A 50828-nucleotide genomic window follows, 5' to 3' on the forward strand; every position below is an offset into this window, starting at 1 on the left:
TATTGTGCGTTGAATCGACCCCGGACAACACCAGTGCCGCCTGTCCGGCATAGTTGAGCAGCAGGCTGGGGAACACGATGGCGGACCAGGCGAGGCGGATCGGGCGCGGCCCGAAATGCCCCATGTCGGCATACAGCGCCTCGGCGCCGGTCACGCAGAGGAAAATGAGGAAGCTGGTATAGCCATTGGAGAACAGGAACGCCAGGCCGTAGAGCGGGTTGAGCGCAATCAGGATCGACGGGTGCAGCAGGATGCCGCGGATGCCGAGCACGGCTATGCACAGAAACCATAACGCCATGACCGGGCCGAAGGCCCTGCCGATGCGGGACGTTCCCATTGGCTGGATGGCAAACAGCGCAACCAGGATCGCCACCGTGGCCGGCAAAATAAAGGATTTGGCCTCGGGAAAGACAATATTCAATCCCTCCAGCGCTGAGAGCACGGAAATGGCGGGCGTGATGGCGCCGTCGCCATAGATCAGCGCTGCCCCGAACAGGCCGGCAGCCACCACCAGGGGGCGCTTTCTCTTCTTGATCCCCAACAACGACATCAAGGCAAGAATGCCGCCCTCGCCGTTGTTGTCGATGCGCATGGCGAAGGACACATACTTCACCGTTGTGACGATGATCAATGTCCAGATCAGCAGGCTCAAAAGGCCCAGGATAACCGGCGCCGAAGGCTTGCCGCCCGAGAGCGCAAGCACGGTCTTCAGGGTATAGAGCGGGCTGGTGCCGATATCGCCGAATACCACGCCCAGTGCGGACAGCCCCATGACGGCCAGGCCGGGACGGGTTTTAGCGGGCGTATCGATCAGCGCGGAGGCTTGCGGCATGACTATCTCTCCAGTCAACCCATTGAAGAACGTTCCGAGAATTCGGGACAAAAATCATGGCTGATAAGCCATAGCCTGATGATGATCTTGAGGAAAAACCTGCAATCCCATCCGGAAGATGCGGACCAGGCCGAGCGTGAGGCGTTGGCCGGGGCGGGTGGCCCGGCAACCGTCGCCGCAGGATACCGGGCGCACCGGATGCGGGTCGGGTAGCCGGCTGGCCGGCCACCCTGGCCGGCAACGCGGTCAGGGTGCCGAAACCGGACGGCCGGTCAGCGGATAGTTCGGATCGTTGTAGCCATGCGTGGAGGCATGTCCGGGGCGCACCAGCTGGTCGACCAAGGCTTCCTCCGCGGCGGAGATGGCCACGCCAACCGCGCCAAAGTAATCCTCGAATTGTGCCAGCGTGCGCGGCCCGGCAATCACCGAGCTGACGATCGGGTTGGCCAGCACCCAGGCGGTAGCGAACTGACCCAGCTTGAGGCCGCGTGCATCGGCATGCGCCTTCAGTGCCTGGGCAATCACCAGCGACTCCTCGCGGAACTCGGTTTCCATCATGCGGCGGTCGGCGCGGCCCGCGCGTGAGTCTTGCGGGGGCTGCTGGCCGGGCAGGTACTTGCCGGTGAGCACGCCGCGCGCAATCGGGCTGTAGGGCACGACGCCAAGGCCGAAGTGCTGGCAGGCCGGCAGGATTTCCACCTCGGGCATGCGGTTGAGCAGGTTGTAGTACGGCTGGCAAACCACCGGGCGCGGCGCGCCGAGCTGGTCGCACAGGCGTGCGACCTCGGCAATGCGCCAGCCGCGGAAGTTGGACAAGGCCCAGTAGCGGACCTTGCCGGCCCGGATCAGGTCGCCCATGGCGCGCACGGCCTCTTCGAGGTTTTCGCCGGGGTAGTCCCGGTGCAGGTAGAGGATATCGAGATAATCAGTGCCCAGGCGGCGCAGGCTTTCCTCGGCTTCGCGCAGGATCCAGACGCGCGAGTAGTGCGAGTGGTTGGGCGCAGCCTGCATCGGATTACCGAGCTTGCTGGCCAGGATCCAGTCGTGGCGATCGGCGGCGAGCAGCTTGCCCACCATGCGCTCGGAGCCGCCTTTGCTATACACATCCGCGGTGTCGATGAAATTGACACCATGCGCGCGGGCGCTGTCGACGATGCGTCCGGCCTCCGTTTCATCGGTCTGGTCGGCGAACATCATGGTGCCGAGGCACAGGGCCGATACCTTGAGGTTGCTGGCGCCCAAGCGCCGGTATTTCATCTCGAACTCTGACATTGCGGTCTTCCTTGATGTGGTGGGCCGGGACGTCTGGATACATCCCCGGGGCGAAAGCACGAAAGCTTAACGCCAGTGGCGAAATCGTGCCGGAAAACGCGCGGCGAACGGGCCTGGGACCGCCGCCGCGGCCAGGCTATGCCAGAATGCTGGCATTGTGATGCCGCGCCGCCAGGCGTAACCTAACGCTCATGCTCAGCCCCTCCCTCATCGCGGCGATCGTGCTGGTGTTCCATGTGCTTGGCGTCATTGCGGCCTTGCACGCGGTCATGACGGTGCGTACCGCGCCCGGCGCCATTGCGTGGGCCGGCTCGCTGGTGATGATGCCGTACTTCACGCTGGTTCCTTACCTGATCCTGGGCAGCAGCAATTTTGCCGGCTACGTGAACGCCCGCCGGTTCAATAACGACCGGCTGCGCGAGGTCACGCACGGCATGGACCCCGGCCCGGCTTACCGGCACGCCTTGCCTGGCCAACAATGCGGTGCGGCTGCTGATCAATGGCGAGGCCACCTTCGAAGCCATCTTTGCCGCCATTGCCGGCGCGCAACAGGTGGTGATCGTGCAGTTTTTCATTGTTCATGACGATGCGCTGGGCCAGCGCCTGCAGCGCCTGCTGTGCGAACGCGCTGCCGCGGGCGTGAAGGTGTATTTCCTCTACGACAGCATCGGCTCGCATGCGTTGCCAGGCCGGTACGTCAAGGTGCTGGCAGCCGCCGGGGTGCAGGCGCGCGCCTTTGCCACGCGGCGCGGCTTTGTCAATCGCTTCCAGCTCAACTTTCGCAACCACCGCAAGCTGGTGGTGGTGGATGGCGAGTGCGCGTTCACGGGCGGTCACAACGTCGGCAACGAGTACCTCGGGCAAACGCCACCGCTGGCCCTGGCGCGACACGCATATCGAGATCCGCGGCAGCGCCGTGCTCGGGGTGGACGTACGCATCCTGTTGCCGGCCCGCCCCGACCATCTCGTGGTGTTCGCCGCCTCCACGCTGTATGCCTACCAGGCGGTCTGCGCGGGGGTGAAGATCTATCGCTACCAGCCGGGCTTCCTGCACCAGAAGGTCATCCTGATCGACGACGAGGCCGCGGCGGTGGGCAGCGCGAATCTCGACAACCGCTCGTTCCGGCTCAACTTCGAGCTGATGGTGATGACCGCCGACCGTGCTTTTGCCGCAAGCGTGACACGCATGCTGGAGGCGGACTTCGCGCAGGCCTGCCAGATCGAGCGCAGCGAATACACCAGCGCGCCGACCCTGCGCCGCGTGGCGATGCACGTGGCCAAGCTGTTTGCGCCGATCCTCTAGCCGCGGCCATGCGCCCCGTGCCTATAGATCCGCCTGCGCCGCCTGCCAGGAGGTGCCGGTTGGCCAGTCGCGGCGCATGATGATGTAGGTAAAGGACGTGGACCAGCCGATCAGGATCAGGCCCACCAGCGGCTCGATGCTGGCAAGCAGGCGCGTGGCGCCGATCGGTGCGATGTCGCCCAGGCTTTGCGTGGTGAAGGTCTCAAGCGCGAAGTAGAGATAGACGATCGGCGTGATGGGATGGGCGCTGGCGAGGCCGCCCAGGCCCAGCGTATGGCCCGCCATCCAATAGCCGAGGGCGAACACCATCGCTTCAAGGCAATGGGCCAGGATGATGCAGACGATCAGCACGCCAACGTTGACGCGTCCGCTCCAGCGGCGCGGATTCATGCCTGACAGCAGGCGCAGGGCTTCATAGTGGATGGCGACCACGGTCACGGTGAGGATGCTGGCGCAGGCCAGGGCCAGCAGGTCGTGGACGGTGAGGTTCATTAGGCATTCCTTGTCGGGCCGGGATCGCCTCGGTTGGACGCGGCACGCGATAGTGACCGCGCTTGCCGCCCGGATGTTCCCCGGGGCATGGGCGCGCAGGTCACAGACTCTTTGGAATGTAACGGGGAATCACACGCAGCACCTGCCCGGACGCGCTTTAGCCAAGGCGGCCGGCGAACTCGATCCGGCTGTGGCGTATCTGCAGCTGTACAGCAAGCTGGGGGACCGACGCGCCAGCAGCGCCCGGCCTGCGCGGGAGCCAGGCTTAGTCGAACTCGACGTAGAGTTCGCCGCGCGGCCCGTCAAAGCCGACGCGCGGCACCTTGCCATGCTCGCGGCTGGAGCGCGCCAGGGCGCGGAGCTCAGCCTGCCGGGCGGGCTCGCGCAGGCTGCGGCGGGCCTTGGTGCTGATCTCGACGGGCCCGCATTGCGGGTTGTCGCAGGCATAGAGCACCCATTGCCCATAGCTGCCTTGACGGGTGCGGGCGGCGGCCTGGGAGCCGCAGAGCGGGCAGGATTCTTGTTTTTCCTTCATCGCCGTCAATGGTCGTCAATGGTCGTAAAGGGGGAGGGTGACCGATGCAGGCGCCATGCTGCCTCGCTGGTGACAACGCCCAGCAAAAAACGCATCTTGCGCTGCCACGCAGCGGGCCGGCCAAGGCCCTGCCAGACTTTGCATACAAGTCTGCGCAGTTCGCCGCCATGGTGCTGCCCCTCTTTCGAGGGGATCGTTTTTCCCGGGAGCGGCGGGCGAGCGCGCCATGGGGCGTGCCGGGCCGGCCGGATTGCCAGGCGCCGCGGGCGCGGCCATACTGAGCGCTTAGCCGTGTCCGCGCCAGAGCGATCCCGGAACGATCTCCCCCTAAACACCGATGCGCCAAGACTCTCCCGACTCGCCAGCCAGGCCTCCGCATGACCATGACCATGACCATGATCACGACCATGATCACGGCGGCAGCACGCTATCCGAGATGGACCTGCGCGTGCGCGCGCTGGAATCCCTGCTGGTGGAGAAGGGCTATGTCGACCCGGCCGCGCTGGATCTCCTGATCGAGACCTACGAGCAGCACATCGGCCCGCGCAACGGCGCGCGCGTGGTGGCCAAGGCCTGGGCCGATCCGGCCTACAAGGCGTGGCTGCTGGCGGACGCCACCGCGGCCATCGCCTCGCTCGGCTTCACCGGGCGCCAGGGCGAGCACATGATCGTGCTGGAGAACACGCCTGCGACCCACAACATGGTGGTGTGCACCCTGTGCTCCTGCTATCCCTGGCCAGTGCTGGGACTGCCGCCGGTCTGGTACAAGTCCGCGCCTTACCGCGCCCGGGCGGTGATCGACCCGCGCGGCGTGCTGCGCGATTTCGGTTTTACGCTGCCGCAGGCGGTGCAGATCCAGGTGTGGGACTCCACCGCCGAGCTGCGCTACCTGGTGCTGCCCATGCGCCCGGCCGGGACCGAAGGCTGGAGCGAGCAAGCGCTGGCGGAACTGGTGACCCGTGACGCAATGATCGGCACGGGGTTGCTGCCAGATGTGACCGTGCCGGCAACGGCAGGGGAGCCGCAATGAACGGTGGCCAGGACCTCGGCGGCATGCACGGTTTCGGCCCGGTTAGCCCGGAAGCCGATGAGCCCGTGTTCCACGCCGGCTGGGAGCGCCGCATGCTCGCGCTGACGCTCGCCATGGGCGCGGTCGGCAAGTGGAATATCGACACCATGCGCGCGGCCCGTGAAAGCCTGCCGCCGGCGCAGTACCTTGGCAGCAGCTACTACCAGATCTGGTTCGAAGGCCTCAAGGCCATGCTGGTCAAGACCGGTCTGGCTAGCGCGGAAGAAATCGCAAGCGGGGCATCCACCACGCCGCCACTGCCCCTCGCGCGCATCCTCAGCGCGGAGCAGGTCGGCCCAGCCTTGGCGCGCGGCACACCCAGCGCCCGGCCGGCCTCCGGGCAAGCCGGTTTCCACGTGGGCGACCTGGTACGCACCCGCCAGATGCATCCCGCCGGCCACACCCGGCTACCGCGCTATTGCCGTGGCCGCCAAGGCGAGATCGTGGCCGTGCATGGCGCCCATGTGTTCCCGGATGCCAGCGCGGCCGGCGCCGGCGACCAGCCGCAGTGGCTCTACACCGTGCGTTTTGCCGCCACCGAGTTGTGGGGGGCCGACACCACGGCGGCCTCGGTCTGCGCGGATTGCTGGGAGTCTTACCTTGATCCGGCGGAGCTGGCCCATGGTTGATGCGGCGTCAACTTTACCTTCGCCGGCAAGCCTGCAGGCCATGCGGGCCGCGCTGCCGGCGCTGCCTTGCGACAGCACCGGCCCGGTGTTCCGTGAGCCCTGGGAAGCACAGGCCTTTGCGCTGGCGCTCGCCCTGCATGAGCGCGGCGCCTTTACCTGGGCGGAATGGGCGGCCAGTCTGTCCCAGGTCATCCGCGAAGCCCAGGCGGGCGGGGATCCCGACAACGGCGAGCATTACTACCGTTTCTGGCTGAGCGCGCTGGAGCGGCTCGCCGCCGCCAAGGGCCTGGTCGACGGCGCCGCGCTGCAGGACCGGCGCAACGCGTGGGACGCGGCGGCCCGGCGCACGCCGCACGGCCAGCCGATCGAGCTTGACTGAGGTGCCAAGGGGTAGATTTAACGTGACTTCCAGGCCAAAGACATGCCGCCGGCGGGCGTCCGGCCATTTGCCCGCCAGCGATCCGGCCCCGCTCGTGCTACCGTAGCGGACTAGACGCTATCAAGCGCCCCGATGCCGAGCCGCCAAGGCCGGCGCCAAACTCCGACTGACATGAACGACACAGAGATCCAGCTGATCGGTTCGGCCCGCTTGCCGACCCGTTTTGGCGAATTTACCGCCCACGCCTTCAAGGGTGCCGTTTCGGGCATTGAACACCTTGCGCTGAGCGTCGGCGACATCACTGGCGAGGCCGTGCTGACCCGCCTGCACTCCGAATGCCTGACCGGCGACGTGTTCGGCTCGTGCCGTTGCGACTGTGGCGAACAGCTCGACCTGGCGATGAAGAAGATCGCCGAGGAAGGCCGCGGCATCCTGTTGTACCTGCGCGGGCAGGAAGGGCGCGGGATTGGCCTGGGCCACAAGATCCGCGCCTATGCGCTGCAGGACGGCGGGCTCGACACGGTCGACGCCAACCTGGCGCTGGGCCAGGAGATTGACAGCCGCAACTACGCCTTTGCCGCCGACCTGCTGCATCAGTGGGGCGTCAAGTCGATCCGGCTGATGAGCAACAATCCAAAGAAGAAGCAGGCGCTGGAAGCCGCAGGCATCACGGTGGTCGAGCAGATGCGCCACATTGTCCCGTCCAACGTCGAGAACGAAAAATACCTGGAGACCAAGCGCGAGCGGATGGGGCACCTGCTGGATTGAAGCGCCGGGCGGCAAGCCAGGTGTCATGGCCCGGCATGGCGCTGGCGCCATGCCGGGCTGGAGGGTGCAAAAGCACGATCCGAGCTACTGAAAGCGCACAAATTGGGCAATGCACATAGCCTTGTCCGGCTACACTTTCGGATCGACGCTCTCCTTTAGGCCGCCTTCCAACATGCTTGCCACGATTCGACGCAGATGCGGTGACAGCTTGGTGCGCCTGCGCCGCCTGCTGGCCAGGGAAGTACATCTCGATATCCGCCAGCCCGCGCAGATAAAGCGTATTCATTTGCTGGGATTGCTCGCCTTCGTCGGCTATCCGCTGTTTTACGTTGTCTGGAAGTATCTCTTTCCGCAACCGTACGAGAGCCTGACGCTGCGGCTGCTCGCCATGGTGATGTTCGCCCCGCTAATTCTTACCGGCGACCTGCGCGATCGCAAATGGCTGCCGGCCTATTTCTTTGTCACGCTGACCTACGGGCTATCGTTCCTGTTCGTCTACTTGTATCTGATGAATCACGGCAACCTGGTGTGGTCCCAGTCGCTGGTGATTGCCGTGGTCATCCTGTTCAATTTCAGCGGTTGGCTAGCGGGCGCCGCTTCGCTCGCACTGGGAACGGCCGGGGCCTGGCTGGTCTACCGCTGGATGACTCCGCCGGCTGAGATTCTTACGGTCGACTGGCTGATGGAGCTACCGATCATCGGCTTCACGATCTGTACCGTCGCCGTGCTCAAGATCGACCAGCGCATCCTGATCCAGGAAAAACTCGACGGCATGGCGATCGCGCTGGGCACCGTTGCCCATGAGTTGCGCACGCCGATTCGCAGCATCGGCTCGACCGCGCGGGGCATGGCGCGTTACCTGCCCGGCTTGATTCGCTTCTATCAAGAAAACGAGACCCCGGCGAACACGCTGAACCTGCCGGCGGGACATTTCGGGCTGCTCAAGGACGCTTTGCCGCGTATCCAGCTTGAGGTTGACCGCATGAACCATGGCATCGACGTCCTGCTTGTGAACGCGCGGGTGGGTGCAATGCAGGAACCAAGCGAGGAGTTTCTCCTGGGCAACGCCATCAGCGAGGCCTTGGCGCGCTACCCCTTTGAAGCGGGGCAGCGCGAGAGCGTTCATGTCGATCTGGACGAGGATTTCATGGTGCGCGCGGACCAAAAACTCCTGGTCATGGTGCTGTTCAACCTCATCAAGAATGCGCTGCATGCCATGGCCCGGGCAGGTCATGGCGAAATCCGGCTGCGCACCGAGCGCGGCGCTCGCCGAAACCGGCTGATCTTCCGCGACACCGGCAGCGGCATTCCCGCGCGCGAGCTGTCATCGATCTTCAAGCGCTTTCATACTTACCCCCGCAACGAAGGCACGGGCATCGGCCTGGCCTTCTGCAAAGACACGCTGGAAGCATGGAGTGGCCGCGTGCATTGCCACTCCGTCGAGCATGAGTACACGGAGTTCGTACTGGAGTTTCCTCCCGTCGCTGCGCCAGCCACGCCGGCCAGGGAGAGTGCCGGCGCGGCTGGCTAGGCGGCTTGCTTGCCGGGATCAGGCGGCGCCGAACGCCGTTTCCAGCGCTTCGTGAGGCACTAGCGTTGAGGCCTGCCTGTCTGCGACCAGCCTGGCGCGAGGCGCATTTCGCAGCCGCTGGGTGGAGCGCCAGCTAGCCAGGCCGATCTCATCGCGGATCTCGGCGCAGACCTGGATCAGACGATCGATTTCCACGGCGGTCAGGCATGCGTTCATGGTCAGCCGCATCAGAGCCCGGTCACGCGCAGTGGCCGGCGCGCAGAACACGGCACCAAAGATGCCGCGCGCCTGCAAGGCATTGCGCAACGCTAGCGTTTGCTGCTCCGTACCGGACTCCAGCGAGATGATCTGCTCCGATCCTGCCGACACGTTGTAGCCTAGGCCGGCAAGCGCACTGCGCACCTCGCCTGAGACCGCGTGCAACCGCGCCCGGCGATCATCGGCCGCGACAATAAAATCGGCGGCCGCATCGAACCACGCCAGTTCATGGTGCAACAGCCCCGAGCTGAAAATGGCGGGGCGCGACTCCATGGCGAAATAACCCTTGAACGAGGACGGGCAGGTGATCAATCCGGCCCGGCCACCAAAGGCTTTGGCGAGGCTGGCAGTCTGGAAATGGACCCGGCGCGACAGCCCGAGTTGCGCCACGAGCCCCGCGCCAGCGGGGCCGTGAGTGCCCAGGGAGTGAGACTCGTCGACCACCAGCACGCTCCCGGTGCGCTCTGCCACGTCCACGAAATCGGCCAGTGGGCACAGGCTACCATTGGTGCTATATACGGCATCCACCACGATGATGCCCGGGCCATCCTTGCGGATCTGGCGCTCGGCATGCTCAGCGTCGTTGTGGATGAAGGGAATGGCGCGGGCATGCGCGGCGTGCGCGCCTTCCCACAATGACATATGGGCCAGCATGTCCAGGTAGACAGGCGTGCGCTCATTGGCGATGCTCTGCAGCAAGCCCACGTTGGCAGCCCAGCCAGACTGGCACAGCAAGCTGTCCTCGGCGCCGGTGAACGCCGCCAGCTTGTGCTCGAGGCGGCTGGTGGGATTGTTACCGTGCAGGAAAATCGCCGACATCAGCAACTCGCTCTCCGGCCGGGACATCGCCGTGCTCTGGGCCGTGACCAGCGCCTGCTCGCCAAGCAGGCAAAGATAGTCGTTGCTGGAAAAATGCACCGCATCGGGTCCGGGTTGCCGTCCGTGCAGCAAATGGCTGCCGCCCCAACGTTTCTGTACCCGTTCTACCTCGTGCTCCGCTACCCGCGTGGTGACAAAGTCTGGCCATGCCGCTGCCGCTCTCGACACGTTGGCAGTTTGCAGACAGGCCTGATTGGTATTGCTCATTGCTTTCCCCTTGGAAGTACTCCGACGAAAGAACCGGCCGCAAGACGGCCGGCGATGATCGTGGCAACGCAGGCGCCACCCGTGCCCCGTGTTTGTAGCTTTGCCTGTCATGTACGGTCCGGGGCTAGCGTGGCTGCCTGCAGCGTGTTGCGTCGACAGGCTATTCTGCCGTGCGCCGGAGAATTCTCCCTGTTCACTCGCGTACAGCTTGCGCGGCGATATCTGGCCTACATCTGCGCGAGGACCTCGGCGGGCGCGTTGGCGGGAAGCATTCCAACGGCTCGCGCAATCACGGCAGCGGCCGGATGAACCTTGTCCAGCTGCAGATATTCAGTAGGGGCGTGGCCCAGCACGCGGCGGAACATGGTCGAGAAAGCCGCCGGGCTCTCATAGCCGTAATCCAGGGCAATGCGGGTGACCGCGTCGCCAGCGGCCAGCCGTGACAGGGCCAGGACGACGCAGGCGCGCTGGCGCCATGCCGCGAACGCCATGCCGGTCTGCTCACGGAAAAAGCGGCTGAAGGTCCGGATGCTCATATGCAGCGCCAGTGCCCAGCGCTGCGGCGAATCATGCGTGTCGGGCCGCTGCAGGAATGCGTGGCAAAGCGCTGCGAGCCGCGCATCGCGCGGCAGCGGAATATGCAAGGGTAGCGCCGTCATGCGGGCAACCTCATGCAGCAGCAGGGTCACCAGCGCGCCGTCCCGGCCTTGTGGATCGTAGTGCGCCGGCATCTCCACGGCGCCAATCAGCAATTGCCGCATCAAGGCGGATACCCCCATCACCTGACAGGCGTCGCCCGGCCCGGGCATAGCGCCGGGCTCGATATACAGGCTACGCGTGCTGACGCCCAGCATGGTCACTTCATGCTCTATCCCCGGCGGAATCCAGACCGCGCGCTGCGGCGGAACGATCCAGTTACCGTCGCGCGTAACCACGTGCATCACACCCGTGACGCCATAGAGCAGTTGCGCGCGGCGATGGGCGTGGCGCGGCAACAGGTAGCCCTTCGGGTAGTCGGTGCCGATCGCGACCACGGGCCTGGGCACGTGGTCGTAGTCGTCGATGCGGGCGTTGAGCATGGAGGGTACGGGCGGCGGAAGGGATGGGCGGCCGCATGGCTGGTTGGCCGAAATACAAATATTATTGACCAATCTTCGAAAGTTGGCCATGCCAACCGCACGTATCGTGAGTGGACCTGGAACCCCCTGGAACCCATTCCTCCTTAGCGATGCTTTTTCTTCTCTTTATCCTGTTCGGCTGCCTGACTGGCGTGACCACCGTGCTGTTTGGCTTTGGTGGCGGGTTTGTGGTGGTGCCTTTGCTGTACCGCGCACTGAGCGCCGCCGACGCGCACGCGCCGGGACAGTCCGCCATGCACATCGCCATCGCCACCTCGACGGCAGCAATGATCCTGAGTGCCTCGCTCGCCACGCGCAAGCACCGCCTGGCGGGCAACATCCTGTGGCCGTATCTGTGGCCGCTGGGGGGATTCATCGGGTTGGGCGCCGTCATGGGGGCCGGCGCCACCATGCTGGCGAGCAGTGACGTGGTGCGCCTTGTCTTCGTGGCCTACCTGGGCGTCACGCTGCTGGATTGCCTGGCGCGCCGCGGATTCCTCGCGCGTTCCGGGGCGGGTTCGCCCCAGCGGCTCGGCCAGGCGCAGACGGTGGCGGGCGGCCTGGCGATCGGCCTGGTCGCCACGTTCCTTGGCGTGGGTGGCAGCGTCATGACCGTGCCCCTGCTGCGCCGCCGTGGCCTGAGCATGGCGCAAGCCACGGCGATGGCGAACCCCTTGAGCCTGCCGGTCGCCGTCCCGGGCACCCTGGCCTACGTGGCCATGGCTTGGTACCAGCCGGTGGCGCTGGGCAGCGGTTTTCTGGGGTACATCGACCTTGCCGCGCTCGGGTTGCTAGCGCTCGGCTCGCTGGCAGGCATCCACCTCGCCGCCCCGCTGGCCGGGCGCATCCCCGACCGGGTGCATGCGCGTGTCTATCTCGGCCTGCTGGCCCTGGTGATGGTCAGCATGATGTTCAAGTAAGCGCAACCCGGAACCGCTGAACACGCGATAAGGCGTTGACACGGCTGGCAAGAATATCTCCGGACTGAACGCGACCTGCGCGACCGCAATCGCCCAGCACGAACTGCCGCCGCGGCCGGATAGGGGCAGGAGGGGCAGGAGGGGCAGGTTTGGCATCCCGCCCAAAAGCCTTCTAAGATCAAGGCACATTCACTCGTCCAGGAACATGGCCATGACCAATGTGAGCAAGCCCGCAGCGCCAAAGCCCCCCGGGACGCCCGCGCCATCCAAAACCAGGCCTTCGGCGGGCAGCAAGGACGATCACGTGGAAGACGAACTCGACGAAGCCTTGAAGGAGACCTTTCCAGCGAGCGACCCGATTTCGGTGGATCACGGGCGGGGCACGCGCCCTGCGAAGTAGACAGGGCGCCTAGCCGGTTTTCTAGACCAGTTGCCGCAACTGCGCGACGACATTCATCAGTTGCCCGTGCGCCACGATCACGCCGGATTCGTCCTGCAGCGCTTGCTGGTAGCGGTCGCGGAACGCCGGATCGCTGTCGGGCCCAAACAGTTTTTCGGTGGCAGCCGCCACCGCCTTGCAGGTTTCATCGTGATGCTCGGGCGCGTCCAGCTCTTCGTCGATCTCGATGATCAGGCGCGAGAGTGGGTCCAGCCACCGGAAATAGGTCTCCTCGGTCACAACCTGCACGAACAGCCCGGCCGGGATCGGGCCATGCAGGCGTTCGTACTCCGTGCGATTCAGCGCGATCACTTCCTTGTGCACCTTCAAGAGTGCGGCCCGCAGGGCGCGCAGCCCGCTGCGGCGATCCTCCTGCTTGGCCAGGAATTGCTCGTGTGGCATAGCCATTCTCCTTTTCTTGTTGGCTCAATGGGCCGTTGCGGCCCGTTTGTCAGTATAGGCAGGGGGGCGCGCTCGGCGGCGCTAGCGTGGCTTGGCAACAACCCATAGGGTTAGCGCTGGCTTGTCTTGCGGGGCAGCTTGTCCAGCAGCGCCTGCCGTTTGCCCCAGATCCTGGCAACCCCAACGCCCCAGGGCGATCCCCGCGCTGTCACGACTCGGCATCCGCATCCAGCACGCCGATCAGGTCGGCCGCCACGGAGCGCCGCGCATCGGCCGCCCGGAAATACCGTACCAGCGTGGCCACGCTGGTGTGCCCGGTCATGGCCATGGTTTCAGCCAGCGGAACCTGGCGCGAAGCTGCCTCGGTCACGAACCCCGAGCGCAGCGAGTGCGCCGAGAAATCTCCCTCCAGCCCAGCCTCCTCGCAGCGCTGCATGACGATCTTGCGCACGGCGGCGGCGGACAGTGCCTCGCCTACATGACCACCACGACGGATGCGCCGGAAGATGGCGCCATCGCCTATCCCTGCCGCCTTCAGCCAGGCCTCCAGCGCCGCGCCCGCCGCGCCGATGACCGGCTTGGCGTTGTCCGGCAGGTCGGCGCCGGCCTGATTGGTCTTGGACCAGCCGAGTTGATAGACAAACTCCCCCGGACCCAAGCCCCGCAAGGTGGCTAACGTGGCGCCTGCCACTTCCGAGCGCCGCCGGCCGCCACTGGACCAGGCGAACAGCAGCAGCGCGCGGTCGCGCAGGCCGATCAGCGAGTCGTCACAGGTTGCCAGCAAGCGGGAAAACGGCTCACGCGTCAGCGCTGCCTTGCGCGCCGGGCGCTCGCCGCGCTTGGCATAGGCCCGGCGCGTGCGGGCCACCAGTTCACGAACGGCCGGGTCCGCGCAGGGGTTATCCAGGGTTTCCAGCCGGTGCGCCTTGGCAATGACGGCCAGCCGGTGCATCAGCGTGGCTAATGCCGGTGGGCCAATGCGCGCCTTGAGGCCACGGGCGACCAGTGCCGCGTCGATGGCAGGCGGCATTTCGTTGACCGGGCCCTGGGGCGTGGTCCGTGTGGCGTGGTCTACGACGAACTGGATGATGACCGACGGCAGCAAAGGGAGGGCGATCGGCTGGCCGTAACGCAGGGCGAACCAGCCCGCCCAATACCGAAGCGCGGAACGATAGCTGGCCACCGTGTTGGCGGATTCGCCTTCGCGGTACAGCGCTTCGGCGGCCTGGCGGCCAAGCGGATCGAGTTCGGACGGGCAGAGCGGCGCGGGAAAATCGGCATGAACGGGCTTCAGGCTGGTACAACATGACCAGATAAAGCGCGATAACCATTCATTATCGTGCCTTATTGATGGGCGGCAAGCAAAGCCGCCCAAAAACTTGCCCGGACCATGCAAAACGCCACTCTTCCCGCCGCACGCTCCCGTTCCATTACCCAGCAAGACGTCTGGCAAGCTGCCGATGCCTTGCTGCTGGCCGGCCAGCGTCCAACCATCGAACGGATCCGCCTGCACCTGGGGCGCGGCTCGCCCAATACCGTCAGCCCGTACCTGGATGCCTGGTTTGCCGGGCTGGGCGCGCGTTTGCAGGATCCGCAGGCGTTTGCGGCACCAGCCAGCCTGCCCGAGCCGGTGAACCAGGCCGCGCGGTACTATAGACGCGCTGCGGCGCGATACCGCTAGCCAGCGTGCCGCGTGGGACAAGGAGCGGGAAACCATGGCGGATCGCTTTGGCGCCAACGAGCGGCGCATGGCGCTCGAACTGGACGCGGCGCGGGTGGCGCTGCGGGAAGGGCAGCGCCAGATGGATGCAGAGCGCAAGGCGGCCCAGCAAAGACTGGCGGATGTGGCCGAGGCCGCGGGGCGGCAGGCCGAGGAACTGGCAACGGTGGGGAATGCCGTGGCGGTGCTGAACGAGCGGGTCCGGCAGCAGGACGGCTTGCTGGCCGAGTACCGTCAGCTCCTGGAGAGCCGCGGCGAGCCGGAGCCGGATATGCTGCGGGCCGTGCGCCCGCCGGTGCGCAAGGCCCGCCCGATCCGGCCGGCGCGGCCACCACGTTTCAAGGTCTAGGGCGAATGTTTCCTGATGCTAGATCTAGCATTGCGATTCGGCTGCAACCACATGATTTTATTGAAATTTCTACAGCAGATCCCAATCCGAAATAACCAATAATTCGCATCAGGTTACATCCATAACCCATTGATTTTCATTACTTAGTGGTGCCGTCAGCCGTTCCTGCGAATACGCTGGAAAGAATGGCGGGCCGCGCCGCCTTTACTTAGTTCAGGCGCAGCAGATGCTTCTGGATTTTCCCGCTCGTGGTCTTCGGCAGCGCATCCACGAAGTGATATCGGCGCGGCCGCTTGTAGGCGGCCAGCCGGTCGCCGTGCACCAGGAAGCCATCAAGCAGCGCCGTGCTGGCTTGCGCCCCCGGCCTGGCCACCACATAAGCGCAGACCAGTTGCCCCCAGGTGGCATCCGCCTCGCCAATGACAGCCACTTCCAGCACGGCAGGATGCTCGATCAGCGCGTCCTCGACCTCGCGCGGGTACACGTTCTCGGCACCCGAATTGATCATGTAGTCGATGCGGTCGCGCACCCACAGGTAGCCGTTCTCGTCCAGGCTGCCGAGGTCGCCGGTGTGGTACCAGCCGTGGGCCAGGGCGCGCGCGTTGGCGTCCGGGCGGTTCAGGTACCCGGCCATCATGCACGGGCCGCGCACCAGGATCTCGCCGACTTCCCCGGGTGCGCAAGGCTGGGCCGGATCGGTCGGGGAGCCGTCCTCGCGCGGCACCGCCACGACCAGGTCGTGATTGAGCGAGGGCAGGCCGGCCGAGCCAGCGTGGCTGAGCTGCTCGTGCGGATACAGCACGGACATGCAGGGCCCCATCTCGGTGGTGCCGTACACCTGTACCAGCCCGGCGCCAACCACACGGTCCCACTCGCGGATCAGGTGCGGCGCCATCGATGCGCCGCCGTACTCCACCAGCCGCAGCGACGAGACATCGCGCGTGTGGGCGTCCGGGTGGTTGAGCATCATGCCGACCATGGTCGGCGCGGCGAAGAAGTGCGTGACCTTCTCGGCCTCGACCAGCTGCCATGCCTCGCCGGCATCGAAGCGCCGCTGCAGCACCTGCGTGGCGCCCAGCTGCAGGCGTGGCAGGAAGCTGGTATGCAGCTCCGCCGTATGGTTCAGCGGTGCAATCGACAAGCCAACGTCCTCGCGCGACAGCATCATGGCCTGATGCATCATCGCGTTGTGCGCGAGCTTGCTGCGGTGCGTGTGCAGCACGCCCTTGGGGCGGCCGGTGGTGCCGCTGGTGTACATCAGGATGCAGGGATCGTTTTCGTCCACGGCGACGGCGGGCGCGTCGTGCGGCTGCCCCGCGGCCAGCGTGGCCAGGTGATGCGTGGCAAAGGCCGGTGCCGGCCCGGGGTCGGCATAGATCCAGCGCGTTGTGCCAGGGGCCAGCTCGGCAGCTTTTTCCGCCACGGCGGCGCCTTCCTGCTCGAACAGCAGGACGCTGGCCTTGCCGTCCTCCAGGATGAAGGCCAGTTCCTGCGCGGCCAGCCGGTAGTTGACGGGATTGAAGATCGCGCCCACCCGGGCCGCCGCCAGCATGCTGAAGACAAAGGCTGGCGTGTTGTAGAGAAAGGCCGCGACCACATCGCCATGGCCCACGCCGATCGCCAGCAGCGCGTGGGCGTGGCGGTTAACCTCCGCGTCCAGTTCGGCGTAAGTCCAGGCGCGGCGGCCGGCGCCCGTGCCGGCGACCAGCGCGGTCTTGCGCGGCAGGTAGCGCGCGGGCCAGGAAAGGGTGTCGCCCAGCGTAAGGACGTGAATCAAGGCAGTGCTCCAACAGCGGGGATGGGGGCGCCGGCAGGCAAGGCAGGCCGACGAAAGCGGATGAATATAAAGTCGGCGCCGCTTTTTGGGAAATAACGATTTGCACTTTGCATATAGGGATACGCCGGGGTGCGCCACCCGGCGCCAAAGCCAATTGACGCAAGACGCCGCGCCGGCGGCTCGCTATCGTGCCAGCAAGGCCCGGCGAGCCATGACTCGCCGATGACAACGGCAATCGATGACTGAGGCAAAAGAGGAAGCGCGTCCATGAACAAGCAAAATCGGCAGGGCAAGGAGAGCGTGCGGATCGGCGGCGCGTCTGGTTTCTGGGGCGATAGCGCGATCGGCCCGGTCCAACTGGTGGAGAAGGGCGACATCGACTACCTGGTGTTCGACTATCTTGCCGAGCTCACCATGTCGCTGCTTGCGGCGGCACGCTTGAAGAACCCTGAGGCCGGCTACGCGCTGGATTTCGTCACCGGGGCCCTGCGCTCGGTGCTCAAGCCAGCCATGGAGCAGGGCATCCGTATCGTCAGCAATGCCGGCGGCGTGAATCCGCGGGCCTGCGCGGCGGCGGTGCGCAAGCTGGCCGAGGAGCTCGGCTTGACGGTGCGGGTGGCGGTGGTCGATGGCGACGACCTGCTGGCGCAGCTGGACGCGCTGCGCGAGGCCGGCACGCGCGACATGCAAAGCGGCGCTGCGATGCCGGCCCGCATCCTGACGGCCAATGCCTATCTTGGCGCCGTGCCGGTCCGGGCCGCGCTGGATGCCGGCGCGGATATCGTGATCACCGGGCGCTGCGTGGACAGCGCGGTGACGCTGGGCGTGCTGATGCACGAGTTCGGCTGGAGCCCGACCGACTACGATCTGCTGTCCGCGGGCAGCCTGGCTGGGCACATCATCGAGTGCGGCTGCCAGGCCACCGGCGGCCTGCATACCGACTGGGAGCAGGTACCGGACTGGGCCAATATCGGCTACCCAGTGGTGAGCTGCCGGGCGGATGGCACTTTCCTGGTCGGCAAGCCGCCCGGCACCGGCGGGCTGGTCAGCCCCGCCACTGTCGGCGAGCAGATGCTGTACGAGATAGGCGATCCCGCTGCCTACCTGCTGCCCGACGTGATCTGCGATTTCACCGGCGTAACGCTGCGCCAGGCCGGGCCTGACCTGGTGGAAGTGCAGGGTGCCAGGGGCCGCCCGCCTACGCCTGGCTACAAGGTCTCGGCCACCTATGCCGACGGCTACCGCTGCTCGGCGCAACTGACCATCGTGGGCTTCGATGCCGTGCGCAAGGCGCGCCGCAGCGGCGAGGCCTTCCTGGCGCGCACCCGCGGCATGCTGGCAAAGGCCGGGCTGCCGGATTTCACCGAGACCCGGCTGGACGTGCTCGGCACCGCCGCGTCGTTTGGCCCGCATGTGCCGCAGCCATCCTTGTTCGAGGCGGTGATGTGGCTGGCGGTGACGCATCCGGACAAGCGCGCGCTGGAGTTGTTCGCGCGCGAGATCGCGCCCGCCGGCACGTCCTGGTCACCCGGCACGACCGGTGTTGGAGGCCGGCCATCGGTGAGCATGGCCATCAAGCAGTTTCCCTTCCTGGTGCCGAAAACGCTGGTTCAGCCCGCCGTGTGGCTTGACGAACAGCCGGTGCCGCTGCCGGCGACCTTCGTCTGCGGGACTGACGCGCAAACCAGCCCGGCGCCGGCGGCCGGGCGAGCCAGCCGATCGACGCCATCGGCCACCATCCAGCCTGGCAAGGACTGGATCGACGTGCCACTGATCCGGCTGGCGTACGGCCGTAGTGGCGACAAGGGCGATTTCTCCAACATCGGCATCATCGCGCGCGACGCCGCCTACCTGCCGCTGATCGAAGCGCAGCTTACCGGCGCCGCGGTGGCCGGGTTCCTTGCGCACAATGTAAAGGGCAAGGTGACGCGCTACTTCCTGCCCGGCATCGGCGCCTTCAACTTCCTTTGCGAGCAGGCGCTCGGCGGCGGCGGCATGGCGTCGCTGCGCAACGATCCGCTGGGCAAGGGGATGGCGCAGGTCCTGCTGGCCATGCCGGTGCGGGTGCCGCCAGCGCTGGCGCAGGCACTGGGCGCTTGAGCGCGACCGGCGCGCAGCGGCCGCGCGGGCATCGGGATAAACCCCCATCCGGCGGCTGCTCGGCCGCCTTCGCTGGCATGATGATGGAGGCGCGCAAAGCCGCAGGGCGGCTGCCCGCGCCTTCTTGCCGAACCATGCGCCAGCCGTCCGCCACATCGGCCACGCGCGGCGCCGCGAACAGTGAGACCCAGATGCTGCCAGTTTTGCCATGCACACCGGATGCCATGGGCCAGCCGGGCGTGCGCCCGAGCGGAAGCTTCATGTGGATCGACCCCGACCGCGTGCTCTACGTTGGGCTGCTAGGCGCGCCATCGGTGCGCTCCATCGGCGCCATCCTGCTCTATGTGGCCCTAGATGCTCCGTTTCGCCTGAGCGTGGCGGATGGCGAGTGGGAAACCGCCGAGATCGCCGTCGTGCCGCCCTACGTGCCGCACCGCATCACTTCCGACAGCCGCAGCTTGTGCGGCTTCCTGATCGAGCCCGAGACCGTCGATCTGTCCCGCTTGCCCCTGCTGTTGCGCGGGCCGGGCGGCGCGCTGGCGGCGCCACGGATGGCCCAGCATGCACGCGACCTGATCGCCCAGTTGCGCGGCATGCGGCGCCCCGAACTGGAGGCCGGCCTGCTCGATACGCTGTTGCTGGGTGAACCACTGGTGCCGCGCGCGCTCGATCCGCGCATTGATGCGGCGGTACGCCAGATCAAGGGCGATCCGGGCAGCCGCAGCGCCGCCACCGACCATGCGCGCGACGCCAACTTGTCGTTTTCGCGCTTCCTGCACCTGTTCAAGGAAGAGGTTGGCACGCCGTTTCGCACCTTCCGCACCTGGAAGCGCGCCCGCAGCTTGCTGCACTACGTCACCCAGGAGGCCAACCTGGCCGAGGTCGCGCTGGATACCGGCTATCCCGACTCCACGCATTTCAGCCACTCCATCCGCCGCGTGTACGGGCTCAAGCCGCGCGACATCTTCGCCGGTTCGCGCAAGCTTGCGCTGCATGGCCTGCCACCGATGACGGCCTACCGCCCAGCCTAGCCGGCCGTGCGGCAACCACTTTGCACAAGACCAGCGGCGTGCCGCGCGCCAGAATCAAGGCCATCTACCTTTCCCAAGCCTGCCGCCAACGGCAGCCGGACATCTCCCATGAAAGCAACCTGCCAGGACCTGCTGGCCGAATACCGCGAGCTGGCCGCGCTCGCCGCCACGCTCACCCCGGCGCAATGGCGCGAGCCAAGCGCTTTCCATGACTGGAGCGCCTGGGACGAGATCGCCCACCTGTGCTATTTCGACCAAACCGCGCTGCAGGCCGCCACCGACCCGCAAGCCTTCCTGCGCGGCGCGCAGACACTCAACACGCTGATGGCGGGCGGCGGCCATATCAGCGCGGTGGCGCGTGAAACCTACGGCCACTTGGACGGCCCCGGCTTGCTGGCGTACTGGCTGCCGCTGTACGAGAGGCTGGTGCAGACGCTGGCCGCGCTCGACCCCAAGGCCCGCCTGCCCTGGTACGGGCCGCCCATGAGCGCCCGCAGCTTTGCCACCGCGCGGCTGATGGAGACCTGGGCCCATGGCCAGGACGTCTGGGATACGGTAGGCCGCGCCCGCGCGCCCACGGCCCGCCTCAAGCACATCGCCCATATTGGCGCCACCACCTACGGCTGGACCTTCGTCAATCGCGGCGAGCCGGTGCCGGGGCCCGCGCCATATATCGTGCTGAGCGCGCCCGATGGCAGCAAGTGGACCTGGAACGAACCGCAGGCGGACAACCATGTGCGCGGCAGCGCGGAGGACTTCTGCCTGCTGGTCACGCAGCGCCGCCACCTGGACGATACCCGCCTGGCCTACAGTGCCGGCCCGGCCCGGCAATGGCTGGCGCAAGCCCAGTGCTTCGCCGGGCCGCCCGCCACCGGGCCGGCCGCAGGCACGCGCGTGTTGGACGGATCGCGCTCGGCGCCGGCCGCGTGAGCGGCACCGAAGCCGCCATGCGGGTCGCGGCCGGCGAGCCGCTGGCCCGGACGCAGGCCGCCGGGATCGACGAAGTGCTGCGAAGGCTCAGCGCCGATGCCGGCGAAACCTGCCTCTCCGAGCACGTCTTCGCCAACCTGTACCTGTTCCGGCACGCCCATGCCTACCGCTATGCCGGCGGGGATTTTCCGTGCATCAGCGGCGTGACTTACGATGGCGCGCGCCACGCGCTGCCGCTGTTTGCGCTGGAAACCGCGCCGCTTGACGCGCTTCAGGCGCTGCTGCGCGAGCATGCTTGCTTCTACCCGCTTTCCATGGCCCAGGTCGCGCGGCTCGACCCCGCCATCTTCACCTGGACGGCATTGCGCGCCGACGCCGACTACCTCTATCCCGCAGCCAACTTCACGGCCTACCGCGGCACCACGCTGGCCAAGAAGCGCAACCTGATGAAGCAGTTGCTGGCCACGCATGCCGTCACCGCGCGCGCCTACCACCCGGGGCTGGCCGACCAGGCCCTGGCCGTGCACGAAGGCTGGATGCAAGCCAAGCACAAGGCGCACGGCGAGGCCGACGACACACCCTGCGGCGAGGCCCTGCAACACGCCGAGCGGCTGGGCCTTGGAAGGCTTCCTGTACGAGGTAGCGGGGCAGCCCGTGGGTTTCGTGCTGGCGCAGGAGATCCGCCCGGCGGTCTTCGCCATGCGCTTCGCCAAGGGCCTGGCGGCCTACAAGGGCATCTACCAGTACATGTTCCACCACTTCTGCGCGGCGTTCCCACGCCCGGTGGCGTGGCTGAATTTCGAACAGGACATGGGCCTGGACAACTTCCGGCAGACCAAGCTTTCCTATGCGCCGAGTGCGTTGTTGCCAAAGTTCAGGGTGCGCCTGCGGGTGGATTAGGCACTTCCGGTGTCTGTCTTGCAAAGGCTGAATCCAGCACAGCCAGTTCTCGCAAGACCCTGCCGCTGCCCACCCCTACCATGGCTTCACACCGGCGCACCGCCCCGAACAGTGAACCCAAATGGCAAATATCGAATCCAGACTCTCCGCCGGCAGTGAAGCATTCCAGGCTAACCGCACCGGCATGCTGGCCCTGCTGGAGCGTATCCGCGCCTTCGAGCAGCGCGCCGCCAGTACGTCCGCCGCCTCGCGCGAGCGTTTCGAGAAGCGCGGGCAGTTGCTGCCGCGCGACCGGCTGGCGTTGCTGAAACAAGCTGCCATACGTGCAACTGGTCGAGAGCGCCGGTGCCAACCTGATGACCTACAAGGTCGAGGATTTCGTGCGGGGCGGCAACCTGTTCCGCAACCTGGCGCGCCTGTCGGCGGCCGGGCTGCCGGTGGTGACGGTCACGCATGGCTCGTCGACCGCCGGCGGGGCTTACCAGACCGGGCTGTCGGACTACATCATCATGGTGCGGGGCCGTTCGCGCGCCTTCCTGGCCGGCCCGCCGCTGTTGATGGCGGCCACCGGCGAAGTGGCCACCGAGGAGGAACTGGGCGGGGCCGTGATGCATACCGCCGTCTCCGGCCTGGGCGACTACCTGGCCGAGGACGACCGCGATGCGCTGCGCATCGCCCGCGAGATCCTGGGCAAGATCGACTGGAACCGCGAGCAGCCCGCCGCCACGCCGCGCAGCTACAAGCCGCCGCGCTACGACGCCGAGGAGCTGCTCGGCGTCATGCCGATGGACCATAAGCGGCCGGTCGACATGAAGGAGGTGATCGCGCGCATTGCCGACGATTCCGACTTCCTGGAGTTCGGCGAGAACTACGGCGGCGCCACCGTGTGCGGCCATATCAAGATTGAAGGCTGGCCGCTGGGCATCATCACCAACAACGGCCCGATCGATCCGGCCGGCGCGACCAAGGCCACGCACTTTATCCAGGCCTGCTGCCAGTCGCGCACGCCCATCCTCTACCTGAACAACACCACCGGCTTCATGGTGGGCCGCAGCTATGAGGAAGCCGGCATCATCAAGCACGGCTCCAAGATGATCCAGGCCGTCAGCAATGCCACCGTGCCGCAGATCACGATCTATTGCGGCGCGTCGTTCGGCGCCGGGAACTACGGCATGTGCGGGCGCGGTTTTCATCCGCGCTTCTGTTTCTCCTGGCCCAACGCCAAGACCGCCGTGATGGGCGGCGAGCAGGCGGCACGCACCATGGCCATCGTGACCGAGGCCGCCATGAAGCGCAAAGGCGGGGAGGCCGATGCCGGCCAGCTGGAAACGCTTCAAAAAGGCATCGTCGAGCGTTTCGACCGCCAGATGAGCGTATTTGTCACCAGCGCCCACGTGCTGGATGACGGCGTGATCGACCCGCGCAATACGCGCGCGGTGCTGGCCAATGTGCTGGCGATCTGCCGCGATGGCGACGCCAGGGCGCCGCAAGCCATGCAATTCGGGGTGGCGCGGCCCTGACGGCCACCGACGCACCCTGAACAATAGAACGATGGAACGATAGAACGGAGACCTGCCACATGCTGTTGACACCCGAACACGAGGCGCTGCGCGCCACCATCAAGCGCTTTATCGCCGAGCAGATCAATCCGCATGTCGACGCCTGGGAGGAGGCCGAGATCTTCCCGGCGCATGAGGTCTTCCGCAAGATGGGCGATCTAGGCCTGCTGGGCCTGTCCAAGCCGGAAGAAGACGGCGGCATGGGCCTCGATTACTCCTACAGCGCGGTGCTGGCGGAAACGCTGTCCGACATCAACTGCGGCGGCGTGCCCATGGCCATCGGCGTGCAGACCGACATGGCCACCCCGGCCCTGGCCCACCACGGCAGCGAGGCGCTGCGCCGCGAATTCCTGGCGCCCGCGATCCGCGGCGAGTACGTGGCCTGCCTGGGCGTCTCGGAGGTAGGCAGCGGCTCCGATGTGGCCTCGATCAAGACCACGGCGCGGCGCGACGGCGACGACTACATCATCAACGGCGGCAAGATGTGGACCACCAACGGCACCCAGGCCGATTTCTGCTGCGTGCTGGCCAATACGTCGGACGGAGCGCCGCACCGCAACAAGACGCTGATCGTGGTGCCCATGAAGACCCGCGGCGTTTCGGTGGCCAAGAAGATCCGCAAGATCGGCATGGACTCGTCCGATACCGCGCAGCTGTACTTCGACGACGTGCGGGTGCCGCAGCGCTACCGCATCGGCGAGGAAGGCATGGGCTTCACCTACCAGATGGAACAGTTCCAGGTGGAGCGCCTGTGGGGCGCGCTCAGTTCCGCCAGCCGATGCGCCAAGGCGATCGATCTCACCATCGAGTACACGCGCGAGCGCAAGGCGTTTGGCCGCTCCATCCTGGATAACCAGTGGGTGCACTACACCTTGGCTGAGCTGCAGACCGAAGTGGAAGCGCTGCACGCGCTGTGCTGGCGCGCCGTGGAGATGATGGTGCGTGGCGAGGATGCCACCCGCCTGGCCACCATGGCCAAGCTCAAGGCCGGCCGGCTGTCGCGCGAGGTGGCCGATCGCTGCCTGCAGTTCTGGGGCGGCATGGGCTACGTGCTGGAGAGCCCGATCTCGCGCATTTTCCGGGACGGGCGGCTCACCTCCATCGGCGGCGGCGCCGACGAGGTCATGATGCAGATCCTGTGCAAGTTCATGGGCACCTTCCCCCAGTCGAAGTAAGCATTCAAAGCTAAAGACCAGAGAGCAGACCAGGCCACCATGAAGCAGCCCACGCCATTTCACAAGATCCTGATCGCCAACCGGGGCGAAATCGCCTTGCGCGTCATGCGCAGCGCCACCGCGCTGGGCTACCGCACGGTGGCGGTCTACTCCAGCGCCGACGCCGGTGCGCGCCATGTCCAGGAGGCCGGCCAGGCGGTGTATATCGGCGAGGCGCCGCCGGCGCAGTCCTACCTGCGCATCGACGCCATCATCGAGGCAGCGCGGCGGTGCGGCGCCGATGCCGTGCATCCCGGCTACGGCTTCCTGGCGGAGAATCCCGCCTTTGCCCGCGCCTGCCGCGAGGCGGGACTGGTCTTTATCGGCCCGTCGGCCGAGTCCATCGTGGCGATGGGCAACAAGGCCGGCGCCAAGCGGCTGATGATGGCCGCGGACGTGCCGTGCATCCCGGGCTACCAGGGCGAAGACCAGGACGAGGCGCGCCTGTGCGCCGAGGCCGAGCGCATCGGCTTTCCGGTCATGATCAAGGCCACCGCGGGAGGGGGCGGGCGCGGCATGCGGCTGGTGCCGGACGCGCGGGCCTTTCCCGAGCTGCTGCGCAGCGCGCGCTCGGAGGCGCAGGGCGCTTTTGGCGATCCCGAGGTGATCCTGGAACGGGCCGTGGTGGAGCCGCGCCATATCGAGATCCAGATCCTGGCCGACCGTGATGGCAACGCCATCCACCTGGGCGAGCGCGACTGCTCGGTGCAGCGGCGCCACCAAAAGCTGATCGAAGAGGCGCCGTCCCCCGCGGTGAGCCCCGAGCTACGGGCCCGCATGGGCGCCACCGCCGTGGCCGCCGTCAAGGCGATTGGCTATGAAGGTGCCGGCACACTGGAATTCCTGCTCGACCGCGACGGCAACTACTACTTCATGGAGATGAATACGCGACTGCAGGTGGAGCATCCCGTGACCGAGGCCATCACCGGCCTGGACCTGGTGGCGCTGCAACTGCGGATTGCCGCGGGCGAGCCGTTGCCGCTCAAGCAGGAAGACATACGTTTTTCCGGCCACGCCATCGAAGTGCGGCTGTGCGCCGAGGACGCCGACCAAGGCTTTATGCCGCAAAGCGGCGAGATTGCGCTGTGGCAGGCCCCGTCCGCCTTGCGCGTAGAGCATGCGCTGGGCAGCGGCGCCGCGATCCCGCCTTATTACGACTCCATGATCGCCAAGCTGGTCAGCTACGGCGGGACGCGCGACGAAGCGCGGCGCAAGCTGTCCCGAGGCCTGGAAGACCTGGTGGCGCTTGGCGTGACCACCAACCAGGTGTTCCTTGGCCGCTGCCTCGCCCATCCCGCCTTTGCCGCGGGGGATGCCACCACCGCCTTCATCGGCCAGCACCAGGACGCGCTGCTGCAACCCGATGCGGCACTGCGCCAGCGCGCTGCCGCGCTGGCGGCGCTGCTCCTGTATGAAACCTCGCCGGAGCGCGGCCCGGGCACGCCAGCCGCGAGCCTGGCCCCCACGCTGCCAATCGGCTTGCGCTACCGGGTCGACGGTGCGGAGCATCAGGCCAGCCTGGCATTCGGCGGCGGCAATCGCTTCGAGGTCACCATGGGCGAGTCGCGCTTTGCCTTCGAAACCCTCGCGCTGACCGAGCATTGGCTGCGTTTCCATTGCGATGGCCTGGTCGAAAGCGCCACCTTCCATCGCGATGCCACTACGCTGCTGCTGCACTACCAGGGCACGCCGCTACGCATCGAGGACCACACGCGGGCGGCAGCCGCACGAGCTGGCGAGGCCGCCGGCGATGGCAAGCTGCGCGCCTCCATGAACGGGCGGGTGGTCAACGTGATGGTGGCCGCGGGCGACCAGGTCGAGGCAGGCCAGCCCATGGTGACGCTGGAAGCCATGAAGATGGAGCACATCCACGTGGCCCCGGCCGCCGGCAGGGTCGGCGCCATCCATGTGCAGGTTGGCGACCAGGCCGCCGCCATGCGCGTGATCGCGGAGATCGAGTTCGAGGTGCCGCTGGCAGAACCGGTAAAGGCTGCCGCCTGAGCCTGTCGCGCCGTCATCCGTCAGACCATTTCCCAACACACGGGCATAGCCCATCCAGCGGAGCACCATGAGCGAATCGGAAACCCCAGCCGTCCTCCACGAAAAACGCGGCGCCGCGTTCTGGATCACCATCAACCGGCCGGACAAGCGCAACGCCATCAACAAGGAAGTGGTAGCCGGCATCCGTGCGGGCTACCGCGCCGCGCATGCTGACCCGGCCATTCGCGCCATCGTGCTGACCGGCGCCGGCGACAAGGCATTCTGCGCCGGTGGCGACCTGCAGCCGGGCAAGGGCTTTGCCTTCGACCTGTCGCAGCCCAATGTGGACTACGCGGACATGCTGCGCGAGTCCCAGCAAGCCACGCTGCCAAGCATCGCGCGGATCAACGGCACCTGCATGGCCGGCGGCATGGGCCTGCTGTGCATGACCGATATGGCTGTCGCCGCCGACAGTGCCTTGTTTGGCCTGCCGGAGGTCAAGGTAGGCGTATTCCCGATGCAGGTGCTGAGCCTGCTGCAGACGCTGGCGCCGCCCCGGCTGGTGCGCGAGTGGTGCATCAGCGGCGAGCCGTTTTCCGCCACCGAGGCCAAGGCCGCCGGCCTGGTCAACCACCTGGCAGCGCCGGGGGAGCTGGACGCGCGCACCGAATGGCTGGTCGCCCGCGTGGCCGACAAGTCGCCCACCGCGATCCGGCGCGGCAAGTACGCCATGCAAGCCATGGCGTCGATGAGCTTTACCGAAGGCATCGCCTATACCGAAAGCCAGATCGCGCTGCTGGTGATGACCGAAGACGCGCGCGAAGGCCTGGCCGCCTTCAACGAGAAGCGCACGCCGGTCTGGACCGGCAGGTGAACAACCGGCGAGGCGCGCGCCGGGCAGGGCGCGCCGGCGGTGTCTGCAACGTCTGAGCGAAGGGGAGCTGCCTATGCACAATGTATCGTCGACCACATCGTCCACCCAACCGGCCAGCGACAGCGCCGCCCTCCTGGCGCTCGGCATGGCGCAATGGCTGGGCCGACGCGCCGCGCGCAGCCCCCGCAGCCCGGCGCTGACATGCGCGGGGCAGACCTGGACCTATGCCGAACTGGTGGCCGACGCCGCGAAGATGGCCGCCGTGCTGGCCGCGGGCGGCGTCGGACGCGGCCAGCGCGTGGGCTACCTGGGCCTGAACGACCCGCTGTTCCTGGTGACGCAGTTCGCCTGCGGCTGGCTGGGCGCCATCTTCGTGCCGCTCAACTTCCGGCTCACCGGGCCGGAGCTGGCCTTTATCGTCAACGATGCGGGCGTGCATACGCTGTTCGCCGATGAGGACTATGCCGGCCTGATCGATGAAGCGCGCCCGGCGCTGGAATGCCAGCGCTACCTGCGGCGCAACGATGCGCCGGGCTGGGAAGGCCTGATGTCGCGGATGGCGCAAGCCAATGCCGCGCCGCCGGTGCCCACCCATCCGGATGAAGTGGCCGCGATCATGTACACCTCGGGCACCACCGGACACCCCAAGGGCGCCATGCTCACGCATGGCAACTTCTGGGCCAACAACCTGAACGTGATGACGCTGAGCGACCTCGCCAGCACCGATGTCGCGCTCAACTTCGCGCCCCTGTTCCATGTCGGCGGCATGTGCTGCGTGAGCTTGCCCATCCTCATGGCGGGCGGCCATCTCGTACTGCAGCGCAGCTTCGACGCCGCAGCCGTCATGCAGGCAGTGGCCAAACACCGCGTGACGGTCAGCTTCGCGGTGCCCGCCATGCTGCTGTTCGTCAGCCAGCACCCGGATTTCGCGCGGGCGGACCTGTCGAGCCTGCGGACCATTTCGGTCGGCGGCGCCCCCATGCCCGAGCCGCTGCTGCGCCTGTTCGCGGGGCGCGGCATCCCGGTCAACCAAGGCTACGGCCTGACCGAGACCGCCGCCGCGACGACCTTCCTCGCCCCGGAGCGCGCGCGCGACAAGCTCGGCTCCTGCGGCACGCCGGCCATGATGACCGAGGTCTGCATCCGCGGCTTCGATGGCAAGCCGCTGACCGAGCCGCAAGCACGCGGAGAAATCTGCGCGCGCGGCGGCAACATCATGAAAGGCTACTGGAACCGCCCGGACGCCACGGCTGGCGCCTTCTACGAGGGCGGCTGGTTCCGCACGGGCGACGTCGGCTACGCCGATGAAGAAGGCTTCTACTACATCTGCGACCGCCTCAAGGACATGGTCATCACCGGCGGCGAAAACGTCTACCCGGCCGAGGTCGAAAGCGTGCTGTACGAGCACCCCGCCATCGCCGAGGTCGCCGTGATCGGCGCACCCGACGCGCGCTGGGGCGAGCACGTGGTGGCGGTGGTGGCACTCAAGCCGGGCGCCAGCCTGACGCTGGAAGCGCTGCAGGCGTTTGCGGAACCGCGGCTGGCGCGGTACAAGTTGCCGCGGGCGTTACGGGTGGTGGCGGCGTTGCCGCGGAATCCTACGGGGAAGGTGTTGAAGGTTAGGTTGAGGGAGATGGGGTAGGGGCGCTGTTTCTCGCGGTTTCTTTTTGCGGCGATGGTTATTGGACCCAAGAGCGTACGACATCCCCGCAGGGGGATGTCGTACGCTCTTGGGCCCAATAACCAACGCCGTACAAAGAAACAAGCGACCACCCCCGCAGGCCAATGACCGCATAAAAAAGAAGAGGAGCAACCAATGGCAGGACCCACCATCGACTTCTGGCAAGCCCGCTTCGAATCCGGGCAGACCCCCTGGGAACGCGAAGCCGCCAGCCCCCAACTGCAAGCCTGGCTAGCACAAGGCGCCATCCAGGCAGGCGAGCGCGTGCTCGTGCCCGGCTGCGGCGGTGGCTGGGAAGTAGCCGCACTGGCCGCGCATGGCGCGCAAGTCAGCGGCATCGACTACGCGCCCGGGCGCTTGCCCGCACGCTCGCCCGACTCGAACAGGCGCAACTGCTGGCGGACCTGGAGGAGGCGGACGTGCTGCAATGGCAGCCCGCGGCACCCGTGGACGCCGTCTATGAGCAGACCTGCCTGTGCGCGCTGCATCCCGACCACTGGACCCGTTATGCCGCCCAGCTCCATGCCTGGCTGCGTCCCGGAGGGCGCCTGTTCGCCTTGTTCATGCAGATGCGCCGCGACAGTGCCGGCCAGGGCATGGTGGAGGGGCCGCCGTATCACTGCGACATCAACGCCATGCGCGCGCTGTTCCCTGCCCGGTTGTGGGATTGGCCCAAGCCGCCCTTCGGCGCCGTGACGCATCCCAGTGGCGCGTTCGAGCTTGCCGTGATGCTGGTGCGCCGCTGATCCGCCTAGCCGCGATCGCCGGCACCCATGGGTAATCCCCGATCCATTTACAGCCAGTCCACACAAGAGCCACCCCGGTAGTTTTGTTACGGTGGCATCTGTGGCAACACGGCGACGCGCACCGGTGAACTTTGCCCAGGGCGAGTTCATGATGCTGGGCGCCTTCGCCGGCGTGGTGCTGACCATGCTCGGGTTGCCACTGATCCTGGCGGTGCCGTTGACGGTGGCGGGCATGGCCGGCTTCGGCATGCTGGTCGAGCGCCTGGCGATTCGCCCCATCCTGGGCCAGCCGCAGTTCACCGTGGTGATGCTGACCATCGGCATGGGCTACGTGATGCGCGGCCTGATCACCATGGTGCCGGGCATCGGCGCCGGCACGCATACCTTGCCGGTGCCTTACCAGGGCATGGTTTGGCGTACCGGCGGCCTGGTGCTGAGCGTGGAGCAGGTGGCGGTCATCGGCGCCACCGCCGCGCTTTGCGTGGTGCTTTACCTGGTGTTCCGCTACAGCCGCATCGGCGTGGCCATGCAGGCCAGTTCGCAGAATCAGCTTGCCGCCTATTACATGGGCATCCCGGTGCGACGGCTCAACGGGCTGGTGTGGGGCCTGTCAGCATCGGTCGCCGCGATCGCCGGCCTGCTGCTGGCGCCCATCACCTTTGTCCACGCCAGCATGGGCATGCTCGGCCTCAAGGCCTTCCCCGCGGCGGTGGTGGGCGGCTTTGGCAGCCTGCCGGGCGCGATCGTGGGCGGGCTGGTGATCGGGGTGGTGGAGTCGCTGGCGGGCTTCTACCTGCCTGAGGGCTTCAAGGACGTCGCGGCCTATGTCGTGGTGCTGATCATGCTGGTGGTCAAGCCGAATGGCCTGTTCGGCGAGAACCTGCGTAAAAAGGTGTAGAGACGCGATGCGATTCCTCTTCAAGACCGACTATCGCCAGGACCTGCGCCTGGCCAGGCACCCTGGCCATGTGTTCTGGTACGGCCTGCTGCTGGCTTGCCTGCTGATCGCGCCGGGCTGGGCCAGCAGCTACTGGATCGCGCAACTTGGTTTTGTCCTGATCTACGCCATCGCGGGCCTGGGCCTGATGGTACTGTCCGGCTACACGGGGCTGCTGTCGATCGGCCACGCGGCCTTCCTTGGCGTGGGCGCCTATACGCAGGCGTGGCTAACCAGCCATGGCGTGCCATTCGTGCCGGCCTTGCTAGCGGCGGCAGCGCTCTCGGCGCTGGCGGGCGTGGTGGTGGGGCTGCCAGCGTTGCGCGTCAAGGGCGTCTACCTGGCCATCGCGACGCTGGCCTTCGGCCTGATCGTGGAGGAAGTGCTGGCGCGCTGGGAAAGCGTGACCGGCGGCAACGCCGGCCTGCCGGTGGCCGCGCCGCAACTGTGGGGCTATGTGCTGGATGGGCCGGTGGCCTTCTACTACCTGTCGCTCGCGGTTTGCCTGCTGGCCACGCTGGCGGTGCTCAACCTGCTGCGCAGCGCCACTGGGCGGGCCTTCATCGCCATCCGGGACTCGGAGATCTCGGCGCAGAGCATGGGGATCCACCTGGCGCGCTACAAGACCTTGTCGTTTGCGTTGTCCGCCGCGCTGGTTGGCATCGCGGGGGCACTTTATGCCCACAAGCTGCGCTATCTCTCGCCCGAGCAGTTTGGCATCGCCCAGTCCATCGATCTGTTGCTGCTGGTTGTGGTGGGCGGGCTGGGTTCGGTGCATGGTGCCTTTCTTGGCGCGATCTTCCTGATCGTCATGCCGCAGATGATCGTGCTGGCGAAGGATTTCCTGCCGCCTGCCATCGCGCAGGCCAGCGGCCTGCAGGCGCTGGTGTACGGGCTGGTGCTGATGGCGTTCGTGCTGTTCGAGCCAATGGGGCTGTACGGGCGCTGGTGCAAGATCCGCACGTACCTGGAGCTGTTTCCCTTCTATCGCCAGGGCATGTTCCGGCGCCAGAAGGCCTTCCAGCGCTCCGAGCGCCTGAAATAAGGAGGCCCGCACATGACAGACACTCTTCTCAGCGTGCGCGAGCTGTCGGTCCGCTTTGGCGGCGTGCTGGCGCTTGGCGGCGTGAGCTTCGATGTGCGGCGCGGCGAGGTCTTTACGCTGATCGGGCCCAACGGGGCCGGCAAGACCACGGTGTTCAACCTGATCAGCCGCATCTATCCGCCCACCAGCGGCGAGATCCTGTGGCAGGGCAGCGCCCTGACGCGGTTGCCGCCACACGCGATCGCCGCGCAGGGCATCGCGCGCACCTTCCAGAATATCGAGCTGTTCGAGCACGCCACGGTGCTGCAGAACTTGCTGATTGGCTACCACACGCACCGGGCCGCCGGCTTCTGGGCCGACCTGCTGTTCGCCCCCGCCGCGCGCCGCTCGGAGCTGGCCGCACGCCACAAGGCCGAGGAGATGATCGAGTTGCTGGACCTGCAGGCGCACCGCGACGCGCTGGTGGCGGGCCTGCCCTATGGCGTACGCAAGGTGGTGGAGCTGGCGCGGGCCTTGTGCAGCAGCCCGCGGCTGTTGCTGCTCGATGAGCCTTCCTCCGGGCTGAACGTGGAAGAGACCGAGGACATGGCCTGGTGGATCCGCGACATCCAGAGCGAGCTGGGCATCACCGTGCTGATGGTGGAGCACGACATGAGCCTGGTGTCGCGCGTGTCGGACCGGGTGCTGGCGATGAACCAGGGCCTGGTGCTGGCGCAGGGCACGCCGGCCGAGGTGCAGGCGCACCCCGGCGTGATCGAGGCTTACCTGGGCACGGTGGATGATGTGGCCTCATTGCGGAGGGCGGCATGAACCTGATGCAAGGCGCTGACAAGATGCGCGAAATCCAGGACACGCCCGTGCTGGCACTGGCCAACGTGGAAAGTGCCTACGGCCCGGTCAAGGCGATCCGGGGCGTGAGCCTTGCCGTGCAGCGCGGCAGCATCGCCACCGTGCTCGGCGCCAACGGCGCGGGCAAGACCACCTATGGCGCTCAACGCGGCGGACTATGGCTATGTGCTGGAGAACGGCCGCATCGTGGCCGAGGACACCTGCGCCGTGCTGCGCGAGAAGGACGACATCAAGGAGTTCTATCTCGGCATGAAGGACAGCGGCGTTCGCGGCGAGCGCCGCTGGAAGAAGCGCAAGACCTGGCGGTAGGGCGCTAAACGATCACCAGTTGAGAGCAATCAATGGCAATGGCAATGGCGACAGCGCACACCATGCAGCCCCTTTCCGAAGCGGCCTTCGAGACCCTGCCGCAGATGTTCTGGCACGCCGTGGCCCAGCGCGGCGACGCCGTGATGATGCGGCAGAAGGATCTCGGCGTCTGGCGCAGCTATCGCTGGCGCGAAGTGGGCGAAATCGTGGCTGATGTCGCCGCCGGCCTGGCCGAGCTGGGCCTGCGGGCGGGCGAGGTGGTGTCGGTGCTGTCCAATACCAACCGGGAATGGGTGTGGAGCGACCTGGGCGCGTTGACGGCCGGCGCGGTGGTCAGCGGCATCTATCCGACCGATTCGCCCGCGCAGGTGGAGTACCTGTGCCACGACTCGGGCAGCGTCATGCTCTTCGTCGAGAACGAGGAGCAGCTGGACAAGTACCTGGAGGTGCGCGAACGCCTGCCACGGGTGCGCAAGGTGGTGGTGTACGACATGGAAGGGCTGGCCAGCTTCGATGACCCCGCCGTGCTCAGCTTCGACGCGCTGCTGGCGCTGGGCAGGCAAACGCGGGCGCGGCAAGCGGGGCTGGTGCAGGCGCGGCTGGCCGCCGGCAGCGCTGATGCGCTGGCGGTGCTGGTCTATACGTCCGGCACCACCGGACGGCCCAAGGGCGCGATGCTGTCGCACCGCAATGTGCTGCGCAGTTGCCTGACGCTGCGCGACTTCCTGCCCGCCACCACCATTGGCGAGCGCATGGCCTTCCTGCCGCTGTGCCACGTCTCGGAGCGGATCTTTGGCGAGTACTACTCGATCCTGTCCGGGGCGGTGGTCAACTTCGTCGAGAATCCCGACACCATCTTCGACAATATCCGCGAGATCCAGCCTGATGCCTTCCTGGCCGTGCCGCGCGTGTGGGATACCCTGGTGCTGGGCAATGTGCGCCGCATGATGGGCCTGAACCGCGTGCAGCTGGCGGTAACCGGCGCGGCACCGATCTCGCCCGACCTGATCCGCTGGTATATGGCGCTGGGGATCGTGCTGCATGAGCTGTGGGGCATGACCGAGATCACCGGCGCGGCCACCTGCAACCCGCCGGGGCGGATGCGCCCTGGCAGCATCGGCATTGCCTTGCCGCATACCGAGGTGAAGGTCTCGCACGAAGGCGAACTGCTGGTGCGGGGCCCGCAAGTCTTCATGGGCTACCTGAACCTGCCCGCCAAGACCGCCGAGACCATGGCCGACGGCTGGCTGCGCACCGGCGACGTGGGCCGGGTGGACGCGCAGGGCTACTTCTACATCACCGACCGCATGAAGGACCTGATCATCACCGCGGGCGGCAAGAACGTCACGCCATCCGAGTGGGAGAACCAGCTCAAGTTCAGCCCCTATGTGACCGACGCCGTGGTAATCGGCGATCGCCGGCCCTACCTGAGCTGCCTGGTGATGATCGACCAGGACAACGTGGAGCAGTGGGCCCAGGAGCACGACGTGCATTTCTCCGACTACGGCTCGCTGTGCCGCAGCAAGGAGGTGATCGCGCTGGTGGGGCAGGAGATCGACAAGGTCAACCAGCAGTTCGCGCGGGTCGAGCAGATCAAGGCGTTCCGGCTGATCGAGACGCGCCTTGGCGCCGAGGACGAGGAGCTGACCCCGACCATGAAGCTCAAGCGCAAGCTGGTCAACGACAAATACAGCGAACTGATCGAGTCCATGTACCTGGCCAAGGTGGCCTGAACGCAAGCCATACCAACCGAACTGGAGGCGCCATGAGCCATGCGGGCAACACCGCTGCGGTCAGCCTGGTCCGGCACGGGCGCATCGGCCTGTTGTGCATCGACCATCCGCCGGTCAATGCGCTGTCGGTGGCCACGGTGGCGGGGCTGGATGCGCAACTGGCCGCCTTCGAGGCGGATCCCTCGCTCGATGGCTTGCTGATCTGGTGCGCGGGCCGGACCTTTGTGGCGGGCGGCGACATCGCCCAGTTCGACGCGCCAGATTTTACGGCGGCGCCTTATAACCGCATCCTGGCCCGGATCGAAGCCAGCGAGCGACTGGTGGCAGCCGTGCTGCATGGCACCGCGCTGGGCGGCGGGCTGGAGCTGGCGCTAGCCTGCCATTACCGCGTGGCCGTGCCCGGCGCGCGGGTCGGGCTGCCCGAGATCAAGCTGGGGTTGCTGCCGGGTTCGCTGGGATCGCAGCGCTTGCCGCGCGCCTGCGGGGCGCCCTTGGCGCTGGACCTGATGTTGAGCGGGCGCATGCTCGACGCCGAGGCGGCGCTGGCCGCCGGCATCGTCGATGCGCTGGTGCCGGGCGAACCGCTGGCGGCTGGCCTCAACTTCCTCGAAGACCTGCTGGAAAGGCGGGTGCCGCCGCGCCGGCTGTCCACGCTGTCCGTGCCCGTTGCCGGGCTCCCGCCGGGCTTCTTCACGCAAGCCTTGCAGCACGCCACGCGGGAGCGCGCGCGCTATCCCGCCGCGGCGGCCATTGTGCAGGCGGTGGAGGCGGCGGCATCCCTGCCGTTCGCCGAGGGCGAAGCGGTCGAGGCAGCCTTGCTCGCCGCCTGCGTGGCCTCGCCGGAATCGCGGGCGTTGCGCCACCTGTTCTTTGCTGAACGGCAGGCGGCCCGCGTGCCCCGCATACCGTCGGGGATCAAGCCGCGCGCACTGCATACCGCCGGCGTGGTTGGCGCGGGCACCATGGGCCGGCGCATCGCCATGAGCCTGGCGGACGCCGGCTTGCCGGTGACGCTGGTCGAGGCCAGCGACGGCGCGCTGGCCAAGGGCTTAGCCGCGATGCGCGCCCACTACGAGGCCGGCGCCGCGGCCGGGCGGCTGCGGCCCGATGCGGTGGCCAAGCGCATGGGCCTGATTGCGGGGACGCTGGACTACGGCGCGCTGGCCGGCTGCGAGCTGGTGATCGAGGCGGTGGTGGAAGACATGGCGCTCAAGCAGCAGGTGTGTGCCCGTCTCGGCCGCATCTGCAAGCCAGGGGCGATCATCGCCACCAACACCTCCACGCTGGACGTGGAGGTGCTGGCCGAGGCCAGCGGCCGGCCAGGGGATTTCGCCGGGCTGCATTTCCGCAACCCGGCCAATGGCGGACGGCTGATCGAGGTGGTGCGTGGCAGCGCCATCGCGCCGGATGTGCTGGTGACAGCCATGGACCTGGCCCGGCGCCTCGGCAAGGTGGCGGTGGTGACGGGCGTGTGCTTCGGCTTTATCGGCAACCGCATGGCCGAGGCTTACCTGCGCGAGAGCGAGTTCCTGTTGATGGAAGGCGTGAGCCCGGCGCGGCTGGATGCGGTGATGCAGGCCTACGGCATGGCGATGGGGCCGTGCCGCATGCTGGACCTGGCCGGCATCGATACCGGCGCCAAGATCGTGCTGGAATACGGCAAGGCCGGCGGCCTGCCGCCCGATCCCGCGTATCGTGCAGTGGTGCGCACCCTGTTCATGCTGGGACGGCTCGGCTGCAAGAGCGGCGCGGGCTACTACCGCTACCCGGATGGCGAGCCAGTGGCCGACCCGGAGGCCGAGCGCATCTGCGCCGCGCTGGGCCGTGCGCACGGCATTGTCCGCCGCACGGACATTGCCGATGCCGAGATCGTCGAGCGCCTGATGTTTCCGCTGATCAACGAGGCCGCCAAGCTGCTGGAAGAGGGCATGGCCTGCCGGCCAGGCGACATCGACATGGTGTGGACCGCTGGCTATGGCTTTCCCGACTATCTCGGCGGGCCGGTGTGGCAGGCCGACTGCATCGGGCTACCCCGCATCAAAGCCGGGCTGGAGCGCTACGCCCGGCTGCGCGGCAATCCTTACGACTACTGGGATATTTCCCCCTTGCTGGCGGCGCTGGCGCGGGGCGGGCAGCGCTTGTCCGACTGGTCTGCACCGACAAGCGCGGCCGATGCCGCACCGGCGGGCGGCCAGGGACAACCCCATGCGCCCGTCTCATTTCAGCCGGAATCGCTATCCGTGCAAAGCCGTATCCAGTCGGGACCCAAGCCGCCGCAGAGCGTGCATTGAAGCCAAGGCAGTCCACCAATCAATCGAAAGCGCAAGGAGACAACCATGATCTTGAAGACCACCATCGCCGCCATTGCCCTCGCGCTCTGTGCCGGGGCCAGCGCACAGAGCCGCGGCGTCACCGACAAGGAAATCGTGCTCGGCCTGATTACCGACATGTCCGGGCCGATCGTGAACTACGGCAAGGAGTCGCGCAACGGCATGACCATGGCTGTGGAGGAGATCAACGCGCGCGGCGGCGTGCAGGGCCGCAAGCTGCGGGTGGTGGTCGAAGACAACGGCTACGAGCCCAAGCGTGCCGTGCTGGCCGCGCAGAAGCTCGTCACGCAGGACGGCGTGTTCGCCATCATCGGCCACCTGGGCACGGCGCCCAACATGGCGACGCTGCCGTTCCTGCTGCAAAGCAAAGTCTTTAATTTCATGCCGCAAAGCGCGGCGCGCGATATGTACGAGCCGGCCAGCCCATACAAGATCGCGTTGGGGCCGTCCAATTTCCTGATGTCCACCACCATCATGGATTACTTCCTCAAGCAGAAGCCTTACCAGCGGGTTGGCATGCTGTACCAGGACGACGACTACGGGCGGGAGTCGATGGAAGGCGCGCAGGCCTATCTCAAGACCAAGAACATGACGCTGGTGGAAAAGGTTTCGTACAAGCGCGGCGCCACCGATTTTTCCTCGCAGATGGCACGGCTCAAGGCGGCCAACTGTGACCTGGTGTTCAATGCCTCCACCATGCGCGAGTACATCGCGTCGGTGCAGGAAGCGCGCAAGATCGGCTTCAACCCGGTCTTCGCCGGGACCTCGGCCAACTACGCGCACCAGGTGCCGCTGCTCGGTGGCAAGGCGCTGGACGGTGTCCACGCCGCGGCCTTCACCATGCTGCCCTATGCCGACGATCCAAACCCGGCCGTGCGGCAGTGGAGCGCCGCGTACAAGAAGCGCTTCAATGAAGACCCGGGCTTGTACTCGATGTTCAGCTACTACGCCTATATCACCTTCGCCGCCCTTGCCGACAAGGCCGGGCGCAACCTGAGCGCAGAGACGTTCAACGCTGCGATGGAATCGACCAAGCTGCCGCCCGACGCGTTGGGCAACCCGGGCTTCAACGTCTCCGCCAGCAACCGCCTGAGCAACGACCGCATCCGCATCATGAAGGTAGCGGGCGACAAGTGGATTCCGGCCAGCGACCTGCTGCCCCCGCCCAAGATGCGCTGAGCGGGCGCGGCGTCCATGAACAACCGGAGACAACCATGAGCACGGCAACGGAACAGGCGCGTGAGCGCATCGGGCGCATCGCCCTGGGGGATGTGATCCACCGAAGCGCCCGGCGCTTTGGCACCAGGACGGCACTGATCGAGGGCGACCACAGCCTCAGCTATACGGCGCTGGAAGCCGCCACCAACCAGTTTGCCCATTACCTGCTGGCCCAGGGCATGCACAGCGCCGAGCGCGTCGGCATGCTGTGCAACAACTCGATCGACATGATCGTGGCGCTGCTGGGCATCCAGAAGGCGGGCATGGTGTGGGTGCCGATCAATACGGCGCTGGCCCCGGACGCGATCCAGTACATCCTGGAACACGCGGAGGTGACACGACTGGTGGTGGATGCGTCGGTACTGGCGCGGCCGGGCATCGGGGAGCTGGTCGCGGCATCACGCATTCCCGTCGTGCTGCTGGAGCCGGCCGGCGAGGTGGCAGGCGCGATGGCCGGGCTGGCCGGGCTGGCCGTGACCCGGCACGCCGACGCGCTGGCCGGCCAGCCGGCCACGCTGCCGGATGTCGACATCGCCAGCGGCCAGCTGGCGCAGATCATGTACACCAGCGGCACCACCGGCCCGCAAAAGGGCGTCATGCATTCCCATGCCTCGGTGCATTCGGTGCTGGCGGCCAACCTGGTCGACACCGGCTGTGGGACGGCGAGGGAAGTCTTTACCTGCCTGCTGCCGATGTTCCACTGCGCGCAGCACGGCAATACCATGAGCGCACTGCTGGGCGGCCATGCCGTGGTGATCGGGCGCGGCTTCGATCCGGCCCGGGTACTGGCGGAGCTGGCGCGGCACCGTGTCACCGTGGTGGTGGCGCTGCCGATGATGTACCGGGCGATGCTGGAGCATCCGCAGTTTGCCGCGGCCGACCTCTCCAGCGTGCGGCTGTGCATCTACGGCATGGCGCCGTTGCCCAAGAACCTGCTGCTGCGCCTGCTCGATGCGTTCTGCCCCAATTTCATCCTGTGCTCGGGCCAGACCGAGATGTACCCGGCGGCCACCATCTTCGAGGCGGATGAGCAGCGCAAGCGCTTTGGCGCCTTCTGGGGCGTGCGAACGGAAGCCAACGAGGTGGCCGTGATGGGCGACGATGGCCGGCTGCTCGGCCCCGGCGAGCCCGGCGAGATCGTGTTCCGCGGGCCGAACGTGATGCTGGGCTATTACAAGGACCCGGAAGCGACCGCCCGCGTGCAACGCTTCGGCTGGCATCACTCCGGCGATCTCGGTGTGCTCGACGAGGATGGCCAGTTGCTGTTCCTCGACCGCATCAAGGACATGATCAAGAGCGGGGGCGAGAATGTGCCCTCGATCAAGGTCGAAGAGGTGCTGCTGCGCCATGCCGCGGTGGCTAACGCGGCCGTGGTCGGGCTGCCGCACGCGCGGTGGGGCGAGGCGGTGACGGCCTTCGTGACCTTGAAGCCCGGCGCACGGGTGGAAGAGGATGAATTGGGCGCGCACTGCAAGGCCCACCTGGGCGGTTTCGAGGTGCCCAAGGCGGTGATGCTGCTGGCGGCGCTGCCAGCTACCTCCACCGGGAAGATCCAGCATGCAAGCACTTGGCATTGCGTGCCCGCCAGCGACGCCCATGACAGCCGGCGCCAGTGGCGGAGCCGGCAGGGTGATGTGGCTCACGCCTGACCGGTTGTTCTACGCCGGCCTGCTTGGCGCGCCGTCGGTCCGCACCATGGGCGGGCTGTTGATTTATGTGGCGTTGCGTGCACCCATTCGCATCCGGATTGATGACGGGGCCTGGGAGTCCACGCAATTGGCGGTGGTGCCGGCGTACATGCCGCACTCGGTAGCTTGCGACGACCGCATGATCTGCGACCTTGCGCTAGAAGCGGAGAGCATCGACCTCGCGCGCCTGCCGACGGTGATACGCGACCGGGCAGGGCCGGTGGATGATCCGGCCTTCGTGCGTCATGTGCGCCAGGCCCATGCCTACCTGAGCGAGCGCGGCCGGGAGCTGGAACTGCGGGCGGACAGCTTCGACCAGATCTTCTTCGGGCACGCGTTGGTGCCGCGCAAGCTGGACCCGCGCATCGAGGCCGTGGTGCAGCGCATCCGCAGCGCGCCGTCGGCCACGGCCACGGCCGAGTCATGCGCCGCGTCGGCCCATCTTTCCTTCTCGCGCTTCCTGCACCTGTTCAAGGAGGATGTCGGCACGCCGTTTCGCAGTTTTCGTACCTGGAAACGCGCCCGCAGCCTGCTGCACTATGTCACCCAGGACTCCAACCTGGCCCATGTGGCGCTGGATACCGGCTACCCGGACTCCACCCATTTCAGCCATTCCATCCGGCAGGCCTTCGGGCTCAAACCCAGCGACATCTTCGCCGGGTCGCGCAAGCTCGCCCTGATCGGCGAGCGCGCAGCGGTGGGCAGCGGCATGCCCGGCTAGGCGCGCCGGGCAGTGGTGTCCGACGCGCTCTCCGTGCGCAAGGCCGCCTTGTGGATCTTGCCGGCCGGCGTGAGCGGCAGCGCGTCGCGCAGCACCACCTGGCGCGGCACCTTGTAGTCGGCCAGCCGGGAACCGCAGTACGTGCGGATTTCCTGCTCCGTGACCTGGCAGCCGGGCTTGGGCACGATGTAATAGCGGCCGATCTCGCCCAGCACGGGGTCGGGCACGCCAATGCCGGCCACCATCATCACCGCCGGATGGCGCGCGATCACCCCTTCGATCTCGGCCGGATAGACATTGAATCCGCCCTGGATATACATATCCTTCTTGCGCCCCTTCAGGTGGATATAGCCGCGTGCGTCCACATAGCCCAGGTCGCCCGAGTGCAGCCAGCCCTGGGCATCGAAACCATCGGCTCCGGCCGCGCCGCCCACATAGCCCGGACAAACACCAGCGCCGCGAAAGCAAAGCTCGCCGATCTCGCCCGCGGCTGCGTCCTCGCCGGTAAACGAGACCACGCGCACCGTGGCGGTATCGAACACGCGGCCGATCGATTGCATCAGGTCCTGCCGCTCCGCGCCCCAGGGCGTCATGACGATCGCACCAGAGGATTCCGAGAGGCCGTACAGGTTCATCACCGCCGCCTGCGGCATGCGCGCCTGCAGTTGCTCCAGCAGCGCGGCGTCCACGGTGGCGCCGCCCACGATCACGAGCCGGACCGAGGAGAAATCCACCTTGGCCGAGTCAGGGTGCATCAGCAGCAGCGTGGCCATGGTCGGCACGCCAGAGAAGATGGTGGGCGGGTGCTGGCGCATCATGGCGAGCACGAGGTCCGCCTTGAAGGCCGGCACGAGCTCGCAGGTGCCGCCGCCCAGCAGGAAGTTCAGCACCCCGCGGTGATGCCGCCCACATGGTTGAAGGGCAGGGCCAGCTGGATATGGTCGGCCTCGGTCGTGCGCACGTGGCGCGCTTGCCCCAGGGCCGCCGCCACCATGCTGCCATTGGACAGTCCTGCGCCCTTCGGCTGCCCGGTGGTGCCCGAGGTGTAGATCACCATGGCCAGGTCCTCCGGCACCACCTGCGCCTCGGCGGCTTCCAGTGCGGCGATGTCCCGCTCGGTGGCCAGCAGCGCGGAGAGCCGCATGGATCCGGCCCCCGCCTGGGGCGCTGCATCGATCACCACCACATGCTGCAAGCCCGGCATGCGCGGCGCCAGCCGTGCCAGCATGGCGGGAAAATCAAAGCCCTCGCAGTCCGGCACCGTGAAAACCGCCTTGATCGCGCTGTCGTTCACCATGTGCTCGATCTCGTTGTCGCGGTAGCGCACGCTCAGGCCAACCACCGCCACCCCGATGCGGGTCGCGGCAAAGAACAGCTGCAGCCATTCGATCTGGTTCAGGCCGATCACGCCGATGCGCTCGCCACGCTTGATCCCGAGCCCAAGCAGCCCGCAAGCTAGCCTCGCGGAGCTGGCCTCCATCCCGGCAAAGCCGTGGGCCTGCTGCCCGCAGAGGTAGGCTGTGCGCTGGCCCCACCGCTGGCTGGCCTGGCGAAGAGCGGCGCCAATGGTGGCGGGCGGTGGGTTGGCAATCATGCGGACTCTCCTGGCGTTGGATGCGTCGAAGACCTGGGACAGGTCGGATTGGCCAAGCGTAGCCAAGGAGCGTGGGGCAAGGCTTGCGGAAAGTGGCTGGGTAGCTGCGTTTGGCGCTAGCGTTGTTTCTGTGGGCACGGGTTACGCATGACATGGGTAATTACGAAATACCCATTAAACTGGTATTTGCAATTTACCCATATTGTTTGTAAAGTGAGATTACGCATTTCATGGGTAACCCTGGATCCCCAAGATGAAACAGCTGCTCACCACCTCTAGCCAGCTCGGGCAAGTGCTGCAATCCGCACGGCGTGCCGCCAAGCTGTCCCAGACGGACCTCGCGGCGCGGCTGGATGTCAGCCAGAGCCGCATCTCCCACATGGAGTTGAACCCCGGCAGCATCAGCGCCGACCAGTTGCTGGCGCTGGTCAGCGTCCTGGGGCTGGAGCTCGTCGTGCAGGATAAACGCACGGCCGGGGCCGAGGCCTCGCCGGTGGAGTGGTAGCCATGGGCCGCAGATCGCATGCGCGCGCATTGTCGGTATGGGCCAATGGCGAGCGGGTAGGGACGTGGCGCATCCCCACGCGGGGCGACATGGAGTTGCAGTACGACCCTGGCTGGATGGCCTCGCCGGCCGGACGCCCGCTCTCCCTGTCGCTTCCCTTCGGCGTCGATACATCGCCGCTCAAGGGCGACCGGGTACGCAACTACTTCGACAACCTGCTGCCCGACAGCGACGCCATCCGCAAGCGCCTGGCCACGCGGTTCAAGGCGGCAACCACCGAAGCCTTCGACCTGCTGGAAGCCATCGGCCGCGATTGCGTCGGCGCCGTGCAATTGCTCGGCGAGAACGAACAGCCGGCAGGCCACGACCGCATCGATGGCTCGCCGCTGTCCGATGTGGAAATCGAGCGGTGGCTGCGCCAGACCGTCAGCCCAACCGGCATGGGCGCGCAGGACGATGACGACGACTTCCGCATCTCGCTGGCCGGCGCGCAGGAAAAGACGGCGCTGCTGTGGCACGAGAACCAGTGGATGAAGCCCCACGGCGCCACGCCCACCACCCATATCCTCAAGCTGCCACTCGGGCTGGTGGGCAACAAGCGCGCCGACCTCAGCACCTCGGTCGAGAACGAGTGGCTGTGCCTGGCCATCCTCGCCGCCTACGGCCTGCCGGTGGCGCATGGCGAGATCAAGACGTTCGCCAGCCAGAAGGTACTGAGCGTGCAACGCTTCGACCGCCAGATGCATTCCTCGGGCGGCTGGATCCTGCGCCTGCCGCAGGAGGATTTCTGCCAGGCGCTCGGCGTCGCGCCGCACCTGAAATACGAAGCGGACGGCGGCCCGGGCATGCGCGACATCGCCCAGATCCTGCGGCAATCGACCCACGCCGATGAAGACCTGGAGGCCTTCCTCACCACGCAGATCCTGTTCTGGATGCTGGCGGCGCCCGACGGGCATGCCAAGAATTTCAGCATCCGCCTGCTGCCCGGGGGGCGCTACCGGATGACGCCGCTCTATGACGTGATGTCGATCTGGCCGGTGGTTGGCGCTGGGGCAAACCAGTGGTCATGGCACAAGGCCAAGCTGGCCATGGCGGTGGCCGGCAAGAACCGGCATTACCTGTTCAAGGACGTGCAACGCCGGCATTTCAACGCCATGGCGCCCAAGTGCTTCCACGGCCCGGATGCGGAAGGCATCGTCCAGCGGCTCATTGCGCGCACGCCTGCGGTGATCGCCACGGTTAGTGCCGCCTTGCCGGCAGGCTTCCCGCAAAAGGTGGCGGACAGCATCCTGCAGGGGCTGGCGGCATCCGCCCGGCAGCTCGATCACATGCCGCCTGGCTATGGTTGGGGTTTGGCGGGGCCGACCACTTTGCGCAAGACGAAGCACACGGCGCGGCCTATGGTCGAGGGATGCCGGCTTGCATGCCGCACGCCATTCCCGACCCGATAGCTCCACTGACAGGACCCACGATGAGCCTCCTGACCCTGCCGCCCCTTGCCCACTATTTCACCGCCGAGCACGAACAGTTCCGCAGCACGCTGCGCGACTTCGTCGCCCGCGAGATCACCCCCTATGTGAACGACTGGGACGAAGCCGGGACCTTTCCGCGCTCGCTATACCGCCGCGCGGCGGAAGTCGGCCTGCTTGGGCTGGGTTACCCGGAACACTTCGGGGGCACGCCCGGCGACATCTTCTACCACCTGATCCAGGCGGAAGAGTTTGCCCGCTGCGGCTCCGGTGGCGTCAACGCATCGCTGCATTCCCACTCCATCGGCGTGCCGCCCATCGTTGCGGCCGGCAGCCAGGCGCTGCAGGAACGCGTGCTGCCCGCGGTCATCGCTGGCGACAAGATCGCTGCCCTGGCCATTACCGAGCCCGGCGGCGGCTCCGACGTGGCCAGCCTGAAGACCACCGCCGTGCGCGACGGCGATTCCAGGTCATCATGCGCAACTTCAACGCCGAGCGGCTGGGGATGAGCGCCAGCGCCTATGGCTATGCCGAAGCCTGCCTGCAGGAAGCACTGGACTGGGCGCGCCAGCGCAGCACATTTGGCCACCCACTGGTGGAACGCCAGGTGATCCGCCACAAGCTGGTCGACATGGCCCTGCGCATCGAAGCCGCCCGCAACCTCGTCTACGACCTGGCTTACCGCGTGCAGCACCAGGCTGGCGACCCGGCGCAACTGGTGGCGCGCACCTGCATGGCCAAGATCCAGGCCACCCAGGCCATGCAGTTCTGCGCCGACCAGGCCGTGCAGATCCTGGGCGGCATGGGATTCATGCGCGGCACCCTGAGCGAGCGCGTGTACCGCGAGGTCAAGGTCATGATGATCGGCGGCGGGTCGGAGGAAATCATGAAGGACCTGGCCGCGCGGCAGTTGGGGTTTTGAGGCGGGAGAGGAGGCGGGAACGGGAGGGGGCTGGCATGTCGATTGACGCACTCGATCATGCCCCATGCCCCATGCCCCATGCCCCCCGGCCCCTTAAGAACCAATACCAACCATCACCAAGCTAACGCATCCACGCACGGATCAGCCCCGCCGCGCCGCTTTATAATCCGACCAGAGAATCCGCCGCCGGCGCTGCCGGCGGGCGCGCGCGTCCTGGAACTGGCCGAATGCCTTCGTACCCCCTAGTCCTTTGTCTAACCTTTGCGGTCGTCGGAAGCCTGACGGTTGCCGTCGCAACCTGGACGCGGCGGGACGACCCCATCGTCAAGGCCTTCCTGGCGCTGGCCCTGGGGAGCGCGCTATGGAGCGGCGGCCGCTTGCTAGAGTTGAATTCCCCCGACCTGGAAACACGCATCCTGTGGGCCAAGGTGCAATATGCCGGCATTGTCGCCGTGCCCATCGGCTGGCTCTGCGCCATCGTCCAGCTCAGCCGGCCAAGATTCGTCATCCCTTGGTCGCTGCTGTCGCTGCCTATCGTCATCAATATCGTGACGCTGGCCCTGGTCTTCACCAATGAACGGCACCACCTGATCTGGACGTCGATCCAGCTGGTGCCGGGTGGCGCGGCGCCGGGCGCCGTCTTTGGCCATGGCCCGGCATATGCCGCGGCGGCTGCCTATACCTACCTGCTGTTGCTGATCAGCGTCTACTTCCTGCTGACGGCCCGCGAACCAGGCAGCAGCCTGACCCGCGGGGGCAGAGCGGTGCTTGCGGGCGGCCTGGCGTTGACGCTGGTGGCCAATGTCGCGTACTTGCGCGGATGGACAGGTCCGCTGGGTGGCGACCTGACCCCCGCCACCTTCTCGGTGACGGCGGTGCTGGTGTGGCTATGCGCGCTGCGTGGGCACCTGGATGATGTTGGCCACTATGCCAGGCTCAGGGTCTTCGATGCCTTGCAAGAGGGCTGCGTGATCGTGAATGCCAACGACATCATCGTGGACTTCAACCCCGCCGCGCGGCGCCTGCTGGTGGAGGTGGAGCGGGGCAGCCCGTTTCCGCCGGCCTGGCGGGACGCGATTGCTGCCAGCCGCCGCGGCGCGCCCGGCAGCGGCGCTTCGCACCTGATTTCGGAGGAGCGCGTCGACTACGAGCTCACCGTGGATTCGGTGCGCAACCTGAACCGGCAGCCGGTCGGGATCATTGTGTTTCTCCGCGACGTCACGCGCTTCCGCTCGCGCGAACAAGCGCTGGCGGTAGAGAACTCCAGCCTGGCGGTGCGGCTCGGCGAAACCGAGGAAAAGCTCTCGCGTATCGAGGCCGACCTGTATCGCGATGCGCTCACGGGCGCGCTCAACCGGCGCTTTTTCCAGCGCGAGGCCGCCGCCGCGATCGCGGACGCGTTTGAGCGCGGCAATCCGGTCGGCCTGCTGATCATCGACGTCGATTACTTCAAGCAGTACAACGATCTCCACGGGCATGTGCACGGCGACGAATGCCTGCGCCGCGTGGCCGCCGCCATCGGCGAAGCCATGCGCAACGGCCCCGGCGACTTCTGCGCCCGCGTTGGCGGCGAAGAGTTCGCCATCGTGCTGCCAGGGGTCACGCCAGCCCATACGCGGGACGTCGGCGTGCGCCTGCTGAATGCCGTGCGCTCGCTGGCGCTGCCGCATGGCGGCTGGCCAGAGCACCCGTGCGTCACCATCAGCGTCGGCGCGGTTTGCGAAATCCCGGCTTCGCCGTCACTGGAATTCCTGCTCGATAAAGCCGACGCAGCCATGTACGAGGCCAAGCGCAACGGCCGCGACCGTTTCATGATGCGCGACCCGGTGGCGTCGCCTGCGTACCCGGGCTGAACAGCTTTCATTGACTGGCCGGATCGGCCATCCTCCCAGGAGTACCCCCTCATGTCATTCGGCGAATCCGCTGCCATCTACAACCAGACACGCCAGTCATACAGCACGGCTGTGATGGACAAGGTCGCAGATATCTTGGGGGCGGCAGGCACACAAGCCATCCTCGACATCGGATGCGGCACGGGCATCGCAACCCGGCAACTGACCGCGCGCGGCTTTCGCCCGGTCGGGATCGACGTTGACCCGGACATGATCGACGAGGCGCGCTTGCTGGGGCAAGCGGGCGCGTACCAGGTAATGGGCGCCGATCGCCTGGATTTTGCCGATGCGGCGTTCAGCGGGGCCACCGCCTTCGGCGCGTTTCACTGGTTCTCGGACGATGTATCAGTGCGCAACATCCAGCGCGTATTGATGCCAGGCGCGGCCTTCGTCGTGGTCAACAAGAACGACGCGAGCGATTTTCGCGAGGTCATCCTTGGCATCGTCGGCCGCTACGTGGCACTGAGCCGCGCGCGGCCCAAGGCCGAATACCAGCCTGCCGGGACGCTCTGCGCCGGCGGCTTTCACGCGGTCCGGGAAGAGCGGATCCCGACCATGGAGTCGCTTTCGATCGAGCATGCCGTTGCGCACGTGCGGTCGATGCATTTGTGGCAAGAGGTACCGGCATCGCTCCACGGCGCCATTGAGGCTGACCTGCGCGACTACGTGGGGCGGCATCTTGACGCATCCGGGAAGTTTCCGCGGCCGCTTGTCATGACGGTAGTATCGGGATGCCGGTAGCGACCGGGCGGGCGGCCAAGCTGGTCGCGAGCAGGTCCACCGGGGTCTGATCTCAATTCCACCGTGCGGAAATGAAGGGCTGTATTTGACCGTATTTGCGCTTAATCTGGGTTCATCGATCAGCGACGGGCAGGGCAAGAAATGGCACCTGTCCCATCAAAAAACCCAGACGGAGACGCAAGTGCCGAACTCATTCCCCCTCTTCAACAGGGCGCTGGCCACGTTGGCCATTCCGCTTGCCGCCATGGGCGCGCTGGCCCCAGCTGCCAACGCCGCGGCCTTCCCGGAAAAGCCCATTCGCCTCGTCGTGCCCTTCGCCCCGGGCGGTGGCACCGACCTGATCGCCAGGACCATGGGCGTGACGATGTCGCAAGATCTCGGCCAGCCGGTGATCATCGACAACAAGCCTGGCGGCGGCACCATCATCGGCTCCGACACGGTGGCCAAGAGCGCGCCGGATGGCTACACCATGGTGATGGCCACGTTTGCGCACGCGGTCAACCCGAGCATCCATGCCAAGCTGCCCTACGCCACCGACAAGGCATTTGCGCCGGTGATGCTGGTAGGCCAGTCGCCCAACGTGCTGGTGGTTCGCCCGGACAGTCCTTACAAGACGGTGCAGGACCTGATCGCTGCCGCCAAGGCCAAGCCGGGGAAAATCTCGTTCGCCTCCCAGGGACCCGGTACCTCCGCGCACCTCGCCGGTGAACTGTTCAAGTCACTGGCCAAAGTCGACCTCAACCACATTCCTTACCGAGGTGCCGGCCCCGCCATCACCGACCTGCTGGGCGGCCAGGTAGATGTGATGTTCGCCACGGCCTCGGCAGTCGGCACGCTGCTGGAAAACGGCAAGCTGCGCGCGATCGCAGTGACCACCGCAAAGCGCTCGGCAAGCCCCGGCCTGGCCAAGGTGCCCACCATCGCGGAAAGCGGCGTGCCTGGCTATGTGGCCGAGAGCTGGTACGGGCTCTTCGTGCCGGCCGGCACGCCTGCCCCGGTGATTGCCCGCCTGAACGCGGCGGCCAGGAAAGCGGTGCAGACCGAGGCGTTCCGCAAGCGCGCCGAGACCGAGGGCCTGGAAGTCAGCGCGGGGACGCCCGAGGAATTCGGCCGCTATGTGCGCGCCGAGGAGGTGCGCTGGAGCCGGGTGGTCAAGGAAGCGAGGATCACCGCCGAGTAGCCGCGCCTTTCGCATCAGCACAAGAAAACAGGATAGAGAGACCCACCATGAACACCACTTCATTGATCACCCTCGACATCGACGCCGGGATCGCCACCCTGACGCTGAACCGCCCTGAGAAGCGCAACGCCATCACCGACGACATGCGCACCGAGCTGATCGCCGCCCTGGAGCACGTCACGCAAGACAAGGGCATTCGCGCGCTGGTGCTCACCGGCAACGGCAAGGGCTTCTGCGCCGGCGGCGACGTCGCCGGCATGCAGCGGCGCATGGATGCGCCGGCGGGCGAGGTTGCCTTCAACGGCTGGTCGCGCCAGCAACGGGTGCACCGTACCGTGGCGCTGCTGCACAACATGCCCAAGCCGACCATTGCCGCGGTCAATGGCGCCGCCGCCGGGCTGGGCGCGGATATGGCCATGAGCTGCGATTTTGTGATGGCATCGGAAAGCGCTAGTTTTGCCTGGTCGTATATCCACCGTGGCCTGATTCCGGATGGCGGCGGCATGTACTTCCTGCCGCGCCGCACCGCGCTGTCCACAGCCAAGGAACTGATCTTCAGCGGGCGCAAGGTCGATGCCACCGAGGCCCTCCAACTGGGCATCGCGGATCGCGTGAGCGAGCCGGAGGCGCTGTTGGCCAATGCCCGTGCATGGGCGGCCGAGCTGAGCCAGGGCTCCGCGACGGCTCTGGCGCTGGGCAAATCCATTCTGAACCAGACCTTTGAGTTACCGGCCGAGCAGGTCTTCGCGCAGGGCAGCCAGGCACAGGGCATCTGCTACACCAGCAGCGAGCACCGGGAATCCGTGCTGGCATTCCTCGCCAAGATGGCGGGAAAGGATAAAGCCTGACATCATGAACGCGGACCACACACGCTCTGCCATTGCCCGCCTGATCAGGCCACGCAGTGTCGCTATCGTCGGCGCTTCCGCCGATGCGGCCAAGACCGCCGGGCGCCCGATCGCCTACCTGAAGAAGCACGGCTTCGCCGGCGCTATCTACCCGGTCAATCCGAAGGTGAGCGAGATCGACGGCATCCGCTGCTATGCGGATATCGACTCGTTGCCGGAGGTGCCGGATGTCGGCATCGTCCTGCTCGGCGCGCAGCGCGCCCACCTGGCCGTGCGCGAGCTGGCCGCACTCGGCACCGGCGCCGCCATCGTGCTGGCCAGCGGCTACTCGGAGACCGGCGCCGAAGGCGCGCACCGCCAGGCCGAACTGATCGAGGCCGCCGGCTCCATGCGCCTGCTGGGCCCCAACACCATCGGCCTGGTCAACCTGACTGACAATATTCCGCTGTCGGCCAGCGGGGCGCTGGAAATGGATCATTTTCCCGCCGGCAACATCGGCGTGGTTTCGCAGAGCGGCGGCATTCTTGGCGCATTGCTGTCTCGCGCCGCCGCGCGCGGCATCGGGCTTTCCAAGCTGGTTTCCACCAGCAACGAGGCGGACCTCGACCTAGCCGACTTCATCGACTACCTGGCGGACGATGAGGCCACCCGCGTGATTGCGCTGTACGTGGAAAGCGTGCGCCATCCCGACCGATTCCGCGCCGCCGCGCTGAAGGCGGCCAGGGCAGGCAAGCCGGTGGTGGTGTTCAAGATCGGCCGCTCAGAGGCCGGGGCGCGTGCCGCGGTATCGCACACGGGCGCGCTCGCCGGCGCGGACCGGATGTACGACGCCTTGTTCAGGCAGGTCGGCGTGATCCGCGCGGAAACCTTCGCGGACCTGCTCGACATGCCCGCCGCGCTCGCCACCGGCAGGGTGCTGTGCGGCAACCGGGTTGCCGTCCTGACCTCGACCG

The 50828-nt window shown here is 66.8% G+C and carries 44 protein-coding genes and 7 pseudogenes (1 of these 51 cut by a window edge); 39 read left to right on the forward strand and 12 right to left on the reverse strand.

The genetic code is table 11. From position 1 onward, the window contains the following. From OR16_RS21460 to OR16_RS46175, 3 genes are all read right to left on the reverse strand, one after another. Positions 1-832, reverse strand: the 5' portion of a protein-coding gene (locus tag OR16_RS21460) for a potassium transporter Kup (RefSeq protein WP_006160053.1). It extends 1046 nt beyond the left edge of the window; the window shows 832 of its 1878 coding nt (coding positions 1-832); the start codon lies at positions 830-832; its stop codon lies off the left edge, out of view. A gap of 246 nt (positions 833-1078) precedes the next feature. Then, positions 1079-2104 carry an aldo/keto reductase gene (locus OR16_RS21465; RefSeq protein ID WP_043420543.1) on the reverse strand — a complete coding sequence of 342 codons (1026 nt, stop codon included), beginning with the start codon at positions 2102-2104 and terminating at the stop codon, positions 1079-1081. Between the two features lie 136 nt (positions 2105-2240). Next, complete coding sequence (locus tag OR16_RS46175; protein ID WP_237717170.1) at positions 2241-2441, reverse strand: hypothetical protein; 201 nt, start codon at positions 2439-2441, stop codon at positions 2241-2243. Between OR16_RS46175 and OR16_RS21470 the strand changes: the two are divergent. After that, positions 2353-3407, forward strand: a pseudogene (locus OR16_RS21470) (phospholipase D-like domain-containing protein). The gene OR16_RS46175 and the pseudogene OR16_RS21470 sit on opposite strands and share 89 nt — an antisense overlap. 21 nt (positions 3408-3428) lie before the next feature. Here the strand turns inward: OR16_RS21470 and OR16_RS21475 are convergent. Together OR16_RS21475 and OR16_RS21480 are read right to left on the reverse strand one after the other, a co-directional pair. Continuing rightward, a complete protein-coding gene (locus OR16_RS21475; RefSeq protein WP_006160055.1) occupies positions 3429-3899 on the reverse strand; it encodes an ion channel in 471 nt (156 codons plus the stop codon). Between the two features lie 265 nt (positions 3900-4164). Continuing rightward, positions 4165-4434 carry a hypothetical protein gene (locus OR16_RS21480; protein WP_006160056.1) on the reverse strand — a complete coding sequence of 90 codons (270 nt, stop codon included), beginning with the start codon at positions 4432-4434 and terminating at the stop codon, positions 4165-4167. A 337-nt stretch (positions 4435-4771) separates the two neighbouring features. Here OR16_RS21480 and nthA point away from each other — a divergent pair, with 337 nt between their 5' ends. The 5 genes from nthA to OR16_RS21505 all read left to right on the forward strand — a co-directional run bounded on the left by nthA (position 4772) and on the right by OR16_RS21505 (position 8810). Continuing rightward, a complete protein-coding gene (gene nthA / locus OR16_RS21485; protein ID WP_006160057.1) occupies positions 4772-5464 on the forward strand; it encodes a nitrile hydratase subunit alpha in 693 nt (230 codons plus the stop codon). Further along, entirely contained in the window at positions 5461-6132 is a 672-nt protein-coding gene (nthB, locus tag OR16_RS21490; RefSeq protein ID WP_006160058.1) for a nitrile hydratase subunit beta, read from the forward strand. Before nthA ends, nthB begins: the two co-directional genes overlap by 4 nt. Beyond that, entirely contained in the window at positions 6125-6511 is a 387-nt protein-coding gene (locus OR16_RS21495; protein ID WP_100227947.1) for a nitrile hydratase accessory protein, read from the forward strand. The genes nthB and OR16_RS21495 overlap by 8 nt, the downstream gene beginning before the upstream one ends. Before the next feature lie 171 nt (positions 6512-6682). Beyond that, a complete protein-coding gene (gene ribA / locus OR16_RS21500; RefSeq protein ID WP_006160060.1) occupies positions 6683-7279 on the forward strand; it encodes a GTP cyclohydrolase II in 597 nt (198 codons plus the stop codon). 211 nt (positions 7280-7490) lie between these two features. Further along, complete coding sequence (locus OR16_RS21505) at positions 7491-8810, forward strand: sensor histidine kinase (protein WP_237717168.1); 1320 nt, start codon at positions 7491-7493, stop codon at positions 8808-8810. Positions 8811-8828: 18 nt separating this feature from the next. Here OR16_RS21505 and cqsA read toward each other — a convergent pair whose 3' ends face one another. Then, the gene (gene cqsA, locus OR16_RS21510) at positions 8829-10154 is read right to left on the reverse strand and encodes an alpha-hydroxyketone-type quorum-sensing autoinducer synthase (RefSeq protein ID WP_050983057.1); all 1326 of its coding nucleotides are present in this window, start codon (positions 10152-10154) and stop codon (positions 8829-8831) included. A gap of 227 nt (positions 10155-10381) precedes the next feature. After that, the gene (locus tag OR16_RS21515; RefSeq protein WP_006160063.1) at positions 10382-11233 is read right to left on the reverse strand and encodes an AraC family transcriptional regulator; all 852 of its coding nucleotides are present in this window, start codon (positions 11231-11233) and stop codon (positions 10382-10384) included. 149 nt (positions 11234-11382) lie between these two features. Here OR16_RS21515 and OR16_RS21520 point away from each other — a divergent pair, with 149 nt between their 5' ends. Together OR16_RS21520 and OR16_RS21525 are read left to right on the forward strand one after the other, a co-directional pair. Further along, positions 11383-12192 (forward strand): sulfite exporter TauE/SafE family protein, encoded by an 810-nt coding sequence (locus OR16_RS21520; protein ID WP_006160064.1) that lies wholly within the window; start codon positions 11383-11385, stop codon positions 12190-12192. A 211-nt stretch (positions 12193-12403) separates the two neighbouring features. Continuing rightward, the gene (locus OR16_RS21525; RefSeq protein ID WP_237717165.1) at positions 12404-12592 is read left to right on the forward strand and encodes a hypothetical protein; all 189 of its coding nucleotides are present in this window, start codon (positions 12404-12406) and stop codon (positions 12590-12592) included. A gap of 21 nt (positions 12593-12613) precedes the next feature. Here the strand turns inward: OR16_RS21525 and OR16_RS21530 are convergent, their stop codons facing one another. Together OR16_RS21530 and OR16_RS21535 are read right to left on the reverse strand one after the other, a co-directional pair. Next, positions 12614-13039 carry a hypothetical protein gene (locus OR16_RS21530; RefSeq protein ID WP_043420546.1) on the reverse strand — a complete coding sequence of 142 codons (426 nt, stop codon included), beginning with the start codon at positions 13037-13039 and terminating at the stop codon, positions 12614-12616. A 202-nt stretch (positions 13040-13241) separates the two neighbouring features. After that, positions 13242-14327, reverse strand: coding sequence for a site-specific integrase (locus OR16_RS21535; RefSeq protein ID WP_050983061.1), 1086 nt, complete (start codon positions 14325-14327; stop codon positions 13242-13244). 96 nt (positions 14328-14423) lie between these two features. Here OR16_RS21535 and OR16_RS46180 point away from each other — a divergent pair, with 96 nt between their 5' ends. Beyond that, complete coding sequence (locus OR16_RS46180) at positions 14424-14714, forward strand: DNA-binding protein (RefSeq protein ID WP_050983058.1); 291 nt, start codon at positions 14424-14426, stop codon at positions 14712-14714. 34 nt (positions 14715-14748) lie between these two features. Continuing rightward, on the forward strand, positions 14749-15102 hold the full coding sequence (locus OR16_RS46185; RefSeq protein WP_050983059.1) for a hypothetical protein: 354 nt from the start codon (positions 14749-14751) through the stop codon (positions 15100-15102). Positions 15103-15310: 208 nt separating this feature from the next. Here the strand turns inward: OR16_RS46185 and OR16_RS21545 are convergent, their stop codons facing one another. Then, a complete protein-coding gene (locus OR16_RS21545; protein WP_006160067.1) occupies positions 15311-16879 on the reverse strand; it encodes a fatty acid--CoA ligase in 1569 nt (522 codons plus the stop codon). Positions 16880-17146: 267 nt separating this feature from the next. On the opposite strand from OR16_RS21545, the gene OR16_RS21550 reads away from it, so the two are divergent. The 21 genes and pseudogenes from OR16_RS21550 to OR16_RS21635 all read left to right on the forward strand — a co-directional run bounded on the left by OR16_RS21550 (position 17147) and on the right by OR16_RS21635 (position 40724). After that, complete coding sequence (locus tag OR16_RS21550; RefSeq protein WP_006160068.1) at positions 17147-18979, forward strand: acyclic terpene utilization AtuA family protein; 1833 nt, start codon at positions 17147-17149, stop codon at positions 18977-18979. 260 nt (positions 18980-19239) lie between these two features. Then, positions 19240-20010 carry an AraC family transcriptional regulator gene (locus OR16_RS21555; RefSeq protein WP_050983062.1) on the forward strand — a complete coding sequence of 257 codons (771 nt, stop codon included), beginning with the start codon at positions 19240-19242 and terminating at the stop codon, positions 20008-20010. Positions 20011-20118: 108 nt separating this feature from the next. Beyond that, a complete protein-coding gene (locus OR16_RS21560; RefSeq protein WP_006160070.1) occupies positions 20119-20940 on the forward strand; it encodes a TIGR03084 family metal-binding protein in 822 nt (273 codons plus the stop codon). Positions 20941-20957: 17 nt separating this feature from the next. Beyond that, positions 20958-21545: pseudogene (locus tag OR16_RS47360) on the forward strand (phosphatidylglycerol lysyltransferase domain-containing protein); the annotation flags it as partial. 58 nt (positions 21546-21603) lie between these two features. Continuing rightward, the gene (locus OR16_RS48345; RefSeq protein ID WP_423739673.1) at positions 21604-21840 is read left to right on the forward strand and encodes a phosphatidylglycerol lysyltransferase domain-containing protein; all 237 of its coding nucleotides are present in this window, start codon (positions 21604-21606) and stop codon (positions 21838-21840) included. A gap of 121 nt (positions 21841-21961) precedes the next feature. Further along, positions 21962-23360: pseudogene (locus tag OR16_RS21570) on the forward strand (acyl-CoA carboxylase subunit beta). A gap of 59 nt (positions 23361-23419) precedes the next feature. Beyond that, positions 23420-24574, forward strand: a complete 1155-nt coding sequence (locus OR16_RS21575) for an acyl-CoA dehydrogenase family protein (RefSeq protein WP_006160073.1) — start codon at positions 23420-23422, stop codon at positions 24572-24574. Between the two features lie 39 nt (positions 24575-24613). Continuing rightward, positions 24614-26614 carry an acetyl-CoA carboxylase biotin carboxylase subunit gene (locus OR16_RS21580; protein ID WP_006160074.1) on the forward strand — a complete coding sequence of 667 codons (2001 nt, stop codon included), beginning with the start codon at positions 24614-24616 and terminating at the stop codon, positions 26612-26614. 67 nt (positions 26615-26681) lie between these two features. Continuing rightward, the gene (locus OR16_RS21585) at positions 26682-27467 is read left to right on the forward strand and encodes an enoyl-CoA hydratase/isomerase family protein (RefSeq protein WP_006160075.1); all 786 of its coding nucleotides are present in this window, start codon (positions 26682-26684) and stop codon (positions 27465-27467) included. Positions 27468-27540: 73 nt separating this feature from the next. Further along, entirely contained in the window at positions 27541-29109 is a 1569-nt protein-coding gene (locus tag OR16_RS21590) for an acyl-CoA synthetase (protein ID WP_006160076.1), read from the forward strand. A 174-nt stretch (positions 29110-29283) separates the two neighbouring features. After that, a pseudogene (locus OR16_RS47365) lies at positions 29284-29439 on the forward strand (thiopurine S-methyltransferase); the annotation flags it as partial. 128 nt (positions 29440-29567) lie between these two features. Beyond that, positions 29568-29894 carry a hypothetical protein gene (locus tag OR16_RS47370; RefSeq protein WP_272942863.1) on the forward strand — a complete coding sequence of 109 codons (327 nt, stop codon included), beginning with the start codon at positions 29568-29570 and terminating at the stop codon, positions 29892-29894. A 124-nt stretch (positions 29895-30018) separates the two neighbouring features. Then, entirely contained in the window at positions 30019-30792 is a 774-nt protein-coding gene (locus OR16_RS21600; protein ID WP_006160077.1) for a branched-chain amino acid ABC transporter permease, read from the forward strand. A gap of 7 nt (positions 30793-30799) precedes the next feature. Next, positions 30800-31876, forward strand: coding sequence for a branched-chain amino acid ABC transporter permease (locus OR16_RS21605; protein WP_006160078.1), 1077 nt, complete (start codon positions 30800-30802; stop codon positions 31874-31876). A gap of 12 nt (positions 31877-31888) precedes the next feature. Next, complete coding sequence (locus OR16_RS21610) at positions 31889-32686, forward strand: ABC transporter ATP-binding protein (RefSeq protein ID WP_006160079.1); 798 nt, start codon at positions 31889-31891, stop codon at positions 32684-32686. 174 nt (positions 32687-32860) lie between these two features. Beyond that, positions 32861-33034: pseudogene (locus OR16_RS48350) on the forward strand (ABC transporter ATP-binding protein); the annotation flags it as partial. 62 nt (positions 33035-33096) lie between these two features. Further along, positions 33097-34767 carry an AMP-dependent synthetase/ligase gene (locus OR16_RS44905; RefSeq protein ID WP_158001380.1) on the forward strand — a complete coding sequence of 557 codons (1671 nt, stop codon included), beginning with the start codon at positions 33097-33099 and terminating at the stop codon, positions 34765-34767. Between the two features lie 32 nt (positions 34768-34799). After that, complete coding sequence (locus OR16_RS21620) at positions 34800-37058, forward strand: 3-hydroxyacyl-CoA dehydrogenase NAD-binding domain-containing protein (protein ID WP_006160082.1); 2259 nt, start codon at positions 34800-34802, stop codon at positions 37056-37058. Between the two features lie 45 nt (positions 37059-37103). Further along, positions 37104-38276, forward strand: a complete 1173-nt coding sequence (locus tag OR16_RS21625) for an ABC transporter substrate-binding protein (protein ID WP_006160083.1) — start codon at positions 37104-37106, stop codon at positions 38274-38276. A 35-nt stretch (positions 38277-38311) separates the two neighbouring features. After that, the gene (locus OR16_RS21630; protein ID WP_006160084.1) at positions 38312-39964 is read left to right on the forward strand and encodes a class I adenylate-forming enzyme family protein; all 1653 of its coding nucleotides are present in this window, start codon (positions 38312-38314) and stop codon (positions 39962-39964) included. Next, positions 39948-40724, forward strand: a complete 777-nt coding sequence (locus tag OR16_RS21635) for a helix-turn-helix transcriptional regulator (RefSeq protein ID WP_006160085.1) — start codon at positions 39948-39950, stop codon at positions 40722-40724. Before OR16_RS21630 ends, OR16_RS21635 begins: the two co-directional genes overlap by 17 nt. On the opposite strand, the gene OR16_RS48355 is transcribed toward OR16_RS21635, so the two are convergent. Both OR16_RS48355 and OR16_RS48360 read right to left on the reverse strand, forming a co-directional pair. Continuing rightward, entirely contained in the window at positions 40721-41044 is a 324-nt protein-coding gene (locus OR16_RS48355; RefSeq protein WP_423739674.1) for an AMP-binding enzyme, read from the reverse strand. The genes OR16_RS21635 and OR16_RS48355 overlap by 4 nt on opposite strands. A gap of 174 nt (positions 41045-41218) precedes the next feature. Beyond that, positions 41219-42318 (reverse strand): annotated as a pseudogene (locus OR16_RS48360) (class I adenylate-forming enzyme family protein); the annotation flags it as partial. A gap of 253 nt (positions 42319-42571) precedes the next feature. Between OR16_RS48360 and OR16_RS21645 the strand changes: the two are divergent. The 8 genes and pseudogenes from OR16_RS21645 to OR16_RS21680 form a co-directional block, all read left to right on the forward strand. Further along, positions 42572-42823 carry a helix-turn-helix domain-containing protein gene (locus OR16_RS21645; protein ID WP_006160086.1) on the forward strand — a complete coding sequence of 84 codons (252 nt, stop codon included), beginning with the start codon at positions 42572-42574 and terminating at the stop codon, positions 42821-42823. Between the two features lie 2 nt (positions 42824-42825). Further along, the gene (locus OR16_RS21650) at positions 42826-44274 is read left to right on the forward strand and encodes a type II toxin-antitoxin system HipA family toxin (RefSeq protein WP_006160087.1); all 1449 of its coding nucleotides are present in this window, start codon (positions 42826-42828) and stop codon (positions 44272-44274) included. Positions 44275-44294: 20 nt separating this feature from the next. Continuing rightward, positions 44295-45214, forward strand: a pseudogene (locus OR16_RS21655) (acyl-CoA dehydrogenase family protein). 227 nt (positions 45215-45441) lie between these two features. After that, positions 45442-47067, forward strand: coding sequence for a histidine kinase N-terminal 7TM domain-containing protein (locus OR16_RS21660; protein ID WP_050983060.1), 1626 nt, complete (start codon positions 45442-45444; stop codon positions 47065-47067). Between the two features lie 51 nt (positions 47068-47118). Next, positions 47119-47847, forward strand: a complete 729-nt coding sequence (locus tag OR16_RS21665; RefSeq protein ID WP_006160089.1) for a class I SAM-dependent methyltransferase — start codon at positions 47119-47121, stop codon at positions 47845-47847. Between the two features lie 244 nt (positions 47848-48091). Further along, complete coding sequence (locus OR16_RS21670) at positions 48092-49027, forward strand: tripartite tricarboxylate transporter substrate binding protein (protein ID WP_100227951.1); 936 nt, start codon at positions 48092-48094, stop codon at positions 49025-49027. A gap of 47 nt (positions 49028-49074) precedes the next feature. Continuing rightward, a complete protein-coding gene (locus tag OR16_RS21675) occupies positions 49075-49875 on the forward strand; it encodes an enoyl-CoA hydratase/isomerase family protein (RefSeq protein ID WP_006160091.1) in 801 nt (266 codons plus the stop codon). Positions 49876-49879: 4 nt separating this feature from the next. Then, positions 49880-50828: CoA-binding protein (locus OR16_RS21680; RefSeq protein WP_006160092.1), on the forward strand; the 949-nt coding region annotated here is incomplete at its 3' end.

It is taken from the genome of Cupriavidus basilensis OR16 (assembly GCF_000243095.1).
GTDB lineage: Bacteria > Pseudomonadota > Gammaproteobacteria > Burkholderiales > Burkholderiaceae > Cupriavidus > Cupriavidus basilensis_D.

Bases quoted from the DNA above. Each gene is read 5' to 3' on its own strand.
- OR16_RS21560 (WP_006160070.1), top strand. From the start codon at position 20,119: ATGAAAGCAACCTGCCAGGACCTGCTGGCCGAATACCGCGAGCTGGCC.
- OR16_RS21660 (WP_050983060.1), top strand. From the start codon at position 45,442: ATGCCTTCGTACCCCCTAGTCCTTTGTCTAACCTTTGCGGTCGTCGGA.
- OR16_RS21590 (WP_006160076.1), top strand. From the start codon at position 27,541: ATGCACAATGTATCGTCGACCACATCGTCCACCCAACCGGCCAGCGAC.
- OR16_RS46180 (WP_050983058.1), top strand. From the start codon at position 14,424: ATGCAAAACGCCACTCTTCCCGCCGCACGCTCCCGTTCCATTACCCAG.
- nthB (WP_006160058.1), top strand. From the start codon at position 5,461: ATGAACGGTGGCCAGGACCTCGGCGGCATGCACGGTTTCGGCCCGGTT.
- OR16_RS21520 (WP_006160064.1), top strand. From the start codon at position 11,383: ATGCTTTTTCTTCTCTTTATCCTGTTCGGCTGCCTGACTGGCGTGACC.
- OR16_RS46185 (WP_050983059.1), top strand. From the start codon at position 14,749: ATGGCGGATCGCTTTGGCGCCAACGAGCGGCGCATGGCGCTCGAACTG.
- OR16_RS21625 (WP_006160083.1), top strand. From the start codon at position 37,104: ATGATCTTGAAGACCACCATCGCCGCCATTGCCCTCGCGCTCTGTGCC.
- ribA (WP_006160060.1), top strand. From the start codon at position 6,683: ATGAACGACACAGAGATCCAGCTGATCGGTTCGGCCCGCTTGCCGACC.
- OR16_RS21555 (WP_050983062.1), top strand. From the start codon at position 19,240: ATGTGGATCGACCCCGACCGCGTGCTCTACGTTGGGCTGCTAGGCGCG.
- OR16_RS21620 (WP_006160082.1), top strand. From the start codon at position 34,800: ATGAGCCATGCGGGCAACACCGCTGCGGTCAGCCTGGTCCGGCACGGG.
- OR16_RS21550 (WP_006160068.1), top strand. From the start codon at position 17,147: ATGAACAAGCAAAATCGGCAGGGCAAGGAGAGCGTGCGGATCGGCGGC.
- OR16_RS21465 (WP_043420543.1), bottom strand. From the start codon at position 2,104: ATGTCAGAGTTCGAGATGAAATACCGGCGCTTGGGCGCCAGCAACCTC.
- OR16_RS21585 (WP_006160075.1), top strand. From the start codon at position 26,682: ATGAGCGAATCGGAAACCCCAGCCGTCCTCCACGAAAAACGCGGCGCC.
- cqsA (WP_050983057.1), bottom strand. From the start codon at position 10,154: ATGAGCAATACCAATCAGGCCTGTCTGCAAACTGCCAACGTGTCGAGA.
- OR16_RS21645 (WP_006160086.1), top strand. From the start codon at position 42,572: ATGAAACAGCTGCTCACCACCTCTAGCCAGCTCGGGCAAGTGCTGCAA.
- OR16_RS21515 (WP_006160063.1), bottom strand. From the start codon at position 11,233: ATGCTCAACGCCCGCATCGACGACTACGACCACGTGCCCAGGCCCGTG.
- OR16_RS21575 (WP_006160073.1), top strand. From the start codon at position 23,420: ATGCTGTTGACACCCGAACACGAGGCGCTGCGCGCCACCATCAAGCGC.
- OR16_RS21635 (WP_006160085.1), top strand. From the start codon at position 39,948: ATGTGGCTCACGCCTGACCGGTTGTTCTACGCCGGCCTGCTTGGCGCG.
- OR16_RS21475 (WP_006160055.1), bottom strand. From the start codon at position 3,899: ATGAACCTCACCGTCCACGACCTGCTGGCCCTGGCCTGCGCCAGCATC.
- OR16_RS21650 (WP_006160087.1), top strand. From the start codon at position 42,826: ATGGGCCGCAGATCGCATGCGCGCGCATTGTCGGTATGGGCCAATGGC.
- OR16_RS21610 (WP_006160079.1), top strand. From the start codon at position 31,889: ATGACAGACACTCTTCTCAGCGTGCGCGAGCTGTCGGTCCGCTTTGGC.
- nthA (WP_006160057.1), top strand. From the start codon at position 4,772: ATGCGCCAAGACTCTCCCGACTCGCCAGCCAGGCCTCCGCATGACCAT.
- OR16_RS48355 (WP_423739674.1), bottom strand. From the start codon at position 41,044: ATGTATATCCAGGGCGGATTCAATGTCTATCCGGCCGAGATCGAAGGG.
- OR16_RS21605 (WP_006160078.1), top strand. From the start codon at position 30,800: ATGCGATTCCTCTTCAAGACCGACTATCGCCAGGACCTGCGCCTGGCC.
- OR16_RS21670 (WP_100227951.1), top strand. From the start codon at position 48,092: ATGGGCGCGCTGGCCCCAGCTGCCAACGCCGCGGCCTTCCCGGAAAAG.
- OR16_RS44905 (WP_158001380.1), top strand. From the start codon at position 33,097: ATGCAGCCCCTTTCCGAAGCGGCCTTCGAGACCCTGCCGCAGATGTTC.
- OR16_RS21480 (WP_006160056.1), bottom strand. From the start codon at position 4,434: ATGAAGGAAAAACAAGAATCCTGCCCGCTCTGCGGCTCCCAGGCCGCC.
- OR16_RS21630 (WP_006160084.1), top strand. From the start codon at position 38,312: ATGAGCACGGCAACGGAACAGGCGCGTGAGCGCATCGGGCGCATCGCC.
- OR16_RS21525 (WP_237717165.1), top strand. From the start codon at position 12,404: ATGACCAATGTGAGCAAGCCCGCAGCGCCAAAGCCCCCCGGGACGCCC.
- OR16_RS21495 (WP_100227947.1), top strand. From the start codon at position 6,125: ATGGTTGATGCGGCGTCAACTTTACCTTCGCCGGCAAGCCTGCAGGCC.
- OR16_RS21675 (WP_006160091.1), top strand. From the start codon at position 49,075: ATGAACACCACTTCATTGATCACCCTCGACATCGACGCCGGGATCGCC.
- OR16_RS21665 (WP_006160089.1), top strand. From the start codon at position 47,119: ATGTCATTCGGCGAATCCGCTGCCATCTACAACCAGACACGCCAGTCA.
- OR16_RS21580 (WP_006160074.1), top strand. From the start codon at position 24,614: ATGAAGCAGCCCACGCCATTTCACAAGATCCTGATCGCCAACCGGGGC.
- OR16_RS21530 (WP_043420546.1), bottom strand. From the start codon at position 13,039: ATGGCTATGCCACACGAGCAATTCCTGGCCAAGCAGGAGGATCGCCGC.